Annotated in this window: 45 protein-coding genes, 1 tRNA gene and 1 riboswitch (1 of these 47 running past the window's edge); of the genes, 18 read left to right on the forward strand and 28 right to left on the reverse strand. The window is 67.2% G+C overall.

The window, feature by feature from the left end; translation table 11 throughout:
- A protein-coding gene (locus ASF09_RS16465) for a S1C family serine protease (RefSeq protein ID WP_060527194.1) crosses the window boundary here: on the reverse strand, nucleotides 1-1453 show its 5' portion. Its footprint begins 50 nt before the window's first position; only the first 1453 of its 1503 coding nucleotides appear in the window; the start codon lies at nucleotides 1451-1453; its stop codon lies off the left edge, out of view.
- A 135-nt stretch (nucleotides 1454-1588) separates the two neighbouring features.
- Here ASF09_RS16465 and ASF09_RS16470 point away from each other — a divergent pair, with 135 nt between their 5' ends.
- The 3 genes from ASF09_RS16470 (at nucleotide 1589) to ASF09_RS16480 (ending at nucleotide 6264) form a co-directional block, all read left to right on the forward strand.
- A complete protein-coding gene (locus ASF09_RS16470) occupies nucleotides 1589-3136 on the forward strand; it encodes a CpaF family protein (RefSeq protein ID WP_056055300.1) in 1548 nt (515 codons plus the stop codon).
- 453 nt (nucleotides 3137-3589) lie between these two features.
- Nucleotides 3590-4804 carry a hypothetical protein gene (locus ASF09_RS16475; protein WP_060527195.1) on the forward strand — a complete coding sequence of 405 codons (1215 nt, stop codon included), beginning with the start codon at nucleotides 3590-3592 and terminating at the stop codon, nucleotides 4802-4804.
- On the forward strand, nucleotides 4804-6264 hold the full coding sequence (locus tag ASF09_RS16480; protein ID WP_060527196.1) for a hypothetical protein: 1461 nt from the start codon (nucleotides 4804-4806) through the stop codon (nucleotides 6262-6264). Before ASF09_RS16475 ends, ASF09_RS16480 begins: the two co-directional genes overlap by 1 nt.
- Here the strand turns inward: ASF09_RS16480 and ASF09_RS16485 are convergent.
- The gene (locus ASF09_RS16485; RefSeq protein WP_060527197.1) at nucleotides 6254-6439 is read right to left on the reverse strand and encodes a hypothetical protein; all 186 of its coding nucleotides are present in this window, start codon (nucleotides 6437-6439) and stop codon (nucleotides 6254-6256) included. The two genes, ASF09_RS16480 and ASF09_RS16485, sit on opposite strands and share 11 nt — an antisense overlap.
- A 3-nt stretch (nucleotides 6440-6442) precedes the next feature.
- On the reverse strand, nucleotides 6443-6997 hold the full coding sequence (phaR, locus tag ASF09_RS16490) for a polyhydroxyalkanoate synthesis repressor PhaR (RefSeq protein WP_060527198.1): 555 nt from the start codon (nucleotides 6995-6997) through the stop codon (nucleotides 6443-6445).
- A 77-nt stretch (nucleotides 6998-7074) separates the two neighbouring features.
- On the opposite strand from phaR, the gene ASF09_RS16495 reads away from it, so the two are divergent.
- The 4 genes from ASF09_RS16495 (at nucleotide 7075) to ASF09_RS16510 (ending at nucleotide 13689) form a co-directional block, all read left to right on the forward strand.
- The gene (locus ASF09_RS16495) at nucleotides 7075-8070 is read left to right on the forward strand and encodes an alpha/beta fold hydrolase (RefSeq protein ID WP_235529864.1); all 996 of its coding nucleotides are present in this window, start codon (nucleotides 7075-7077) and stop codon (nucleotides 8068-8070) included.
- Nucleotides 8071-8103: 33 nt separating this feature from the next.
- Nucleotides 8104-9291 carry an acetyl-CoA C-acetyltransferase gene (locus ASF09_RS16500; protein WP_060527199.1) on the forward strand — a complete coding sequence of 396 codons (1188 nt, stop codon included), beginning with the start codon at nucleotides 8104-8106 and terminating at the stop codon, nucleotides 9289-9291.
- A gap of 151 nt (nucleotides 9292-9442) precedes the next feature.
- The gene (locus tag ASF09_RS16505) at nucleotides 9443-12610 is read left to right on the forward strand and encodes a TonB-dependent receptor domain-containing protein (protein WP_235529865.1); all 3168 of its coding nucleotides are present in this window, start codon (nucleotides 9443-9445) and stop codon (nucleotides 12608-12610) included.
- A gap of 92 nt (nucleotides 12611-12702) precedes the next feature.
- Nucleotides 12703-13689 (forward strand): 2OG-Fe(II) oxygenase, encoded by a 987-nt coding sequence (locus ASF09_RS16510; RefSeq protein WP_060527201.1) that lies wholly within the window; start codon nucleotides 12703-12705, stop codon nucleotides 13687-13689.
- Here the strand turns inward: ASF09_RS16510 and alr are convergent, their stop codons facing one another.
- From alr to cpdR, 15 genes are all read right to left on the reverse strand, one after another.
- Nucleotides 13690-14724, reverse strand: a complete 1035-nt coding sequence (gene alr / locus ASF09_RS16515; protein ID WP_060527339.1) for an alanine racemase — start codon at nucleotides 14722-14724, stop codon at nucleotides 13690-13692.
- Nucleotides 14725-14773: 49 nt separating this feature from the next.
- The gene (locus ASF09_RS16520) at nucleotides 14774-15553 is read right to left on the reverse strand and encodes an ABC transporter ATP-binding protein (RefSeq protein WP_060527202.1); all 780 of its coding nucleotides are present in this window, start codon (nucleotides 15551-15553) and stop codon (nucleotides 14774-14776) included.
- Nucleotides 15544-16512 carry a FecCD family ABC transporter permease gene (locus ASF09_RS16525; protein ID WP_060527203.1) on the reverse strand — a complete coding sequence of 323 codons (969 nt, stop codon included), beginning with the start codon at nucleotides 16510-16512 and terminating at the stop codon, nucleotides 15544-15546. The genes ASF09_RS16520 and ASF09_RS16525 overlap by 10 nt, the downstream gene beginning before the upstream one ends.
- Nucleotides 16513-16693: 181 nt before the next feature.
- Nucleotides 16694-17506 carry an ABC transporter substrate-binding protein gene (locus tag ASF09_RS16530; protein ID WP_060527204.1) on the reverse strand — a complete coding sequence of 271 codons (813 nt, stop codon included), beginning with the start codon at nucleotides 17504-17506 and terminating at the stop codon, nucleotides 16694-16696.
- Entirely contained in the window at nucleotides 17503-19404 is a 1902-nt protein-coding gene (locus ASF09_RS16535) for a TonB-dependent receptor plug domain-containing protein (protein WP_060527205.1), read from the reverse strand. The genes ASF09_RS16530 and ASF09_RS16535 overlap by 4 nt, the downstream gene beginning before the upstream one ends.
- 112 nt (nucleotides 19405-19516) lie before the next feature.
- Nucleotides 19517-19731, reverse strand: a riboswitch (cobalamin riboswitch).
- A 20-nt stretch (nucleotides 19732-19751) separates the two neighbouring features.
- Entirely contained in the window at nucleotides 19752-21806 is a 2055-nt protein-coding gene (locus ASF09_RS16540; RefSeq protein ID WP_060527206.1) for a TonB-dependent receptor, read from the reverse strand.
- A 61-nt stretch (nucleotides 21807-21867) separates the two neighbouring features.
- Nucleotides 21868-22554 carry a response regulator transcription factor gene (locus tag ASF09_RS16545; protein WP_060527207.1) on the reverse strand — a complete coding sequence of 229 codons (687 nt, stop codon included), beginning with the start codon at nucleotides 22552-22554 and terminating at the stop codon, nucleotides 21868-21870.
- On the reverse strand, nucleotides 22554-25244 hold the full coding sequence (locus ASF09_RS16550) for a sensor histidine kinase (RefSeq protein ID WP_060527208.1): 2691 nt from the start codon (nucleotides 25242-25244) through the stop codon (nucleotides 22554-22556). Before ASF09_RS16550 ends, ASF09_RS16545 begins: the two co-directional genes overlap by 1 nt.
- Nucleotides 25244-25813: a potassium-transporting ATPase subunit KdpC gene (kdpC, locus tag ASF09_RS16555; protein WP_060527340.1), complete on the reverse strand. Its 570-nt coding sequence runs from the start codon at nucleotides 25811-25813 to the stop codon at nucleotides 25244-25246. The genes ASF09_RS16550 and kdpC overlap by 1 nt, the downstream gene beginning before the upstream one ends.
- A 10-nt stretch (nucleotides 25814-25823) precedes the next feature.
- On the reverse strand, nucleotides 25824-27875 hold the full coding sequence (kdpB, locus tag ASF09_RS16560) for a potassium-transporting ATPase subunit KdpB (protein ID WP_060527209.1): 2052 nt from the start codon (nucleotides 27873-27875) through the stop codon (nucleotides 25824-25826).
- A gap of 13 nt (nucleotides 27876-27888) precedes the next feature.
- Nucleotides 27889-29592 carry a potassium-transporting ATPase subunit KdpA gene (kdpA, locus tag ASF09_RS16565; RefSeq protein ID WP_060527210.1) on the reverse strand — a complete coding sequence of 568 codons (1704 nt, stop codon included), beginning with the start codon at nucleotides 29590-29592 and terminating at the stop codon, nucleotides 27889-27891.
- Nucleotides 29593-29605: 13 nt separating this feature from the next.
- Nucleotides 29606-29695 carry a K(+)-transporting ATPase subunit F gene (kdpF, locus tag ASF09_RS16570; RefSeq protein ID WP_022685962.1) on the reverse strand — a complete coding sequence of 30 codons (90 nt, stop codon included), beginning with the start codon at nucleotides 29693-29695 and terminating at the stop codon, nucleotides 29606-29608.
- 119 nt (nucleotides 29696-29814) lie between these two features.
- On the reverse strand, nucleotides 29815-31524 hold the full coding sequence (locus ASF09_RS16575) for an outer membrane beta-barrel protein (protein WP_060527211.1): 1710 nt from the start codon (nucleotides 31522-31524) through the stop codon (nucleotides 29815-29817).
- Between the two features lie 696 nt (nucleotides 31525-32220).
- Nucleotides 32221-32295: transfer RNA gene (locus ASF09_RS16580), tRNA-Val, on the reverse strand.
- A gap of 44 nt (nucleotides 32296-32339) precedes the next feature.
- On the reverse strand, nucleotides 32340-32717 hold the full coding sequence (gene cpdR / locus ASF09_RS16585; protein ID WP_060527212.1) for a cell cycle two-component system response regulator CpdR: 378 nt from the start codon (nucleotides 32715-32717) through the stop codon (nucleotides 32340-32342).
- Between the two features lie 110 nt (nucleotides 32718-32827).
- Between cpdR and ASF09_RS16590 the strand changes: the two genes are divergently transcribed.
- Nucleotides 32828-33688 carry an N-formylglutamate amidohydrolase gene (locus ASF09_RS16590; RefSeq protein ID WP_060527213.1) on the forward strand — a complete coding sequence of 287 codons (861 nt, stop codon included), beginning with the start codon at nucleotides 32828-32830 and terminating at the stop codon, nucleotides 33686-33688.
- 4 nt (nucleotides 33689-33692) lie between these two features.
- Here the strand turns inward: ASF09_RS16590 and ASF09_RS16595 are convergent, their stop codons facing one another.
- The 3 genes from ASF09_RS16595 to ASF09_RS16605 form a co-directional block, all read right to left on the reverse strand.
- Nucleotides 33693-36818, reverse strand: coding sequence for a TRCF domain-containing protein (locus tag ASF09_RS16595; RefSeq protein WP_082444386.1), 3126 nt, complete (start codon nucleotides 36816-36818; stop codon nucleotides 33693-33695).
- A gap of 192 nt (nucleotides 36819-37010) precedes the next feature.
- Nucleotides 37011-37967, reverse strand: a complete 957-nt coding sequence (locus ASF09_RS16600; protein WP_060527215.1) for a Gfo/Idh/MocA family protein — start codon at nucleotides 37965-37967, stop codon at nucleotides 37011-37013.
- A gap of 499 nt (nucleotides 37968-38466) precedes the next feature.
- Nucleotides 38467-39180, reverse strand: a complete 714-nt coding sequence (locus tag ASF09_RS16605) for a FadR/GntR family transcriptional regulator (RefSeq protein ID WP_060527216.1) — start codon at nucleotides 39178-39180, stop codon at nucleotides 38467-38469.
- A gap of 141 nt (nucleotides 39181-39321) precedes the next feature.
- On the opposite strand from ASF09_RS16605, the gene ASF09_RS16610 reads away from it, so the two are divergent.
- Entirely contained in the window at nucleotides 39322-40185 is an 864-nt protein-coding gene (locus ASF09_RS16610) for a 2-dehydro-3-deoxygalactonokinase (protein ID WP_060527217.1), read from the forward strand.
- Entirely contained in the window at nucleotides 40182-40814 is a 633-nt protein-coding gene (locus ASF09_RS16615; RefSeq protein ID WP_060527218.1) for a 2-dehydro-3-deoxy-6-phosphogalactonate aldolase, read from the forward strand. The genes ASF09_RS16610 and ASF09_RS16615 overlap by 4 nt, the downstream gene beginning before the upstream one ends.
- 204 nt (nucleotides 40815-41018) lie before the next feature.
- On the opposite strand, the gene ASF09_RS16620 is transcribed toward ASF09_RS16615, so the two are convergent.
- Together ASF09_RS16620 and galA are read right to left on the reverse strand one after the other, a co-directional pair.
- Entirely contained in the window at nucleotides 41019-42146 is a 1128-nt protein-coding gene (locus ASF09_RS16620) for a glycoside hydrolase family 53 protein (protein ID WP_082444362.1), read from the reverse strand.
- Nucleotides 42146-44626, reverse strand: a complete 2481-nt coding sequence (gene galA, locus ASF09_RS16625; RefSeq protein WP_082444364.1) for a beta-galactosidase GalA — start codon at nucleotides 44624-44626, stop codon at nucleotides 42146-42148. Before galA ends, ASF09_RS16620 begins: the two co-directional genes overlap by 1 nt.
- Nucleotides 44627-44746: 120 nt before the next feature.
- Between galA and ASF09_RS16630 the strand changes: the two genes are divergently transcribed.
- The 7 genes from ASF09_RS16630 to ASF09_RS16660 all read left to right on the forward strand — a co-directional run bounded on the left by ASF09_RS16630 (nucleotide 44747) and on the right by ASF09_RS16660 (nucleotide 51406).
- On the forward strand, nucleotides 44747-45868 hold the full coding sequence (locus ASF09_RS16630) for an 8-amino-7-oxononanoate synthase (protein ID WP_060527220.1): 1122 nt from the start codon (nucleotides 44747-44749) through the stop codon (nucleotides 45866-45868).
- On the forward strand, nucleotides 45865-46482 hold the full coding sequence (gene bioD / locus ASF09_RS16635) for a dethiobiotin synthase (RefSeq protein WP_060527221.1): 618 nt from the start codon (nucleotides 45865-45867) through the stop codon (nucleotides 46480-46482). Before ASF09_RS16630 ends, bioD begins: the two co-directional genes overlap by 4 nt.
- Nucleotides 46479-47738 (forward strand): adenosylmethionine--8-amino-7-oxononanoate transaminase, encoded by a 1260-nt coding sequence (locus ASF09_RS16640; protein WP_060527222.1) that lies wholly within the window; start codon nucleotides 46479-46481, stop codon nucleotides 47736-47738. Before bioD ends, ASF09_RS16640 begins: the two co-directional genes overlap by 4 nt.
- A gap of 92 nt (nucleotides 47739-47830) precedes the next feature.
- Nucleotides 47831-48949 carry an extracellular catalytic domain type 1 short-chain-length polyhydroxyalkanoate depolymerase gene (locus ASF09_RS16645; protein WP_235529866.1) on the forward strand — a complete coding sequence of 373 codons (1119 nt, stop codon included), beginning with the start codon at nucleotides 47831-47833 and terminating at the stop codon, nucleotides 48947-48949.
- A 347-nt stretch (nucleotides 48950-49296) separates the two neighbouring features.
- Nucleotides 49297-50700 carry an MATE family efflux transporter gene (locus ASF09_RS16650; RefSeq protein WP_060527223.1) on the forward strand — a complete coding sequence of 468 codons (1404 nt, stop codon included), beginning with the start codon at nucleotides 49297-49299 and terminating at the stop codon, nucleotides 50698-50700.
- A 55-nt stretch (nucleotides 50701-50755) separates the two neighbouring features.
- Nucleotides 50756-50974: a hypothetical protein gene (locus ASF09_RS16655; protein ID WP_056055220.1), complete on the forward strand. Its 219-nt coding sequence runs from the start codon at nucleotides 50756-50758 to the stop codon at nucleotides 50972-50974.
- A 33-nt stretch (nucleotides 50975-51007) separates the two neighbouring features.
- Nucleotides 51008-51406: an MAPEG family protein gene (locus ASF09_RS16660; protein WP_060527224.1), complete on the forward strand. Its 399-nt coding sequence runs from the start codon at nucleotides 51008-51010 to the stop codon at nucleotides 51404-51406.
- Between the two features lie 3 nt (nucleotides 51407-51409).
- Here ASF09_RS16660 and mmsB read toward each other — a convergent pair whose 3' ends face one another.
- The 4 genes from mmsB to ASF09_RS16680 all read right to left on the reverse strand — a co-directional run bounded on the left by mmsB (nucleotide 51410) and on the right by ASF09_RS16680 (nucleotide 55585).
- Nucleotides 51410-52285, reverse strand: a complete 876-nt coding sequence (mmsB, locus tag ASF09_RS16665) for a 3-hydroxyisobutyrate dehydrogenase (protein WP_060527225.1) — start codon at nucleotides 52283-52285, stop codon at nucleotides 51410-51412.
- Between the two features lie 132 nt (nucleotides 52286-52417).
- Complete coding sequence (locus ASF09_RS16670; protein ID WP_060527226.1) at nucleotides 52418-53191, reverse strand: enoyl-CoA hydratase; 774 nt, start codon at nucleotides 53189-53191, stop codon at nucleotides 52418-52420.
- Nucleotides 53192-53268: 77 nt separating this feature from the next.
- Entirely contained in the window at nucleotides 53269-54312 is a 1044-nt protein-coding gene (locus ASF09_RS16675) for an enoyl-CoA hydratase/isomerase family protein (RefSeq protein WP_060527227.1), read from the reverse strand.
- Between the two features lie 115 nt (nucleotides 54313-54427).
- Nucleotides 54428-55585, reverse strand: a complete 1158-nt coding sequence (locus ASF09_RS16680) for an acyl-CoA dehydrogenase family protein (protein ID WP_060527228.1) — start codon at nucleotides 55583-55585, stop codon at nucleotides 54428-54430.
- A 91-nt stretch (nucleotides 55586-55676) separates the two neighbouring features.
- On the opposite strand from ASF09_RS16680, the gene ASF09_RS16685 reads away from it, so the two are divergent.
- Nucleotides 55677-56021: a GIY-YIG nuclease family protein gene (locus ASF09_RS16685; RefSeq protein ID WP_443025032.1), complete on the forward strand. Its 345-nt coding sequence runs from the start codon at nucleotides 55677-55679 to the stop codon at nucleotides 56019-56021.
- 88 nt (nucleotides 56022-56109) lie between these two features.
- On the opposite strand, the gene ASF09_RS16690 is transcribed toward ASF09_RS16685, so the two are convergent.
- Nucleotides 56110-57636, reverse strand: a complete 1527-nt coding sequence (locus ASF09_RS16690; protein WP_060527230.1) for a CoA-acylating methylmalonate-semialdehyde dehydrogenase — start codon at nucleotides 57634-57636, stop codon at nucleotides 56110-56112.
- Nucleotides 57637-57671 lie beyond the last annotated feature (35 nt).

The following is a 57671-nucleotide window of genomic DNA, read 5'->3' on the forward strand; positions in this document are numbered from 1 at the left end:
GCAATACCGCACGCACCGCCGCCTGCTGACCCGCAAGCCGACCCAACGCCGCCTCGTCCATGTTGCACACGTTCGGCACGACACCCCGCGCGGTCCGCGCCGCCTCCATCCCCGCCGCCGACATCAGGTAACGCGTGTTCGAATAGACGCGCGTCGCCGGATCGAACGACAACACGGACACGGTCTGCTCGGCGTCGGGCACCAGCACGCGGTCCCAGCGACCATTCGCGCCGACATACTGCGTCTTGCCGTTCACACACCCCTTCGCACCCCAGTCGATCGGCACGTCCTCGCTCGACGAGATCGTGATCCGGCTGCGCTCCGGGATCAGCGTGCACATCAGCTTGCCGAGCGCCGCATCGGGCGTCGATATCCGCGTCTTGGGCAGCGCGGACAGCGGCACGTCGACCTCGCCCGAAGGTCGCAGCACGAACACGACGATCGCGACCAGCACGCTCAGCCCGCCGATACCCAGCGCCCACACCGCCTGCCGCCGTTGCCCGCGCGATTCGAGCAGCCCCGCGCTCCCGATAACCAGCGCCCCGGCGACCAGCAGCAGCCCGGCGAGCGCCATCACATTCTCGCGGCTACGCGACGCCTCGGTCCGCGCCTTCTCCAGCGCAACCTCGCGCGTCATCGCATCCTGCGTCGCAGCATCACGCTTGGCCGACGCCGCATCGGCCGTCGCCCGCGCATCCGCGTCGGCGTCCTGCCGCAAGCGATCCTCGATCGAGGTGCACCCCGTCCCGATCGACGCATAAGGCTGTTTCGCATCGTGGAGGAAGCCGGCTAGCTCGGTATCCGCGATTGCGAACCCGAACGTCGAATCGCCCTCCTCGCCGCGCGTGATCGCCGAGTTCACCCCGATCACCCGCCCGCACCGATCGAGCAAAGGCCCACCCGAATTGCCCCGCGCGATGCTTGCCGTATGCAGCAGCACTTCGACACCGCTCAACACGCGCCGCCCGGAAAGCACGCCCTCCGACCGCACCGGCGTCATCGGCCGGATGTAATCCGCCGCCGACCGCGCCGTCGCCAGGTCGACGTTCCCCGGGAAGCCGAGCGACACCACCGCATCGCCCTCGGTCATCGGCCCGGTATACAGCGCGCTCGGCGGCAAGCGCGCGCCGGTGAACTCGATCAGCGCCAGGTCGCGCTGCGAATCATAGGCGATCACCTTGCCCTGGTACGATTTGCTGCCCTCGGTCGGGACGATGCCGACGACGACGTTGTCGGGATAGCGCTCGGCGAGATCGACGACGTGCGCGTTGGTGACGATCCGGTTGGGCGCGATCGCGAAGCCGCTGCCATGGCCGAAGCCGACCACCTGATCGTCGACCACCGCGATCGTCACGACGCGCACGACGCCGCGCCCGGTGGCGGCGATGTCGTCCGCGGACGCGGAACTCGCCAACCCGAAAGTCAGCGCGAGAAGGAGGAGCAGGCGGATCATGCACCAGCCTTCGGGGAGTTACGCGCGGCGATCAACCCTCGGCTCTTATAGGCCGCTATCCGCACGTCCGGTTTGGTTAGCGAATTATCAAGCCTTGGCGCGTAACCCCTTAGGCAATCATCCGGGGATTTGGGCATGAGCGCATTCGGGCGTCGTAGTGGCATGAGCGGGGGGCAGAACGGGGCGCAAGCGGTGCGTCCCGCATTCGGCGTCGCCCGTCCCATGCAGGGTAGTGGCCCAGCGCCGCGACCCGAGCCCGAAGGCGGCGCGCAATTTCCGCCGATAGACTCGCTGCCGATGCCCGGCGAGAGCGACGGCTTTGGCCCCGGCACGATGCCCGCCGGACAGCTGGACGCGATGCAGCGCCTGTCCGATCGCCAGAATGCCAGCGGCGAGGCGGGCAACAGCCGCGTCGAGGGCTTCGAACAGTCGATCCACAAGATCAAGGAACAGGTCCTCCCGCGCCTGCTCGAACGCGTCGATCCCGAAGCGGCGGCAACGCTCAACAAGGACGAGCTGGCGGAGGAGTTCCGCCCGATCATCGGCGAAGTGCTCGCCGAACTGAAGCTGACGCTCAACCGCCGCGAGCAGTTCGCGCTCGAAAAAGTGCTGGTCGACGAACTGCTCGGGCTCGGGCCGTTGGAGGAGCTGCTGGCGGATCCGAACATCACCGACATCATGGTGAACGGCCCCGAGCAGACCTATGTCGAGCGCAAGGGCAAGCTCGAACTCGCGCCGATTCAGTTCCGCGACGAGGAGCATCTGTTCCAGATCGCACAGCGGATCGTCAACTCGGTCGGCCGCCGCGTCGATCAGACCTCGCCGCTCGCCGATGCGCGCCTGAAGGACGGCTCGCGCGTCAACGTCATCGTGCCGCCGCTGTCGCTTCGTGGCACCGCGATCTCGATTCGTAAATTCTCCGCCAAACCGATCACGCTCGACATGATGGCGGGGTTCGGCTCGATGTCGCCGAAGATGGCGACCGCGCTGAAGATCGCGGGGGCGTCGCGGTTCAACGTCGTGATTTCGGGCGGTACCGGCTCGGGCAAGACGACGATGCTCAACGCGCTGTCGAAGATGATCGACCCCGGCGAGCGCGTGCTGACGATCGAGGACGCCGCCGAGCTTCGCCTGCAACAGCCGCACTGGCTCCCGCTCGAAACGCGTCCGGCCAATCTGGAGGGCCAGGGCGAAATCTCGATCCGCGATCTCGTCAAGAACGCGCTGCGTATGCGGCCTGACCGGATCATCCTGGGCGAAATTCGTGGCAGCGAGTGTTTCGATATGCTTGCAGCCATGAACACGGGTCACGATGGCTCGATGTGCACGCTCCACGCCAACTCCCCGCGCGAGGCGCTCGCCCGCATGGAGAACATGGTGATGATGTCCGACATCAAGGTCCCGAAGGAAGCCATCTCGCGCCAGATCGCCGACTCGGTCGAGCTGATCATCCAGGTGAAGCGCCTGCGCGACGGCTCGCGCCGGGTGACCAACATCACCGAGGTGATCGGCATGGAAGGCCCGGTGATCGTCACGCAGGAGCTGTTCAAGTTCGAGTACATGGACGAGTCTGCGGACGGGAAGATCCTGGGCGAGTACCGGTCGATGGGGTTGCGGCCGTATACGCTGGAAAAGGCCAAGCAATTCGGGTTCGATCAGGCGTATTTGGAAGCGTGTCTGTAATGTTGAAAGCGTGCCTGTAGAAGAGCATCGCTAACCCTCCCGCCACCACCCCGGCGAAGGCCGGGGCCCAATTGGAAAGGTGGCAATAATGGAGCGCCGTCCATAATCATCACCGTCCCCCAACTGGGCCCCGGCCTCCGCCGGGGTGGTGCATTTTACGAGCGTTGCGCGCATCCAAGATCGGTCTGCATCGGCCTGATTTTGATCAACCCATTTTCGCAGGGCTAGCTTCGGCAGGCTCGCCCATTTTCTACTGTTCCCTCGCGAACGCGGGGGGCCAGGAGCCCCGAACGCCGCCGCCCGTAACCCTGGACTCCCGCCTTCCCGGAGGAGTGTTCGATCGGATTGGCAGGACCGGATCCACATAACGAGCGCAGCGCGCACCCGGTCGCCAACCCGCCCGGCGAAGCGCCAGCTTGTACGCCGCCACCGACCCGCTACGGACACCCCCACATGCGTCGCGCTCTTCTCACGCTCGTCCCGCTGTTCGCGGTCATCATCGTCTCCGCACGCGAGCCGACCGTGCCGACGCCCGCCATCTCCCCCGAGGCGCGCGACCGCGGCGTCTATCATCTCGCCACCGATGCCGAGGCGCGCTGGGTGCCGTTCGATCTCACCCCCGGCAACCAGATCCGCTTCACGATGCAGCTCGATGGCCGAAAGGTCACCGCGATCCTCGATACCGGAGTCAGCTATACCTTGCTCGCCAAGGCCTCCCCCGCGCTTGATCCCGCCAAGCTGGTCGCCGGCGGCAACGCCAGCGCGATCGGCGGGTCGGTCGCGCTCGGCTGGATGCCGACGCGCTCGCTGGCACTAGGCGGGCTCGCGCGGACCGGCGGCGGCGTGACCGTCGCGAGCCTTCCCGCGATCGCCACCGGCAGCGCCGCCGCAGTCGACCTGCTCGTCGGCGCAGACCTGCTCTCGGGGTACGCGCTCGATATCGATTACGCCGCGCACCGCTTTCGCCTGCTCCGCTCGGGCCGCATGCCGTTCAAGGGCGAGACCGCACCGCTCCGCGTGTCGACCGAACGCACCGTTTACGAGAGCACGATCACGCTCGGCGGCCGACGCCTTGCGCCGATCGTCGTCGATACCGGCGACGGCTCGTCGATCACCGTCACCGCCGCCGGATGGCACGCCGCGAACCTGAAGGCGCTGCCGACCACCACCGCGATCGCGTTCGGCTTGGCTGGCCCCACCGTCAGCGGCCTCGGAATCGTCCCCGACCTGCGCGTCGGCGCGTTGGTCGCGCGCGAAGCCGAAGTGCGGATCGAGCCCGCAGGCGGATTTTCCCAGGCGATCGGCACCGCCGGCCGGATCGGCTCGGGCTTTCTCCAGAACTACCGCGTGCTGCTCGATCCCGGCGCACGCCGGATGATCCTCCGCCGAGGCCCCCGCGCCGACCGGCCGCCGCTGCGCTCGACCAGCGGGTTGCTCGTTGGCATCGAGAACGATCGGCTGAAGGTGCTCCACGTCATGCGCGGCGGCCCCGCAGCCGCTAACTGGAAGGACGGCGAGATGATCTGCACGATCGATGGCGCGGCGGTACCCCGAGATTACGCGACAAATCCAATCGCCGCCTGGTCGGCCGGCGCACCCGGCCGCGTCGTCAATCTCGGGCTGTGCGACGGTTCGACACGCGCCCTTACTCTGCGGAATTTCTACTGATGCCGCGCAATCGGTGGGTGCAGGCGCTGATCCTGCTGCTGGTTGCGCTGGCGGTCCGGGCATGGGATTTCGGCAATCCGGTGATCGATCCCGACCAGCAATATTATCTGCTCGTCGGCGATCGCCTGCTGCACGGCGCGGTGCCCTATATCGACATCTGGGATCGCAAGCCGATCGGGCTGTTCCTGCTGTTCGCCGGCATCCGGACGCTCCCCGGCAACGGCATCTTCGCCTACCAGCTGATGGCGACCTTGTGCGCCTGGGCGACCGCGATCGTCGTCGCCCGCGCGGCAAGGACTATCGGTGCAAGCGATCGCGGCGCGCTCGGTGCAGCGACCGCCTATCTGCTGGTCATCGCGCTGGTCGGCGGCATCGGTGGGCAGGCCCCCGTCTTCTACAATCTGCCGATGGCGGTCGCCGGTCTGCTGACGCTCCAGCTCCCCGCCAAGGCCGCCGCCGGCCAGACCCGCGCGATCGTCGTCAGCGGTATCGCCGCCTGCCTGCTCGCAGGAATCGCGATCCAGCTGAAATACACGCCGATGTTCGAAGGCGCGGCGTTCGGCCTGGCGCACATCTGGTTCCTCGCGCGCACCCGCGCAAAATGGCGACACCTCATCCTTGCAGCGACGGTGTGGGCGGTGATGGGTCTGGCACCGACGCTCGCCGCGACCGGTTGGTACCGCGCGCAGGGCCCGGCGGTATTCGATGCGTTTTGGTTCGCCAACGTCACGTCGATCGCGCTGCGCAGGGGCTATTCGGCGAGCGATCTCGCGATGCGGTTGCTCGGCATCGCCGCGCAGCTGTCGCCGCTGATCCTCGCCGCGATCCTGACGTGGCGGACCCGACCGCGCGGCGGCGTGGCAGGCGAAACGATGCTGGTCGGTTACGCCTGGCTCGGCTTTGCGCTGGCGGGGTTCTTCGCGATCGGCACGTTCTTCGACCATTACGCGCTGCCGCTGGTCGCGCCGCTGGCGATCCTTGCCGCGCCCACCCTCGGGCGTTCGATCCGCTTGCTGATCCTGACCCTGGGCGTGGCGATCGCGATCCTGATCGCCAAACGCCTGCTCCATCCCAGCGACGCTGCCGGCGCCTACGCGGTCGCGCATGTCGTCGAAGCGAACAGCGGCCGCGAATGCCCGTACGTCTTCATCGGCGACACCATCACCTATCATCTCGCGCACGCGTGCCTCCCGACCGCCTACGCCTTCCCCAATCTGCTCGCCTACGACACCGAACAGGGCGCGACCGGGATCGACGAAGCCGCCGAAGTCCGCCGCATCCTCGCCAGGCGACCACCGGTGATCGTCACGTCCGACCGGCGCCTGTCGATCTGGAACCGCGGCAGCCTGCGCGCGGTCAAGGCGGCGCTCGCGCGCGATTACCGCCCCGTCTTCACGACTCCGCGGAACAGCTGGCACACCGTCGTCTATCTGAGGAACGACCGCGCGTTCAGGTCTTGATCGCCAGCCCGACTGTCACCGCAAGCGCGATCAACGCCAGCATCTGCACCGTCGGCCAGTCCACCCAGCCGACCGAGTCCGGATCGCGCCGCCGTCGCCTGCGCCGTTCCCCGAACCCCGCGATGACGGCGAGCGCGGCCAGCCCGCCACTCGCACTCCACAACACCGGCGCCATCAGTCAGCCGAGCTTCTCGACCTTTTCCTGCAACTTGGCGAGTTCGCTGCGCAGCGCGGCGATCTCGTCGTCCTTGCTGGCGGGCGCGGCCGCCGGTGCGACGCCCCCCGCGGCACCGGGCTTGAACGCCTGGGTCGCGACGTCGAACATCTCGAGGTTGCGCTTGGCCAGATCGGCGAAGGGCGAGTTCGCGAACGCGCCCTCGACCGCGGATTTGAACTGGTCGTGATTGCGGCGGAAGCTGTCCATCGACGCCTCCAGATACCCCGGCACCATCGTCTGCATCGAATCGCCGTACATCGAGATCAGCTGGCGGAGGAAGTTTACCGGCATCATCGTCTCGCCGCGGCTCTCCTCTTCCATGATGATCTGTGTTAAGACGTTGTGCGTGATGTCCTCGTCGGTCTTCGCATCGACCACCTTGAAGTCGCGCCCCTCGCGGGTCATCGTCGCGAGATGATCCAGCGTGATGTAGGATGACGACTCGGTGTTATAGAGCCGCCGGTTGGCGTATTTCTTGATGATGACGATTCCGTCGGCAGCCGGTTGCTTCTTCATGGATCCCCCGTCTTATGTTTGAAACGGAGGCTACAGTCTTTGATGACGCACCGCAACAAGGTCCGAGGCCCTTACCCTTGTTCCTATCCGTGCTGCGCAGCGAGACCGCAGCATCGCCCGACCGGATGGCCCGCGCGCTAGCGGGATTGCGCGCGTATCAAGGCGCGCCGCGAGAGAAGCGCCCCGATCGGAAGCCTGCGATCCACCGTGCCGGACGCGTCGCATTGCGCGATTATGGTGGCGAAGGCCGTCCCGTCGTGTTCGTCCCGTCGCTGATAAATCCGCCTGATATTCTCGATCATTCCCCAGACACTTCGCTGTTGCGGTGGATTGCCGCGCAAGGTTTTCACGCTTTGCTGGTCGATTGGGGATCGCCCGGCCCCGAGGACCGCGACCACGACCTGGCGACGCATGTCGAACAGTTGCTGGTCCCGCTGCTTCAGGCGCTGCCCGAGCCGCCGGTGCTGGTCGGCTATTGCCTCGGCGGCACGCTCGCGCTTGGCGCCGCTGCGATCACGCCGGTGGCAGGGGTCGCGACAATCGCCGCGCCGTGGCACTTCGCGGGGTATGGCGAGGGCCGGCCCACGCTGGCCGCGACCTGGGCCGCAGTCCAGCCCGCCGCCGCGCTACTCGGCGTTCTCCCGATGGAAGTCCTGCAAGCCGGCTTCTGGCAACTCGACCCCGCGCGCACGATCGCCAAATACGAAGCCTTCGCCGACCTCGCCCCAAACAGCGACACAGCACGCGCGTTCGTCCGACTCGAGGATTGGGCCAACGCCGGCGCCCCCCTGCCCTACGCCGCCGCCGCGTCGCTGTTCGAGGACTGCATCGCCAACGACCTGCCCGGCAAAGGCGCCTGGGTCATCGCCGGCACCCCAGTCGATCCGCGCGCGCTCGCCTGCCCCACGGTCGAGTTCGTCTCGCTCAGCGACCGCATCGTCCCCGCCGCGACCGCGATCGGCCTCGCCGACCGCCGCGATCTCGGCGCGGGCCATGTCGGCATGATCGTCGGCCGCTCCGCACGCTCGCGCCTCTGGGAACCGCTCGCCAACTGGATCGCCGCTCTCGACTGACCTACATGGGGTCCAAACAAAGAGGATCCCGACATGACAGACCAGCTTCCCACCGACGTCGTCATCACCGCCGCCAAGCGCACCCCCGTCGGCAGCTTCCTCGGCGCGTTCGCTGCCACCCCAGCACACGAACTCGGCCGCATCGCGATCGAAGCCGCGCTCGAACAGGCCGGCGTCGCCGGTGAGGATGTCTCCGAAGTGATCCTCGGCCAGGTCCTCACCGCAGCCCAGGGCCAGAATCCCGCCCGCCAGGCCTCGATGGCGGCGGGCGTCCCGAAGGAAATCCCCGCCTGGGGCGTCAACCAAGTCTGCGGCTCAGGCCTGCGCGCGGTCGCACTCGCGGCACAGGCGATCCAGACCGGCGACGCGACCATCGTCGTCGCGGGTGGACAGGAATCGATGTCGCTCTCCGCACACGCGCAGTCGATCCGCGGCGGCCAGAAGATGGGCAACTTGAGCCTAGTCGACACGATGGTCAGCGACGGCCTGACCGACGTCTTCAACGGCTATCACATGGGCATCACCGCCGAGAACCTCGCCGAGCAATACCAGGTCACGCGCGGCGAGCAGGACGCCTTCTCGGTCGCCTCGCAGAACAAGGCGGAGGCCGCGCGCGGCTCAGGCCGCTTCAAGGACGAGATCGCACCCGTCACGATCAAGGGCCGCAAGGGCGACACGGTGGTGGCCGACGACGAATACATCCGCGCCGGCGCGACGATCGAGAGCGTCTCGGGCGTGAAGCCCGCGTTCAAGAAGGACGGCACGGTCACCGCTGCCAACGCCAGCGGCCTGAACGACGGCGCCGCCGCGCTCGTCATGATGCGCCGCGACGAAGCCGAACGCCGCGGCTCGACCATCCTCGCGACGATCAGGAGCTGGGCCTCGGCCGGCGTCGACCCCTCGATCATGGGCATCGGCCCCGTCCCCGCCACCAAGCGCGCGCTGGAGAAGGCCGGCTGGACGCTAGCCGACCTGGACCTGATCGAGGCCAACGAAGCCTTCGCGGCGCAAGCCCTGTCGGTCGGCAAGGAACTCGGCTGGGACGCATCGAAGGTCAACGTCAACGGCGGCGCGATCGCCATCGGCCACCCCATCGGCGCCAGCGGCGCCCGCGTCCTGACCACGCTGATCTACGAAATGCAGAAGCGCGATTCGAAGCGCGGACTGGCGACGCTCTGCATCGGCGGCGGCATGGGTATCGCGATGTGCGTCGAGCGTTAAACCCACTTTGGTAGCAATGTGACGCTTATGTCACATTGCTCGACAAAACAGTGTGGGAGTGACGTCAACATGAACCGGAGCTTGCACTAACACTTCATACCCGTTTGTATTCGGTATCAAAATTACAAACGGGGCAACTTTAACCATGAACATGTATCGTCTTCTCGGCGCCACGGCGCTCGTGAGCGTGCTGGCCGGCCTTCCGTCCTACGCGGCAGCGCAGACCGCGCCGGATACCACGACGCAAGCGGCGACCGACGCCGCTACGGCATCGCCCACCGTGGCGTCGCAGGCCGCGCCCGCTGAAGATACCAATACCCAGGAAATCACCGTCACGGGTTCGCGTATTTCGAACCCCAACGGCGTTTCGACTGCACCGATCACCTCGATCAGCGCCGTGGAACTGCAGCAGACCGGCAACATCTCGGTCGGCGACGTCCTGAACAACCTGCCAGCGCTCGCCAACACGTTCAGCCAGCAGAACTCGACTCGTTTTCTGGGGACGGGTGGCTTGAGCCTGATCGATCTGTATGGCCTCGGCACGCAGCGGACGCTGGTGCTCGTCAACGGTCGTCGTCACGTTGGTGCCGACATCCTCAACAACGCGGTGTCGCCGGACGTCAACACCTTCCCGACCGACCTGATCGACAGCGTCGACGTCATCACCGGCGGCAGCTCGGCGATCTACGGGTCGGACGCGATCGCGGGCGTGGTCAACTTCAAGCTCAAGCAGAACTACGAAGGTCTGGTCGCACACGGCCAGGGCGGCATCAGCCAGAAGGGTGACGCAGGCTCCTATTACGGCAGCATCCTCGCCGGCAAGAACTTCGCCGACGGTCGCGGCAACGTCGCGGTCAACCTCGAATATGCCCGCCAGAACAGCCTCTACGCGTCGCAGCGCAAGGATCTGCGCACCGTCAACAACTTCGTCGTCGTCGATACCGACCCCGCAGGCACGCCGAACGGCAGCGACGGCATTCCCGATCGCGTCTTCTACCGCGACATCCGTCCGGTCACGCTGTCCAATACGGGCACCATCCTGTTCAACGGCCGTGCCGGCGCTGGCGCAGGTCGTTGCGGTCGCGACTCGACCAACGCGGCATTCGATTGCCCGTATTTCTTCCGCCCGGATGGTTCGCTGGTTCAGCAGACCGGCGCGCGCGCAGGCCTGGCGCCTAACGGCTCGCTCATTGGTGGCAACGGCGACACTCTACGTGAAGGCCAGAACCTTCAGATCCTGCCTCAGCAAGATCGGTATTCGGCAAACCTGATCGCGCATTTCGATATCTCGGACGCATTCGTGCCGTTTATCGAAGCCAAGTATGTCCGCACCAACTCGGTCAGCTCGGGCGGTAGCGGTCCTGCATTCTTCCAGGGCTCGACGCTTGACTTGCTGTACGAGCGTCCACGTTACGACAACCCGTATCTGACCGATCAGGCGCGTGGCGTGATCGCGCAGCAATATGCGCTTGCCGGGCTGCCCCTCACCAACGCAACGCGCATTCCCTTCCGTCGCAACCTGCTCGATCTCGGTGTTCGCACCGAGGAGGCCAAGCGCGAGACCTACCGCATCGTCGGCGGCGTGCGTGGCACGTTCAATGGCGACTGGAAGTACGAGGTATCGGGCAACTATGGTCAGTTCAAGGAGCGCACCAAGGTTCTCGGCAACCTGAACGTGCAGCGCTTCCTGCTCGGCATGGACGCGGTCCGCAATGCGGCCGGCCAGATCGTCTGCGGTTCGCAGATCGACCCGAGCCGCGCCAATCTTGGCATAACGGGCGGCCCCGACATCGGCGGCAACCCGGCGGTGCTGGCAGCAGACATCGCCGCCTGCCAGCCGGTCAATCCGTTCGGGCTGGGCAACATCTCGCAGGCGGCAAAGAACTACGTCCTTCAGGACACGGTTTCGGTCGGCAAGATCACGCAGCTCGATCTCATCGGCTACATGTCGGGTGACACGAGCCAGTTCCTGACCCTGCCGGGTGGTCCTATCGGGTTCTCGGTCGGCGGCGAATATCGTCGTGAAACCGCCAAATTCCAGGCTGATCCGCTCGTGGCATCGGGTTACACCTTCTATAATGCGATTGCGGCCTTCAACCCCACGTCGTTTACCGTGAAGGAAGCGTACGGCGAGCTTCGCGTCCCGTTGCTGGCCGACATCACACTTATCAAGGAACTGACGCTCAGCGGCGCTGGCCGTGTCTCCGACTACAAGGGCACAGCCGGTACCAACTACACCTACAATGCAGGCGTAGATTATTCGCCGATCGCCGATCTTCGCTTCCGTGCGCAATATGCGCGGGCCGTGCGGGCGCCGAACCTGCAGGATCTGTATTCGCCACTGGGTCAGAACTTTGCAACCTTCGTCGATCCGTGCGCGGCACGTCAGATCGGCACGGGGTCTTCGACGCGTGCAGCGAACTGCGCGGCGGCCGGCATCCCCACCACGGGCGCTGGTGCGTACGACTACATCTACCAGTCGTCGCTGGAGATCCAGAGCGGCGGCAATCCCACGCTGAAGGTCGAGAAGTCGGACTCGTACACGTACGGCGGCGTATACCAGCCAAGCTACGTTCCGGGCCTGACGCTGTCGGTCGACTACTACAACATCCAGGTCAACGACGTGATCACCGCGCCAAGCGCGCAGCAGATCGTCAACGGCTGCTACGACGCGGCAAACCTGCAGAACCAGTTCTGCGGCCTGTTCCAGCGCGTCGCAGCGGGCGCTACCGGCCCGGTCGGAGAGGAACCCTACCGGATCATCGAAGGCAGCCTTCAGCAGACGACGCTGAACTACGCCAAGCTGAAGGTTCGCGGCATCAACACCGACCTCAGCTACACGCGTCGTTTCGGTGACAACAAGAACGTCACGGCCCACTTCATCTGGACCCACGCGCTCCAGAACGACTCGTTCCTCGACCCGACCGATCCTAACCGGGCAAACCGTCTGCTCGGCGAAGTCGGCCAGCCTAAGGACGCCTTCAACGTTAGCGTGAACGCCAGCGCCGGGACGGTGTATGTCGGTTATCAGTTCCGGTATCTGTCGCGCATGAACCTCAACACGTATGAGGACGTCAATTCGCTGCAGGGTCGTCCGCCTGAGAACGCCGACTATGCCGATATCCTGTATTACAAGTCGGTCACGTATCACGACCTGCGCTTGGGCGTGAACGTCGAGGGTGGTTCGAACTTCTACCTCGGGGTCGACAATGTCACCAACACGCGTCCACCGCTGGGTTCGACGGGTATCGGTGCGGGCACCGGCATCTACGAGCCGGTCGGCCGTCGCTTCTATGCGGGCTTCACCGCGAAGTTCTGATCGCCGTTTTGCGATGATCACTCTTGGGGTCGGCGATGTCGCCGGCCCCTTTTTTTTGCCCGCCCCGGGCCATTGCGGATAGAACCCGCTGGATGAACAGCGAAACGCTCCTGATCGAAGCCGACCGGTTGCTCGCCGCCGGGCAGACCGTGCGAGCCGTGTCGATCGTCGCCGCCGCCGCGGAACAGGGCGACGTCGACGCACTGTTCCGGCTTGCGAGTTGGAACCTGACCGGCGGCCCGGTGCCGCGCGATCTTCGCCAGGCACGCGAAATCCTGCGTCGCGCCGTAGCGATCGGCCATGTCGATGCCGCCTTGCTGGAAATCGCGCTGACCGCGAACGGATCGGGTTCGCCTGCGTCGTGGCACGCCGCGCGGACGCTATTGGCGGTCGCTGCACGTTCCGATCCCGTCGCCGCGCAGCACATGGCCCTGCTCGACGCGATGCGCCTGACCGCAGATGGCCACCCTGCCGCCGAACCGGCATCGGCTCGTCTCGGCACGCAGCCGGAAATCCGCCATTTTCCCGCGCTGCTGACCAGGGAGGAATGCGCACATCTGGCCAACGCCGCAAACGATCTGCTTTTGTCCGCCGGCGTGGTCGATCCGCGTACCGGGCGTGCCATTACCCACCCCGTACGCACGTCCGATGGCGCGGTAATCGGGCCGATGCGCGAGAGCCTCGTCGTACGCGCGATCAACCAGCGGCTCGCGACGATCACCGCGACGGATATCGCCCAGGGCGAGGCATTGACGATCCTGCGCTATCGCCCCGGACAACAGTTCCGCCCGCATTTCGACGCCATCGGCACCGCGCGCAACCAGCGCACGAAAACCGTGCTGATCTACCTCAACGAAGGTTTTGCCGGTGGCGAGACGCACTTCCCCAAACTCGGCGTCACGATCCGCCCGAAGGCCGGCGATGCGGTGTCCTTCACCAACACGCTGGCGGACGATACGACCGATCCCCAGTCGCTGCACGCCGGACTTCCCGTGGTGCAGGGCGTCAAATGGCTGGCGACGCGGTGGATCCGCAAACGGCCGTTCGATGCCTGGACGGGGCCGGAAACGCAGGCCTGATCACGCGTCCGACCATAGTCGGTCGAGCCGTCGGCCGAGTGAGGTCAGCAGCTCGTACTGCGACATACCCGACCGCGTCGCGGCCCGTGACAGATCGCGGTCGACTGCGATCCAGTCGCCTTCGGCCAGCCCGTCAGCGTCGTCGACCCGCACCGCGAGCAGATCCATCGAAACGCGGCCGATTACAGGCAGCTCGACCGTCCCTGCCCACGCCGTGCCGCGGTCCGAGAACCCGCGGAAATATCCATCCGCATAGCCGAGATTGACGATCGCGACGTCAGTATCCGCGGCTGCCGTCCAGGTCGCGTTGTACCCGACCGTTTCGCCGACCGACACGCGACGCCGCTGCAACACCTGCGCCTCGACCATCGCGACGGGCTCGATGGCGGAGGCAAGGCTCGATCGCGGCACGCCGCCATACAACGCCAACCCCGGCCGGGTCAGATCGAACGCATAGTCCGTCCCCAGACCGATCCCCGCAGAATTGGCGAGGCTCAGCCGACGCGCCGACGTGCGACCGACAAGCGCGGCGAAGTAATTGCGCTGGACCTCGTTCATCGCCGACTCTTCGTCCGCACAGGCCAGGTGACTCATCAGCGTTTCGAGTTCGAGGCCGTCGAGCAGACCCGCGGCGATGTCGTCGGTGGACACACCCAGGCGATTCATGCCGGTGTCGACCATGACGTCACACGGCCCGCCGCCAGCGGCTTTCCAGCGCCCGACCTGGCCCACGGTACTCAGGACCGGGCGGGCAAACCCCGCCAACGCCGCCGCCATGTCCTCGTCGCGGACGCCATGGAGCACCGATACCGTCAGCCCGAGCGGCGCGAGCTCGGCGGCTTCCTGCCAGTTGGAGACGAAGAAATCGCGACAGCCCGCGTTGGCGAGGCGGCGCGCAACCTCGATCGCCCCGAGGCCGTAGCCGTTCGCCTTGACCGCCGCACCGCAGGCGGCGCGCCCACTCATGCGGTCGAGCGTGCGCCAGTTCTGGACGAGGGCGTCGCCGTCGAGGCGCAGGCGGAGCGGGGCAGGAATGTCGATCACCGGGTGCGGGATAGTGCGACGAACGGGGCGCGTCGACCGTCTATGCCGGTTCGATGCGGCCGACGGGCACGAACAGGCGACCGTCCTCGTCCTCCAACGTCGCGACGCGAACGCCGAAAACCTGCCCGAGCGTAACGGGCGTGAGGACATCGGCGACCGGACCGAACGCCACGACCCGACCGTCCGCTATCAGCAGAGCGTCATCGGCGGTGCGCTGGGCCTGGACGAGGTCGTGGAGGACGATCGCCACGCCCGCCCCGCCCGCCGCATAAGTACGCAGGCGCGCGAGCAGGTCGATCTGGTGCGACGGATCGAGGCTGGCGAGCGGTTCGTCGGCCAGCAGCCAGCGCGGCTCTCCCGCCAGCACGCGCGCGAGCAGGACGCGGGCGCGCTCGCCGCCGGACAGTTCGGCGATCGGACGATCCGCCAGATGCGTCGTTTCGGTGTCGTGCAGCGCACGCGCGATCGCCGCGTGATCGGTAGGCGACGCGGCGGCATGCGCGCCGCGGTGCGGCAACCGCCCAAGCGCCACGACGTCGCGCGCGACGATGTTCCAATGCACGGTCGCATCCTGCGGCAGATAGCCGATCGCGCGCGCGCGCACCTTCGGGTCCATCGCCCGGACCTCCTGCGTGCCGAGCCTGACGCTACCGGACGCATAGCCGACGAGCGCGGCCGCCGCCTTGACCAGCGTGCTCTTGCCGGCGCCGTTGGGCCCGAGAATCGCGGTCACGCGGCCGGGGCGCAGATGCGCGGATATGTCGTCCAGCACGGTGCGCTTGCCGAGCTTCACGCTCAGACGATCGACGATCAGATCCATGCGCGTCCCCGTTCCCTGAACAGCAGCCCGAGGAAGAACGGTGCACCGATCATCGCCATCGCCACGCCCAGCCGCACTTCTCCCGCGCCGGGCGCAAGCCGCACGATGCTGTCCGCGGCCAGCACGAGCGCCGCGCCGCCCAACGCCGACGGTAGCAGCAGCGCGCCCGGCCGGTGTCCGAATATCGGTCTCAGCATGTGCGGCACGATCAGGCCGACGAAGCCGATGACGCCCGTCACCGCCACGCCCGCGCCGACCACGAGTCCGGTTCCCAGCACGACGAGCACGCGGATGCGGCCCATCCGTACGCCGAGCGACCGCGCCGCCGTCTCGCCGAGCGACAGCGAGTCGAGCGATCGCCCGGTCGTCAGCAACAGGATCGTCCCGAACAGCATGGGCGGCAGCGCGGAATATACGTCGGTCCACCCGCGGTCAGTCAGCGCGCCCATCAACCAGTCCATGACCTCCGCCACCGCATACGGGTTCGGCGCGATCGAGATCAGGAACGCGGTGAGCGCGCCGGCGAGGCTGGTCAGCACGGTGCCGGCGAGGATGAAGGTGATCGCACTCGACGATCGCCAGGTCAGCGCGGCGAGCAGCGCGACCGCGCCGCCCGCCCCGAGCATCGCCGCGACGAAGATGCCGGGCCCGGTGCCGACCCCGAAGACGATCGCGGCGACCGCGGCGAGCGCTGCGACCGACGACACGCCGACCACCGCCGGGTCCGCGAGCGGATTGCGCAGATAGCCTTGCAGCACCGCACCCGACAGACCGAGCGTCGCCCCCAGGGCGAGCCCGAGCACCGCGCGCGGCAGGCGCAGTTCGAGGATGATCCACCAGCGTGGATCGGCCGAGAACCACGCGGACGGCGGCACCGAGACCTTCCCGCAGCCGAGCGAAACACCGAACAGCGCGATCACGAGCAGGCCGAGCGCGAGCAGTTTCAGCGTGCGGGTCATTGCCGCGCGTCCCCGCCTGCTAGCGCTCCACGCCCAGCCGCCACCCCGGCGAAGGCCGGGGCCCAATGGGGAGACGGTCGTGACCATGCGCAGCGCTCCATTACTCTGGCCTTCCCAATTGGGCCCCGGCCTTCGCCGGGGTGGTGGCCAGTAGGAAGGGTCTCGATCGGGTTCGCGCGCATCACAGCCCCGCCCTTATCACAGCCAGCCGCTCGAGCGCCGGCGGGATCGTCGGCCCGCCGCAGTTGATCAACACACGCGGAAACACCGCTTGCGGCGTGGTCGGCAAAAGCCGATGGCGCAGTGCCGCCCCCCGCCCGACGCGCTCCGAGGCGATGACGACATCGGGCGGCTGCGTGACGATCGTCTCCGCCGCCAGCGTGCCGGTATGCGTCAGGCCGTAGCGTACCGCGGCGTTGCGCAACCCGACGCGGGTCATCATGTCGGTCAGCAAGGTGCCGTCGCCGGTCGCCAGATCGCCGGTGATATACAGCAGCGCGCTCGGCGGGTTGGCGCTGCGCCGCGTCCACTTGGCGACGGCGCGATCGATATCGGCATTGATCCGCGCGCCACCGGTCGGCGCCCCCACCGCATCGGCGATGTGGGTGACCTGCGCCTGGCTCTCGGCAATCGAGTCGGGAATGCCGAGCAGCAGCGTCTTCAGTCCGGCCCGCGCATACGCCGCCTGCGTCGCCGCGGGCGTGTAGGTGCTGGCGATGACGAGATCGGGGTGCAGCGCGATCACCTCCTCCGCGGTGCCGGCGGTGGCGCGAAACCGACGCGCGACGTCGAGCGGGATCGATGTCCCGCCCGGATCCTGCGAATAATGACTGATCGCCGCGATCCGCGATGCCGGCACGATCCGCACCAGCACCGCATCGACGCATGGATTGGTCGAGACGATCCCCCCGCCGCCCCGTCCGCCCGGCGGCACGGAGCAGCCCCCGAGCGTCGACGCGACCAGCAGCGCGAGGAGGATCGCCGCGCGGTTCACTTCAGACGCAACCGCACGCCGCCATAGGCCGCCCGACCATAGGTGCCGTAGCCGGCGATCGTCTGGTACGACGCGTCGGTGATGTTATCGACGCGGCCATAGACCGCGAACCGCTCGCCGATCGGGAACTCCGCCCGGACGCCGCCGAGCGCATAGCCATCGAGCCGCACCGCATTGGCGGAGTCGTCGAAACTGTCGCCGACCATCGTTACCGTGCCGCCGATCGACAGCCCGAACGGGAACCGGTAATCCGCGTTGACGCTCGCGGTCTGCTCGGGTCGCCGCGCGAGGGTCTTGCCGAAATCGTCGCCGATCGACCGGTTTTCGGTGTGGATATAGCTGTAGTTCGCGGTCAGCGTCAGCGCATCGACCGGGCGCAGCGCCAGCGTGAACTCGGCGCCGTCGGCCTCGGCACGCGCGACGTTGTCGTACACGCCGAACGGACGATTGGCGCAGATCGAACCGGGTGTCGTCAGCTCGGTCGGACTGCAATCGCGGAAGTCGATCTGGTTGCGCGTGCGTCGGTTGAAATAGGTGACGCCGACGCGCGCCCGGTTACCGAGAAACGCCTGCTCGACGCCGATATCGAAGTTGCGCGCGGTTTCCGGATCGAGACCGCGGTTCCCGTAATCGGAGAAGAGCTGGTACAAGGTCGGTGCCTTGAAGCCCTCGCCATAGCTCGCGCGGACGGTGGTGCCGGTCCGCAACGCCAGCGCGGCATTGGCGCCGAACGTCGTGTGACTGCCGAAATCGTCGTGGTCGTCGTTGCGGACGCCGCCGGTCAGCGTGAGGATATCGATCGGCTTGACGATCAACTGGCCATAAACGCTGGTGATGCCGGTGTCGGCGTAGCTGAAGCCGTCGTTATAGCGGCTGTTCTCGCGCTCGACGCCGGCGACGACACGGACCTGGTCGAGCGGGCGGAAGTCGCCCTGATATTCGTAGCGCTCGCTGCGGCCGCGACCGATGAAGCTCGGGTCGGTGCCGAAGGTCGGATCGTAATTGTCGCGGTTGATGTCGGCGATCGTGAACGCCACGCGATTGTTGAACCGGCCATCGGCGAAGTTCGCATGAAGCCCGGCATAGCCGTAGATCTCCTGCGTCTTCGAATATTCGGGGTCGTCCGCCAGGACAAAATCGGGCGCCGGAAAGCCGTCGATGTAGACCTTGCTGTCCGCATAATAGCCGCGCAGGTCGAGGCCGATCCCGGGCGCGAACTCGACGCCCAGCCGCCCCGCCGCGCCATATTGGCGATACCCGTCGCGCTCGGTGCCGCTCGCCGCCGACGAGATGCCGTCGGTCCGCAGATAGCCGCCGGTCAGCGAGCCCGAGACCGGCCCCTTCGCGCCCGACACGCCCGCACTCGCGAACACGCTGTCGGCATAGCCATATTCGGCGTTGGCGCGGGCCTGCACGCCTTCGGTCGGCGTCGCGGTGATGATGTTGACCACGCCGCCGATCGCCTGGCTGCCCCACGGCACCGAGTTCGGCCCGCGCAACACTTCGATCCGCTCGACCGAGCTCGACAACAGGTTGGCGAAGTTGAAGCCGCCCCCGGTCGACGACGGATCGTTGACGCGGACGCCGTCAATCACGACCAAGGTCTGGTCGGATTCGGCGCCGCGGATCCGCACGCCGGTCAGCGCGCCGACCGAGCCGTTGCGCGTGACGGTGACGCCCGGCGTGGTCGCGAGCAGGTCGGACACCACCGTCGTCTGGCGGCGTTCGATCTCGGTGCGGTCGATCACCGTCACCGCCTGGCCGACTTCGCTAGCCGGTTGCGCGACGCGGGCGGCGGTGACGACCAGTTCGGGCGTATCGCCATCGGGAATGGATTGTGCGTAGGCGGGCGACGCGATTGCTGCCGCCGCGCTCAGAAGTAGGAATGTTTTCGTCATCGGGCACGTCCTGAACAGAACCGCCTGCGACCATTCGCAGTGCGGCCAGACGTCTCTCGCTCGAGGATGCCCCATGGGGGCCTCTCGTCCGCGCCGGACACCCGCCCGCGCAGTGGATCGACCGTGAGAGGCAGGTCTCCTGGCTTCCGGGTCTTCGCGCCCACCCCGCCTTCCCAGGCTGTCACCCAGTGGCATATCCGGGGTGGCCGCTATCCGGTCACAGTTGCGGGTACAGCGCCGGTCTTGCGGCTCTGGTCATGACGACCCTCCCGCGCACCGACTTCCCTTTTGATCCCGTCGCCGGGAACCCTTCACGTCACCGCCATTAGTCGCAGCCCAGGCACGGGTCAACGCAGGCCGTAGCGGACCCCGACCCAGATCGTCCTCGGCGTCGCGCGCTCGACGATGTTGGCGCCGCTGATCCCCGCCTCGACCCGCTCGTTCAACATGTTTTCGGCACGCAGCTCGGCGACCAGCGACCGCATGATCGGCAGCGCGGCATAGCCGTCGAGCGTGGTCGCGGGCGCGAGCACCCGCGTATTCTGGTCGTCGTCGAACTGCCTACCGATATGGCGCAAGGTCAGCGAGAGCGCGGCGGCATCGCGGTGCCAGTCGACCGTTCCCGACACCGCGTCGCGCGGCATCTGCGCCGGCCGCAATCCGTCGAGCGCTGCGGTGATCCCCGATCCCTCGACGGTCGAATTGGTATGCGACCACGACGCCTGCACGCCGAGTGGACCGGGACGATACGACGCATCGAGTTCGAACCCGTGCGCGCGGATCGCATCGAGATTCTGGCGGACGCGGTAGGTCGTCACGCCGGGCAGGACCTGCGCCGGGCTGGTGGTCGTGACGTTGGCGATGGCGTCCTTGAGCCGGTTGTAGAAATAGGTCGCAGCAATGCTGACACTTCGCGCGGGCGCCAGCGTGACGCCGCCCTCGACCCCGGTCAGCCGCTCGGGCGAAAGCAGTGCATTCGCGGCGGTGGCGTCGTTGCCGACGCGGAACGGGCGATACAGTTCGTTGAGCGTCGGCAACCGCCAGCCGCGATACCCCGCGGCGCGTAGCGTGATCGCATCGGCGGGCTGGTAGGCGATACCGGCGCGGCCGGTCGTCTCGCTGCCGTCGCGATCGGCGTAGCGCTGGTTCGTGAGTGCAGGGCCGACGGCGAGCGGCCGTTCGGATAGATAGCCGCCGTCGATCGACCACCAGTCGACGCGTCCGCCCAGGCTGAAAGTGAAGTCGCCCGCGACCACGCTGCCGTCCGCGAAGATTCCGGTAGTGGTGGTTCTTCCTCCGGCCTCGCGGCGCCGCGTCGGGACCGCCGCGACGAAGGTGTAGAGTTCCTGCGTCTTGCCGCTGACATCGCGAACATCTGCGCCCAGCCGCAACGTGATGCTCTCGCCCAGCGGCGGCAGGATCTCGATCCGCCCGCCAAGCCCGGTCGCGGGCGTATTATACTGGTTCAGCGACTGGATCGCGGTCGTGCGCGCGGCATTGATGCTGTTGAAGCTGCTCGCGAATGCGCGCGTCTGGATATAGGCGAGCGCCGAATAGCCCCAGTCGCCGCGCCCGATCAGCCGGATGCTCGCATCGGCGCCCTCGCTCGTATTATCGGTGAAATCGGCCCCACGGTCGCGCCGGTCGGTGAAGGCGCTGGCGTTCACCTGCAACTCGGTCTTCGCGCCGATCCCGACGACGGTCCTGATCGCACCCGACGCCTGCTCGTACGGCGCGGGCCGATCGACGATCCCGCGACTGTCGGCCACCGTCGGCGTGAAACCGTCGCCGCGCGCATAGGCGCCGGACAGCGTCGCGAACCCGCCCTCGCGGACCAGCGCCGCCGAACCCTGCGCATCGACCGAGTCCCGGCTGCCATAAGCCACGCTGCCCTGGAACGGCGTCAGGTCGCTCGGCGTCGCGCTTTCGAGTTCGACCGTACCGGCGAGAGCGCCCGGCCCCTGATAGCCACTGCCGCCGCCGCGCGTCACCCGGATGCGGCCCAGTCGTCCGGTCGCATAGGCGGGAAACGCGACCCACCCGCCGAACGGATCCGCCTGTGGCACGCCATCGAGGATCAGCAGCGCGCGGCTCGACGCATTGCCGCCGATTCCGCGCAAAGAAATCCCCTGGCTGGTCGGGTTGGCGCTGCGCGAATCGGAGCGGCGGAACTGCTGCAAGCCGGCGACATCGGCGAGCACGCTCTCCAGCCGGTTGCCGGCATTGGCGTCGATCCGGTCGCGCTCGATCGTGACGATGTCGTAGGCGCGATCGCCCGGTGCCGGCGCCAGCCCGCGCCCGGTCACGACGATATCGGGTGCAGGTTCGGGGGTCGATTGCGCGATGCCAGCGCCGGACGACAGGAGGACGCAAACGAGTGCAGAGATCGGAAGGCGAATCATCGCCGGCGCATGGCAGCTTTACCCCGTCTCTGGAAAGCGGGCAGACCGGCCCGATCGCCGTTCAGCTGTCGGTGCGCAGACGGTAGCCGACCCCAAGTTCGTTGGCGATCACGCTGCCGACCGGATCCGGCGCCTCGAGTTTCTGGCGCAGGTTGCGGATCACGATGCGGAGATATTCGATCCGCGGATCCTCATCGCCACCCCAGGCCGCGGCGATGATCTTGTCGTGCGTGACGACGCGCCCACTGTGCCGGGCGAGCACCGCAAGCACCTCGTGCTCCTTGCGCGTCAGATGCAGTTCCTCGCCGTCGCGCGTCACGACGCGGCGATCGAGATCGATCGTCAGGCCCCCCTTCCGCACGAGCTTGGGCGCAGTGTCGGCGGTGGCCCGATGCCGCAGCGCGACACGCAACCGCGCGAGCAGTTCGTCGCTGTCGAACGGCTTGGTGACGAAATCGTCGGCACCGAGATCGAGCGCGGCGACCTTCTCGTCGGTCGCGTCGCGCGCCGACACCACCAGGATCACCGCATCGCCGTCGCGCCGCAGCACCGGGATCAAGCTGAGACCATCGCGATCGGGCAACCCAAGGTCGAGCAGGATCGCGCTCGGGTGCTCGGCGGCCGCGCAGGCGATCGCACTGCGCGCGTCGACCGCTTCGACCACCGCATAGCCCGCGCGTTCCAGCGTGTTGCGGAGCAGGCGGCGGATCGAGATTTCGTCGTCGACGACCAGGATCTTGGCGGGCATCAGATCGCGCTTTCGGGTGCGACGTTGCGCACGATGAGAGGGGATGGGAACACCAGCGTGAACGCGGCGCCGGGTTCATCGACGCGATTGCCGGCTTCGACCATCATCCCCATCGCCTCGGCGAAGGCCTTGACGATGGCAAGCCCCAACCCGGTCCCGACGATCTCGCGGTCCGATCCTTCGAGCCGGCGGAACGTCTCGAACACCTCGGCCTCGCGGCCCGGCGGCAGGCCCGCACCGTGGTCGAGCACCGCCAGCCTGAGCTCGCCGTAGCGATGCCGCCCCTCGACGACGATCTCGGTACCGGGATCGCCGTAGCGCCCGGCATTGTCGAGCAGGTTGAGCAGACAGTGATGCAGCAGTTGCGGATCGACCCTGACCAGCGGCAGGTCGGGCGGCACGTCGAGCCGGACCGCATGCCCCTCCAGCGCGCGGCGCGCGTCGTGCGCGGCGCCGGCGACCGCATCACTGAGATCGGTCGCCTCGATGTTGAGCTTGAGCGCCCCCGCCTCGACCCGCGCCATGTCGAGCAGGTTGGCGACGAACCGGTTGAGCCGCGCCGCCTCGGTCTTGATCGTCGCGATCAGGTCGGGGGTGGCACCGTGATCGAGTTCGTTCGCCGCGGCGATCACCGCGGTCAGCGGCGTGCGCAGATCGTGGCTGACCGACGAGAGCAGCGCCGCGCGCAGCCGATCGCGCGTCCGCACCGCGTCGACATCGCGCATCTCGGTCTCCAGCCGCAGCCGTTCGAGCACCAGCGCGGACTGATCGACCAGACTGGTGAGCAGCGGCAGTTGATCGGCGCGAACCGGATCGCCGCTGTTCTCGCGGGCGATCCCGAGCACCGCGAGCGTCCGCCCGCCCGCCTTGACCGGCTGGAACAGCCACTCGGACGCGGCCAGCGTCGCCGACCCCTTGCCCGCCGCCGCGCCGGCATCGAACGCCCAGTTCGCGGCGGCGAGATCCATCGTGTCGAGCCGGTAGTCCGCGGTGCTCGCGGCCTGCACGGTCAGCCCGGCGCCGGTCGTCGGGGCGAGCAACACCGACTGCACCGCGAAGACCTGCGCGACGTCGTCGCAGATCATCCGCGCCGCCACCGCCGGATCGTTGATCGCACTCAACTGCCGCAGGAACCCCGCCAGCGTCGCGTTGGTCTGCGCGCTCGCCGCCGCCAGATCGGCTTGCGCGCGGACCCGCGAGGTCAGCTGGCTGGTCGCGATCGCCACGCCGAGCAGGACGAAAATCGAGATCAGGTTCTCGGGATTGCTGATGCTCAGCGTGCCGACCGGGGGCAGGAAGAAGAAGTTGTAGGCGAGGCTCGACGCGATCCCGGCGAACAGCCCGGTGCGCAACCCGAACAGGCTGGCCGCCACCATCACCGGCAGCAGGTACAACAGCGCGACGTTGCCGAGATCGAGGATATGGAACAACGCGCTGGCGACCGTCGTGATCGCCGCGACCAGCGCGAGCGTGATGGCATAGCCGGTCGGCGAGCCCCAGCCCGCCTTCGACCGCCGCCATGCCAGCGCAGACGTCCTGGTTTCGGTTTCCATCGGCAGGACGTGGACGGTGACTCCGCTCGTCCCGCGGATCAGCCGGTCGACGATCGATCCGTGGATGAATTCGAACGCACGTGTACGGCGCGACTTGCCGACGACCAACTGCGTCGCGCGCGCGTGGATCAGGAAGCCCTGGATACCCTCGACCACCGACGCGGCCGGCACCGTCGCGACCGCCGCCCCGAGCTGCGTCGCCAGCGTCATCGCCGCGGCAACCCGCTGATGCTGGACATCGGTGAAGTGCGCGGTGCGCGGTGTTTCGATGAACAAAGCCGTCCACGGGCCGTGCAAACCATCCGCGACCCGCTTGGCCGCGCGGACCAGGCCGTCGACGCCGGGCAGTTCGTTGATCGCGACGACGATCCGGTCGGTGCCCGCCCATGTCCCGCCGATGCCGATCGCGCGGACATGATCGAGCATCTGCGCGTCGACCGCCTGCGCGGCGCGGCGCAACGCGAGTTCGCGCAACGCCGACAGGTTGGATTTGGAGAAGAAATGGCTGAGTGCGCGGGTCGCCTCGTGCGGCAGATAGACCTTGCCCGCCTTCAGCCGCTCGATCAGTTCGTCGGGCGGGATATCGACGACCTCGATCTCGGCGAGTTCGAGGATCCGGTCGGGCACCGTCTCGCGCACCCGAACCCGCGTGAAACTGGCGACGATGTCGTTGAGGCTCTCGACGTGCTGGATGTTGATCGTCGAATAGACGTCGATCCCCGCCGCCAGCAGTTCCTCGACATCCTGATAGCGTTTGGGATGCCGGCTGCCGGGGGCATTGGTATGCGCGAGTTCGTCGACGAGCGCGAGCCGGGGCGCGCGGGCCAGGATCGCGTCGATGTCCATTTCCGCCAGGACGCGCCCTTCATAGGCGACGTCGCGACGCGGGACGATTTCCTGTCCGCGGGTCAGCCGTTCGGTTTCGACCCGGCCGTGCGTCTCGACGATGCCGATGACGACGTCGACACCGTCGCGCCGTCGCGCCGCGCCTTCGGACAGCATCTCGAAGGTCTTGCCGACCCCCGGTGCCGCGCCGAGGAAGATCTTGAGCTTCCCCCTCCCCTCCTGCTCGGCCTGACGCAGGAGGGCATCCGGATCCGGACGATTGTCGCTGTTGCCCGGATCGCTGACCGGCATCAGCGCGGCAGGGCGTCCAGCGCGCGGTTCATCGCCAGCACGTTGACGTGCGGTTCGCCCAGGATCGATGTCTCGGTCGCAGTGGCGACGATCGTCCTCACCCGGTCGACCGGGATGCCGCGGACCCGCGCGATGCGCGGTGCCTGGACGGCGGCAGCGGCGGGCGACAGATCGGGATCGAGCCCCGATCCGCTCGCGGTGACGAGGTCGGCGGGCAGCGGCCCGGTCACCCCTTCGGCGCGGCGCTTGGCGACGTCGGGCGTCACCCGGTCGACCAGCGCATGCGAGGCCGGGCCGAAATTGGACCCCGACGACGCCAGCCCGTCATAGCCCTTGCCCGCGGCGGACGGGCGCGTCTGGAAATATTTGTCCCCGACGAACGCCTGACCGACCACCGTCGAGCCGACCACCTGGCCGTTCTGAGTCACCAGACTGCCGTTCGCCTGCGACGGAAACACGGCCTGGCCGATCCCCGTCATCGCCAGCGGGTACGCCAGCCCGAGAAGTGCCGCGAACAGGATCGTCATGACGATCGCGGGTCGCAGTGCGGAGGTGAGATCCTTGCCCATGGTATTGTCCTTATGCGAGGCCGAGGCCACCGACCACAAGGTCGATGATCTTGATGCCGACGAACGGCGCGATCAGCCCGCCCAGTCCGTAGATTGCGAGGTTGCGCGCGAGCAGCGGGCCCGCCCCCATCGGCGTGTATTTCACACCGCGCAGCGCGAGCGGCACGAGGCACGGGATGATCACCGCGTTGAAGATGATCGCCGACAGGATCGCGCTTTCGGGCGACCCCAGCCGCATCACGTTGAGCACGCCGAGCCCCGGATACAGCACGACGAACATCGCCGGGATGATCGCGAAGTATTTCGCCACGTCGTTGGCGACCGAGAAGGTCGTCAGCGCGCCGCGCGTCATCAGCAGCTGCTTGCCGAGGCCGACGACCTCGATCAGCTTGGTCGGATCGCTGTCGAGATCGACCATGTTGCCCGCCTCGCGCGCCGCCTGCGTGCCGGTGTTCATCGCCACGCCGACATCGGCCTGCGCCAGTGCGGGCGCGTCGTTGGTGCCGTCGCCGCACATCGCGACGAGCTTGCCGCCCTGCTGTTCCTGGCGGATCAGCGCCAGCTTGTCCTCGGGCGAAGCCTGGGCGAGGAAGTCGTCGACCCCCGCCTCGGCCGCGATCGCCGCCGCCGTCAGCGGGTTGTCGCCGGTGATCATCACCGTGCGGATGCCCATCGTCCGCAGCTCGCCGAAGCGTTCGCGGATGCCCGCCTTGACGACGTCCTTCAGGAAGATCGCACCGAGCAGCCGACCGTTCTTGGCGACCGCCAGCGGCGTGCCGCCGGCGCGCGCGATCTCGTCGGTGATCCGGCGCAGTTCGGTCGCGGCCGCGGTCTGGCCGACGCCCGGATTGGCCTTCAGGATCGAATCGACCGCGCCCTTCTGGACCAGCATGTCCGCAATCCGCACGCCCGAGATCCGCGTCTGCGCGGTGAACGGGATCACTTCCGCGCCATCGGGCAACACACTCGTCGTGACGCCAAACCGCTCGCGTGCCAGCACGACGATCGAGCGGCCCTCGGGCGTTTCGTCCGCCAGGCTGGCGATCAGCGCGGCTTCCGCCATCTCGGCATCGCTCGCGCCGCCTACCGCGCGGAACTCGCTCGCCTGACGATCGCCGATCGTGATCGTGCCGGTCTTGTCGAGCAGCAGGACGTCGATGTCGCCCGCCGCCTCGACCGCACGACCCGACTTGGCGAGCACGTTGAAGCGCACCAGACGGTCCATGCCCGCGATGCCGATGGCCGACAGCAGCGCGGCGATCGTCGTCGGGATCAGCGTGATCAGCAACGCCGCCAGCATCGCGACCGGGATCGAGCCGCCCGCATAGCTGGTGAAGCCGGGGATCGTGCCGACCGCGATCAGGAAGATGATCGTCAGGCCGACCAGCAGCAGAGTCAGCGCGATCTCGTTCGGCGTCTTCTGCCGCTCGGCGCCCTCGACCAGCGCGATCATGCGATCGAGAAAGCCCTTGCCGGGTTCGACCGTCACCTTGACGCGGATCTCGTCGGAGATGACGCGCGTCCCCGCGGTCACCGCCGAGCGATCGCCGCCCGCCTCGCGGATCACCGGCGCGCTCTCGCCGGTGATCGCCGCCTCGTTGACCGAGGCGACCCCCGACACGACCTCGCCGTCCGACGGTATCAGGTCGTTGGTCTCGACCAGCACCACGTCGCCGACCTTCAGCGCGCTGGCCGGCACGCTTTCATGCTCGCGACCGTCGCCTTTCAGGCGCTTGGCGACGAGGTCCGCCTTGGTGGCACGCAGCGAGGCGGCCTGCGCCTTGCCGCGCCCCTCGGCGAGCGCTTCGGCGAAGGTACCGAACAGCACCGTCAGCCAGAGCCAGATGACGAGCTGCAGCTTGAAGCCGATGCTCAGGCTGTCGTGGCCGACGACCAGCAGCACGGTCATCAGCGCGGCGACGACCGCGGTGACGAACATCACCGGGTTGCGGATCAGCTCCTTCGGGTTGAGTTTGACGAACGACGCCGTGATCGCCGGCACCACCAGGTCGGCGGTGAACAGGCTCTTGCTCTGCGAACGGCTTTGCGAATTCTGGGCCATGATGGCGCCCCCGTCAGGACAAAGTGCCGCGGATCATCGCGAGATGATCGGCGATGGGACCGAGCGCGAGGCTCGGCAGGAAGGTCAGGCCACCCAGGATCAGCACGATGCCGACGAGCAGACCGACCCACAGGCCGCCGGTCGTCGGGAACGAGCCCGCGCTTTCCGGCGTGTATTTCTTCGCGGCCAGGCTGCCGGCGATCGCCAGCATCGGCACGATGATGAAGAACCGGCCGACCCACATCGCAACGCCCAGCAGGCCGTTGTAATAGGGCGTGTTGGCGCTCAGCCCGGCGAACGCCGACCCGTTGTTGCCGACCGCGCTGGTGAAGGCATAGAGGATCTCCGAGAAGCCGTGCGGCCCCTTGTTGAGTGGCCCCGCCAGCCCCTGCGCCAGCACCGACGACAACGCGGTGAGACCGAGGATCATCAACGGCAGCACCGCGATCGCCAGCACCGCGAGCTTGACCTCGCGGCTCTCGATCTTCTTGCCGACATATTCGGGCGTGCGACCGACCATCAGTCCGGCGACGAACACCGCCAGGATCGCGAACAGCAGGAAGCCGTAGATGCCGGCGCCGACGCCGCCGATCACGACCTCGCCCAGCTGGATGTTGAACAACGGGATCATGCCGCCCAGCGCGGTGAAGCTGTCGTGCATCGAATTCACTGCGCCGCACGAGGCCGCCGTGGTGACGACAGAGAACAACGCGGACGCGGCGATCCCGAAGCGGACCTCCTTGCCCTCCATGTTGCCGCCCGCGACGCCGAGATGATGCAGCACGGGGTTGCCGGCGGCTTCCTGCCAATAGGTCACGGTGACGCCGGCGAGGAACAGGATCACCATCGCCGACAGGATCGCCCAGCCCTGCTTGGTGTTGCCGACCGCCTTGCCGAACGTCCAGGTCAGGCCGAACCCGATCAGGAAGATCGACAGCATCTGGATCAAATTGACCAGCGCGGTCGGGTTCTCGAACGGATGCGCCGAGTTCGCGTTGAAGAAGCCGCCACCATTGGTGCCGAGCATCTTGATCGCTTCCTGGCTGGCGACCGGCCCGATCGCGAGGACCTGCTTGACGCCTTCGAGCGTGGTCACGTTGACCGTCGCGGCGAACGTCTGCGGCACACCCGATGCGATCAGGAACACCGTATAGACGACGCACACCGGCAGCAGCAGATACAGCGTGATGCGCGTCATATCGGCCCAGAAATTGCCGATCGCCTTCGATTCACGCCGCGCGAACCCGCGGAACAGCGCGAACGCCAGCGCGATGCCGGTCGCCGCGCTCAGGAAATTGTGGATCGTCAGGCCGAGCATCTGGCTGAGGTTCGACATCGTCGACTCGCCCGAATAGCTCTGCCAGTTGGTGTTGGTGGTGAAGCTGACCGCGGTGTTGAACGCGAGGTTCGGCGACAGCCCGGCGAGCCCCTGCGGGTTACCCGGCAGCACGCCCTGCAGACGCAGCACGGCATAGGTGAACGCCATCAACGCGACGTTGAACACGAGCATGTGCAGCGCGTACCGCCGCCAGCCCTGCTCGGCCTGCGGATCGATCCCGGCAAGCTTGTAGAATCCGCGCTCGACGGGTCCGAGGACGACGTGGAGCGGAGTGCGGCGGCCTTCGTACAGCGCGAACAGCCACAGGCCGACCGGTTTGGTCAGCGCGAGCAGGATGGCGACGAAGCCGAGGATCAGGAACCAGCCCTGGATTGTCATGATGCCGCCTCCTTCAGAAGCGTTCGGGGCGGATCAGGACCGCCACCAGGTAGATGAGCAGGCCAAGCGCAGTCAGTGCCGCGAGCCAGAGATCGAGAGTCATCGCATCCCCCTCATGCGTTGTCGCACAGACGGGCATAAGCAAGCGTCGCCGCCACCAGCCCGACCATCACGAGGATCCAAATAAGGTCTTCCATTTTTAGGCCCTCCTGCTCGTGTCGACTAGAAATGAAGGATCGCATCGCCCGATAGGGCAACGAGATACCGCTTATTCGCGACTATGCTTAAATTAGAATTGCCGTTGAAGGCGTTAGCGTCGAGCGCGCGGTAATACGCGAGTTCGGGTCGTATCTCGATCTGCGGCGAGAACCAGTGTTGATAGCCGATCGCACCCGCGACGTACCGAGTCTTCGCGCCGGTACGCTGCCCCTTCTCGTCGTCGAGATACTCGCCGCGCAAGGTGATGTTGTTGAGCGGCGTCGGCGTGAAGTTCAGATAGGCGAGCGCCGATTGCGCATGCGCCGAGCACCGCAACACGTCGACGCTGTTGCACTGCGCCAGGCTGGGGGCGTTGAACGGCAGACGCTGCGGGCTGAACGGCGTGCCGCCCATCGCATACGCGTTCTGGACGACGGGGTTCAGCCCGTTCGGCACGTTCTTCTGGTAGAGATTATAGCTTTCGAACGCGACATGCCACTTGTCGGTGAAACGGTGATAATAGGTCAGACCGCTCCACTGCAGATTGTTGTAGCCCCACTCGCCGTTGTTGATCGCGTTGGTGCAGACGTAAAACGAGTCCCGCCCGCTATTCGACTGGTAGCGGACGCAGCCCGTGAACGAGGCCTGCGCGCCGGGATCCTTGCGATAGGTCGTGCCGGGGTAGAGCGGATTGGGAAAGGGGTTCGTCACCCGCTTGCCGACATTCCACAACGCGGTCTCGCTGCCATCGGTCACGGCGCCCTGGACGAACCAGTTCTTCGTCACCGCCAACGTCGCCATGACGCCGGTGTTCGTATAGTTGTCGAACGTGTACGTCATCGAATGCGAATACATGTAGTTGTTCGGCGCGAGCTGCGCCTCGATATCCGGCGCCGCGATGAACCGGCCGACCCTGATCACCAGACCCTGCGCGATCTTCGGAATATAGACCTCGCCGTAGACCATCGGCAGATCGTAGCCATAGTCGTTGTTGTGCTTCAGGAGCTGGTTGCTGAACAGACCGAGCGAGGTGGTATAGCGGTAATCGACGCCGTAGATGCCGGCGACGCGGAATCCCCAGTCGACATGGTCCTGCTGCACCGTATCGGGCGTGCGCTCGACATAGACGACGGCCTGGTCCAGCTGGATACGGCGCGGCTGATAGTCATATGCCGCAGGCGCATTGCCCCCCGGCACGGACGACGAGCTGTAATTGCCGCCGACATCGAGCCAGCCATAGACCTGGACATGTGCGCTCGCGAGCGCGCGACCGATGCCAGTGGGGGCGATCGCGGTCATCAACGGGCTGTCGACGGACGCTGGCCGGTTCGCACCGATGCTCGTCGCACCGCCATAGGGCCATTCGGTAAACGGCAAGGGCGGCGTCGTCGCAGGCTGGGCGGGCCATCCTTCGCGACGCGACGCCGGCGCATTGGGATCCGACGGCGCACCGGCATGCCCCATCTCCAGCGCATAATAGCGCGTGAACCGGGTAAGGACACCGTCGCCGAGATTGTCCGTCGTATAGGCCCCGCCGGCGTTCGACGCGCCCGCGCTCGACGGATTGGTGCTCGACGAGGCGGCACTCGACGGGTTGATGCTCGATACGTTGGGGGGCGCGCCGGCGGGCGAGTCCGCAGGCGCGGCGACCGCGGCATCGCCGACCGTCTGCGCATGCGCTGCTACGGTCGGCAGCCCGAAGGTGCACAGGAACGCAGCAAAAGCTTTCTTCATTACTTCCCCCTTGATCGACCACCGTTGAACGGCCTGCGTTGAACGACGTGGCGACGGTGTTGAGGGCAGCGCATCTGGCGTAAGGCCCATAGCAATTCGAGACCGATTCCAGCGTTTCGCGTATAGCCGGCGTATAGTCGGGCCCGCGCAGGCGAATTATCGGACCCGACGCTGAGGTCGCGCGCATAGGTCGCACGCAGTCAACCGGCATGGCGATCAGCGATGCCCGATCCTGGGTATCACCCAGATCGGTCGCGAATGGAGTCGTGCGACCATACGCAGCACCCGCAACTCGATCGCACACGCGATGTGACACACGGTGCTTATGCCCTCACGGTACCGCAACATCGAAAGATTGTGGTTCGCGAAACCGCGGACCCGGGACCCCGTCGGTAGCTATCCTCTTCAAACAAGTACGGGTCCGCAGTCGTACGACACGATGCCCTTCCTTGTTCTCCCGCGAAGGCGGGAGCCCCGTCTGGATCCCCGCCTTCGCGGGGAAACAAGTCTTTCTCGAAGGGGATAGCTGTCGAACCCGTCCGGGGTGACGGAGCAATTTCGGCAGTGCTGCGCGCCCACCAAGCTGAACGTCGATCGGCCATGACACACGTCAAACGCACGCAGGACGAATTGCATCATGACCGGCGTCAAATGCAAAAAAGCCCTGGTAACTCATCGAGCTACCAGGGCTTTCTATGGTGGGCGTGGCAAGGATTGAACTTGCGACCCCTGCGATGTCAACACAGTGCTCTACCACTGAGCTACACGCCCGCCGGACGGCTCCACTAGCCGCGGTTATCGCGGCGTGCAAGCGTTCAATGCATGCCCGTCACATTATCCATCTCGAACAGCCGATCGACCTCGGCAACGAGGTCGCGCAGATGGAACGGCTTCGACAGCACGCGGGCGTTCGGCATCGCCCGCCCGGCCTTCAGGGTGACCGCCGCGAAGCCGGTGATGAACATCACGCGCAGGTCCGCGCACATCTCCCCTGCCTTCTGCGCAAGCTCGATCCCGTCCATCTCGGGCATGACGATGTCGGTCAGCAACAGGTCGAACGTCTCGGTTTCGAGCAGCGGGATCGCCGCGGTGCCGCGGTCGACCGCGGTCACCGCATAGCCCGACCGTTCGAGCGCACGCGTCAGATATTCGCGCATGACCTGATCGTCTTCGGCCAGCAGGATTCGCAACATCGATCTAAAGTCCCGTTTTCGCACAGCATCGTTGCAGCCGACCTAGCCGCAAAGCGGTTAAGATTTCCAGATCGATTGCCCGCATCGCGCGGTCGCCCTAGCGTGGATCGATGCCATCCGCCCCGTTTACCCCGCTCCCGTTCGAACGCTTCGGCACGACGCCGCCGTCGAGCCCGGTGGTGATCTCCGTGCCGCATGCGGGCCGCGAGTATCCGCTCGCGCTGAAAACGGCGTTGCGCGTGCCCTTGGCCGGGCTGCTGCCGCTGGAGGATCGGCTCGTCGATGCGGTCGCCAAGGCGGCACGGACGCGCCAGACCACGATCGTCCAATTGCGCGCGCGCGCGTGGATCGATCTGAACCGCAGCGAAGACGAACGCGATCCGCTGATCGACGAGGGGGCGACGACGACTCCGCTGGCGCAGCAATCCGCCAAGCTGCGCAGCGGTCTGGGCCTCGTGCCACGCCGGACATCGGCTGCCGGCGATCTCTGGGCGCGGCGGTTCACCGATGCCGAGATCACCACGCGGATCGTCGAGGATCATCGCCCGTATCACGACGCGGTCGGCGCCGCGCTCCAGGCGGCGCGCGCACGGTTCGGGATCGCGGTGCTGCTCGACGTGCATTCGATGCCACCACTCGCGCCCGGCGGTCCCCGCATCGTGATCGGCGACCGCTTCGGCCATGCGGCGGATGGCCGGTTCGTCGAGGTCGTCGAAGCGGCCTGCGTCGGACACGGCTTTTCGGTCGCGCGCAACGCACCCTATGCAGGCGGGCATATCCTCGAACGGCACGCCGCGCCCGGTACCGGGATCCACGCGATCCAGCTGGAACTCGACCGCACGCTGTATCTCGATCGCAAGCACCATGCCCCGGGGGCCGGTTTCGCCCGCGTCGTCGACCTCGTCCGCGTCATGCTGGACGCGCTGACGGAGGAAGCCCGCATAGCGCCGCTAGCCTTCGCCGCGGAATAACCCGTCAGTCGGTCATCGCGCCCAGCAGGTCGGCGATCTTCGCGCCGCGCTCGACCGAATCGGGAATCGTCTCGCGCGCGATCCACCGCCCGGTCTTCTCGACCAGCTCCTCCAGCGGTTTTGCTACGCGTCGATCGTGCGGGGTGAACGCGATCGCCGCCGGCCCTGCATCGATCCGCTGGATACCAGCCTGCCGCGCGAGCATCCGAATCCTGGCGACGTGCAGCAGGCGCTGCGCCGGATCGGGCATCGCGCCGAAGCGATCATCGAGTTCCGCCTCGAACCGATCGAGCGTCGCCACGTCGGCGATCCGCGCGAGCCGCCCGTACAGCGCGAGCCGGACCTCCTCTTCGGGAATCCAGTCCTCGGGCAGGCTGCCGCCCAGTTCGAGATGCAGTTCGGGCACCCAGTCGTCGATCGGCTCCCCGCCGTCCTGATCGATCCGCGCCTGCTGCAGCGCCCGCACGAACAGATGCTGGTACAGGTCGATGCCGATCAGTTTCATGTGCCCGGCCTGCGCCTCGCCGACCAGATCGCCCGCGCCGCGCAAATCGAGATCGCGCGCGCTGATCGCGAACCCCGCCCCCAGCCGGTCGAACGCCTGGAGCGTGTTCAGCCGCTTCAACGTCGCCGGCGCGATCGTCGCATCGCCATCGGTCAACAGCATCACCTGGCCACGCCGCCCGCCGCGACCGACCCGCCCGCGCAACTGGTGAAGCTGCGACAGGCCGAACCGATCGGCGTGATGGACGATCATCGTGTTCGCCCGCGGCACATCGAGACCCGCCTCGATGATATTGGTCGCCAGCAGCACGTCGCCGTCGCCCGCCGCAAACGCGACCATCGCCTCGTCGATCTCAGCCGCGGGCATCTTGCCATGCGCCTGGACCAGCCCGAGTTCGGGCACGAGCTTGGCGAGCCTGGCCGCGAGCGGCGCCATGTCCTCGATCCGGGGCACGACGACGAAGCTCTGCCCGCCTCGCGCGCGTTCGCGCCGCAACGCGGCGCGAACGACGCTATCGTCGAAGCTGGAGACCGCGGTGCGGATCGGCTGGCGGCGTGCCGGCGGGGTCGCGATGATCGACAGGCCCTGCAGACCGACCATCGCCGATTGCAGCGTGCGCGGGATCGGCGTCGCGCTCAGCGTCAGGACATGCCCGGCGCCTAAATCATGGAGCTTGGCCTTGTCCGCGGTCCCGAACCGCTGTTCCTCGTCGATCACCACCAGCGCGAGATCGCGGTAGGTCACGCCCTTGCCGGCGATCGCGCCGGTCCCGATCACGACGCCGATCGATCCGTCGGCGAGGCCTGCACGGACGCGCGCCTTGTCCGCGCTGCTCGACAACCGCGACAGGCCGGCGACGACGATCCCGGTCCCCTCGAACCGCTTGGTGAACGTCTCGATATGCTGGCGGACCAGCACCGTCGTCGGTGCGGCGATAGCGACCTGCCGCCCGGAGAGCGCGACGGCGGCGGCCGCACGCAAGGCGACCTCCGTCTTGCCGTAGCCGACGTCGCCGATCACCAGCCGGTCCATCGGCTTGCCGCTTGCGAGATCGGACAGCGTCGTCGCGATCGCGCGCGCCTGATCGGGCGTCTCGGTGAAGGCGAACCCGGCGGCGAAGCGCTCATACGCCGCCCGGTCCGGCTCGATCGGATCGGTCGTGCGGGCGTCGCGCTCGGCGGCCAGCTTGGCGAGATCGCGCGCGCTCTCGGCGATCGTCGCGTCGATCGCTCCGCGGCGCTTCTGCCACGACGCGCCGTCGAGCGTATCAAGCGTCACCGCGTCCTCGTCGGCACCATAGCGCCAGATTCGGTCGGCCTCCGCGACCGGTACGAGCCGGCGTCCGCCCTTGGCATATTCGAGGACGATGGCGTCGCCGCCCGTATCAGGCAGCGCCTGCAAGCCACGGACGATCCCGATCCCGAACGTCTCGTGGACGACGACGTCGCCGCACCGCAATTCGCTCGACAGGATGGATTGCGCGACACGACCGTCGGCCATCTCATGGCTGCCGGCCCGCCCCCCGAGCAGATCGGCGGCCGCGACGACGGTAATCCCGCCGACGACGAACCCGCGATCGATCGGCGCGTCGAGTAGCAGCGCCTGTCCCGGCTTGGCGGCGAGCACACCGGCCCAATCGTCGACCGGATCGAACGCGGTCTTCGCAGCGCGCTCCAGCCGAGGCCGCAGGAACCGCAGATCGCGAGACGATCCGGCGATCACCAGCCGTCCGTCGGCGAGCACATCCTTGGCAAACCGGGCGAAAGCGCGGGTCGGATCGCGGCGCTCGATGAAGCGCGGCGGCAAGTCGTCGGCGATCTGAAACGCGGTCGTCTCGCGCTCGGCCATCGCCGCGGCCCACGCCTTGTCGAGAACCAGTTCCACAGCCGCCTTGCGCCGCGGCAGACCATCAGCAGCAACTGCGAGAAAACGCTCGCGACGACGTCCGGCACCGGGATCGAGCGCAACCGCCGCGCCGGGCAGATGCGCGAGGATCGTCTCGCCCTGTTCGACGGCGGGCTCGGTCGCGCGACCGATCTCGATCGCATCCAGGTCGCCCTGGCTCAACTGCGAGACCGGATCGTAGCGGCGCAGCGACGTGATCCTGCCATCGGCGAACTCCACGCGGACCGGCAGGTCGCGATCGACCGGGAAGATGTCGACCACACCGCCGCGCACCGCGATCTCGCCGGGTTCGTCGACGCGGTCGTCGCTGACATAGCCGATCTCCGCCGTGGTCGCGGCGAACGCATCGAGATCGAGCGTATCGCCGGGCGCGAGCCTGGGCGGGACGACGTCGAACATCGCCGGTGCCGGATAGCGCACCGCGCTGGCCTCCGCCGTCGTCACCAGCAGGATCGATGCGCGCCCCGCTTCGATGCCGGCGCGCAACCGCCGCAACGCCGCCACGCGCAGACCGACATTGGCCGGCGATGCGGGAGCGTCGTCGCCGGGCAGCGCGTCGCTCGACGGCAGATGGACCACCAGCGCGGCAGGCGAAAGCGCAGCGACGATCGCGGCGATCTCGGTCGCGCGCCGATCGTCGGACGCAATGTAGACGAGGTTAGCGTCCGCCAATCGCTCGGCGATCGCGGTTGCCAGTGGCGCCACCGCGATCGCCTCCATCGCGATGCCGTATTCCTGCTCGACCTGCGGACTGACCTGAAGCACCGATACGCATCCTTATCCTCGGCCCTTGCCGGGCTCGCATAAGGACAGAACGTGAGGCCTATCGGCGCGTTCCTGACCGCTTATCGTCGATCAAGGCATTTGTATCCTGCGTTACTTGGCGCGCGGAAAATCGATCCTCCGCGCGTATTACCAGGCGAACGCGGGAACGATCGTGCGCCGCCCCACCAGGAACGCATCCGCGACAAGCCGCAGCGGCGTGACGTCCACCGCACTCGACCGCGCCCGCACCAGCTCGGCGAACTTGCCGTACAACCGCGCATATTCGGCATCCGGCGCCTCGCTGACGTCGCCGTCCATCTCGAGCACGGATCCGCCCATCCGCAACGTCAGTCGACCGCCATCGGTATCGACGACGATGTCCCATTGCTGCGGTCCTTCGTGGAGGAAATCAAACGTCGCAGTCACCGGCACACGCGCCCCCGCCGCCCCGTCGCACGACAGGCGCAGATCGGAAGCGAGCGGCGACATCCGCCCCTCGGGCACGTGCATCTCGGCATCGTCGACCGTCCAGCCGCCGGGCAGGATCTCGGTCGCGATCGACAGCGCGTTGATCCCCGGATCGAACACGCCGAACCCGCCGGCCTCCAGGATCCAGTCCTGGCCGGGGTGCCAGCGGCGGATATCCTCACGCCAGTCGATCGTAACGCGCTCGACCCGCCGCCCTTCGAGCCATTGGCGCGCCGGGGCGACGCCCGCCGCCTCGCGTGAGTGCCAGGTCGCGAACAGCGTCCGGCCCGCCGCGACCGCATGCGCCTCGATCCGGGTGACCTCCGACAGCGTAGCCGCGGACGGCTTTTCCATCATCACATCGAGCCCGGCATCGATCGCCGCCATCGCGATCTCGGCGCGGCCGACCGGCGGCGTGCACAGCGACACCGCGTCGAGGTCGTGCCCCGCCGCCACCAGTTCGGCGATATCGCGGTAGTTCGCGACGCCGTCGACCACCGCGTTGCGACTGACCGCCGCGACCAGTTCGAACCGGGGATCCTGCGCGATCGCCGGCAGATGCTGATCACGCGCGATCTTGCCGACCCCGACGATGGCGAGGCGGATCGGCTTCGGGGACGACAGGTCAACAGCCATGCAGGAATCCTCTGAGATTTGTCTTACTTTTCATAGGCGGCAGGAGGTCGGCGATCAACGGTAACCCGCATCACTCCGTCTTGCGAAACGTCACGCCTGGCGAAAGGTTTTCAACCAGGTTTCGCTGAAGAAGATCGACATGCAGCGTGTTGGGCGCGCGCCGTCCTAAAATCTTTCCGTCCCCCGGACTGGTTCGACGCTTATTCCCGTCAAACCTGTAACCGTCATTCCCGCGGAGGCGGGAACCCATACTGGCAAGCCTCGCGATAGAATCGCGACCGTTTGAGCTTATGGATCCCCGCCTCCGCGGGGATGACGGAGCATGGGATGTCGGAGAGGTATACCTGTCGACGAGTTCCGGGGTCCGTTCCATACGCCAAATCTCATGGATTTCGCAGTACCGCCAATGCCGGGTTCAGCCTCTCCCAAGCAAACCCGAATGGTCCGGCATGGCAAAGAAAAAGCGGAGTTGGCGGTTAAAACCGACCGTCGATACGCCTCAGTCCTCGCCAATCAGCACCAGCACGTCGCCAATGATCCGCGTCATCGCCACCCTCGCCGCCGCAGGATCGCGCGCGATGATCGCGTCGGCCACCGCGGCATGGTCGGCGATGTTCGCCGACCGGCCCTTGATCCGGTTGGTAAAGCGGATCGAGGTACGTAGCGCGGTCGACACCACCGACTGGAACTGTGCATAGAACGGGTTCTTCGACGCGCGCAGGATCGCGACATGGAACGCGATATCGGCCTCCAACGGATCGGTCAGCCCCGCTTCGCCGGCCTCCATCTGCGCCAGTCCCTCGCGGATCGCCTGCAAATCCGCCGCATCGCCGAACCGGGCCGCCAGCGCCGCCGCCTCGGGTTCGATCGCCACGCGCAACTGGTTGAAGTGCCGCAACAACTCGACCGAGAACTTGCGCTCGAGCGTCCAGCGCAGCACGTCGGTATCGAACAGGTTCCAGGCGCTGGCCGGCTGCACCACCGTGCCCTGACGCGGCCGAGCGCTGACCAGGCCCTTGGCGGTCAGCATCTTGACCGCCTCGCGCGTGACCGAGCGGCTGACCCCGTGCGTCTTGGCGATCTCCGCCTCGGTCGGGAACTGCCGCGTCTCGTAGCGCCCGGTCACGATCGCCCGCCCCAGTGTATCGAGCATGCCGTGGGTGAGGTTGCGACCCGCGACGGCGCCGGGCGGAAATGTCTCGCTGTCTGTCATGTTGGTAGCCATCGCCCGAGTTCTGACGCAACATGCCCCTGCTGTCACGTTTCCAAGCTCCTTACTGGACTTGCTCCTATTATCGTATAAATATCTCTGCAGATGCGATCGCAAGGTCGGGCTAGAATCGAGAGCGTGACCATGAGCCCATTTATCGCCGTCGACTGGGGCACGACCAACCGGCGTGCGTTCCGGATCGAGAACGGCAGCGTGGTGGCGACCGAACGCGACGATCGCGGCGCGGCAACCGTCGCGGCCGACGAGTATGAGGCGGAGGTTGCGGGCATTCGCGACCGGCTCGGCGACCTGCCGATGCTGCTCGCCGGGATGGTCGGATCGAACATCGGCTGGCGCAGCGTACCCTATGTCGCCGCGCCCGCGGGCCTGCCGCAGATCGCCGCCGCGCTCGACCGGGTCGACGCGCGCACCGCGATCGTACCGGGGCTGTCGTACCGTGACGGCCTGCATGCCGACGTCATGCGCGGCGAGGAGGTTCAATTGCTCGGCGCGGTCGCCGCCGGGCTGGTCCCGCCCGACGCGCTGCTGTGCCAGCCGGGCACGCATTGCAAATGGGCGACCGTCGAGGCCGGCGCGATCATCCGGTTCACGACCGCGATGACCGGCGAACTGTTCGCGCTGCTCCGCGCGCACGGCGTCCTCTCGCGCCAACTCGGCCACCCGGTCAAGCCGGGCGCGGCGTTCCTCGACGGCGTCGCGGAAGGTGCGAAACGCGATCTCGCCGCCAGCCTGTTCGCGATCCGCGCGCGCGGCGTGCTCGGGTTGGCCGACGACGCGGACGCCGCCTCGTTCGCGAGCGGACTGCTGATCGGCGCGGATACCGCCGCGCGGATCGAGCCCGGCGCGACCGTCCACATCCTCGCCGATCCCGCGCTCGGCGCGCTGTATGCCGGCGCGATCGATGCGCTCGGCGGCACCGCACACCATATAGAGAGTCAGGCCGCATTCGTAGCCGGCATCACTCGCATCCAGGACCTTGCCGCATGACCGACCACCGCCAGGCCTTCGACGCCGCCTTCGCCAAATGCCCGCTGATCGCGATTCTGCGCGGCGTGAAGCCCGACGAGGTCGAGGCGATCGGCGAAGCACTGGTCGCGGCCGGGTTCACGATCCTCGAAGTGCCGATGAACTCGCCCGATCCGCTCGACAGCATCGCCCGGCTGGCGCGTAAGCTCGAGGGTCGCGCGGTGGTCGGTGCCGGCACCGTGCTGCGCGTCGAAGATGTCGAAGCCGTCGGCGCGGCGGGCGGCACGCTGATCATCGCCCCCAACGCGAACCTCCGCGTGATCGCCGCGGCGGCCGAGCGCGGCTATGTCGCGCTGCCCGGCATCGCCACCCCGACCGAGGCGTTCGCCGCACTCGACGCAGGCGCCGCCGCGCTCAAGCTGTTTCCCGCCGAGGCGGCCAGCCCGACCGTCCTGAAGGCGATGCGCGCCGTCCTCCCCAAGGATACGCGCGTGTTGCCGGTCGGCGGGATCGTGCCGGAAGGCATGGCGGCCTGGACTCAGGCGGGCGCAGCCGGGTTCGGGCTCGGTTCCGCCCTGTACGCCCCGGGAATGACCGCAGCCGATGTCGGCGCCCGCGCAGCCGGGTTCATCGCGGCGCTGAAGGGCTGAATGATCCTCCCCCGCCAGGGGGAGGATAGAAAACCGCGCCAATTGCGATCGAACAAGTTGCGCGGGGTACTTCTCCGTCATTCCCGCGGAGGCGGGAACCCATACTGGCTGGCCTCACGACAGGATCGCGACCCCTTGAGGATATGGATCCCCGCCTGCGCGGGGATGACGATACAGTGTGGGATTGGAGCCAAAGCCCGCCCGCTACTTCGCCCGCCTCACATACCGCCGCCCAAGAAAATCGAACGCCGGCAGCGCCTCGTGCCGCTTCAGCCCGAACCACGCCGCGTTCTCCCAGTTGGACCCCGTCCCCCAGCGCGTCTTGCACCCGGTCGAGACCCAGCCTGGCTCCCAATACACCACGCCGATCCCACCCGCATCGACCACCGTCTGCGTCAGGTCGACGAGATAGTCGCGCTGCCCGATCGGCGTCGCGGGATAGCCCGGCAGCAGCGAATCCGCACCGAGCAGATCGGGTGACGCGTCCTCGCCGACCGGACTGAACGGATAGGCGGTCTCGACGACGATCACATCCGCCTTGTACCGCGCCTTCGCCGCCGCGATCGTCGCGCCCAGTTCGGCGGGCGTCCGCGTCGACCATTTGCGGTAATAGCTGATCCCGATCACGTCGAAATCGCGCACGCCCGCCTTCGCCGCCGCGTCGAACCACGCCGCGACATGCTCGGGCTGCGCGATGTGGAGCATGATCCGCGGGTTGATCGTCGCAACCTTGCCGGCGTCGCGCACCGCCTTGATTCCGGCGTTGAGCAACGTCGCATTACGCATCCAGTCGATCGTGTGGTCCTTCAGATTGCCTTTCGGCAACGGCCCCATGACCTCCGGATTGGTCTCGTTGCCGACCTGCACCATCTCCGGCATCAAGCCCTGAGCGTCGAGCGTGCCCAGCACATCGCGCGTGTAGGCATACAGCGCCTTCGCCTGTCCTGCGGTGTCGAGCTTCGCCCAAGCGGCGGGCGCGATCTGCTTCTCGCCGTCCGCCCAGTCGTCCGAATAATGGAAATCGAGCAGTACCTGCATTCCCGCCGCCTTCGCGCGGCGGATCGTCTTCGTCACATCGGCGAGATCGCTGTATTTCGTCCATTTCGCGTCGTTCCAGATCCGGACGCGGACGATGTTGCCGCCCTTCGCCTTCATCAGCGCGAACGGATCGACCGGCTTGCCGTTCGCGCGATAGACCGCGCCACAATCCTCCATCTCGTTGACGTAGGACAGGTCTGCACCGAGGTAGAGTCCGTGCGCCGGCTTTGGCGCGAGCGGCTGCGCGGTCGCAGTCGAGGCAAACAGCGCGAGGCCGAGAGCGATACGACGCATCAACGGTCTCCCTTGGGCATCGCCATGATCCGCAGCGAAGCGGGCTTGATCCCCTCGCCGCTCACCCGCACCGCAAACGGCCCCGGCTGCTCGCCGACCCGGACGATCGCCTGCGCGAGCCCGTGGAACGCACGGCGCTGCGTCGCGACGTCGGGCTCGAGGCTGGTCGGATCGCCGTTGCCGACGCCGATCACCGCCGCGCCGCCGCTCGTCTCGAACCGCAGCAGCGTATCCGCATCGGGTACCGGCCGGCCGCGCGCATCGACGACCTCCGCCTTGAGCATGACGACATCGTTGCCGTCCGCCTTCGCCACGCGCCGATCAGCGGTCAGCCGCACCGCTGTCGCCGCCCCCGCAGTCTCCCGCACCGACGCCGCCACGCACCGCCCCTTGTTAAAGCCGCGCGCCTCGAGTCTGCCCGGCGCATAGGGGACGCTCCACGCGAGATGCCCGTTGCGCGGCATCGGCTTCCGCCCGAGCGACCGCCCGTTGAGCAGCAGCTCGACCGCGTCGCAATTGCCGTGCGCCCAGACCTCGATCGGCTGGCCCTCGCGGCCGGGCCAGCTCCAATGCGGCAACAGATGGACCTGCGGCAGATCCGGTCGCCACCACGCGCGGTAGTAATGGAAATTGTCCTTCGGGAAGCCGCAGGTATCGAGCACGCCGAAATAGCTCGATATGCTCGGAAACTGCGCGAACGGGGTCGGCTCGCCGCGATAATCGAATCCGGTCCAGATGAACCCGCCCGCGATATACGGCCGCGTCGCCGCGATCGACCACCAGCCCTCTGCGGTCGACGCCCACCACGGATGTTCGGTGTCGTACGCGCGCACCACATGCGCGGTGGCGTCGTTGAAATACGCCCCCCGCGTGCTGACGGTGCTGCCGGTCTCGGTACCCATCGTCGGCACGTCGGGAAAGCGCTGGTGGAACGCCTCGATCTTGTCGGTGCGATAGTTGAAGCCGACCACGTCGACGACCTTCGCCGCACCGCTGTCCCAGCTATTGTCGAACGCAAACGTCGTCGGTCGGGTCGGATCGAGCTTCCGCACCGCCGCCTGCATCTCGGACGTAACCCGCGCGCCCTTCGCCGAGCCCTGTTGCGGCTCCTCGTTGCCGAGCGACCAGGCGATCACGCTCGGCCGGTTACGATCGCGGCGGACGATCCGGTCGAGCTGTGCCATCGCCTCGTCGTCGCTGCTGTTGAGCCGTGCCTCGACGATCATCATCATGCCCGCCGCGTCGCACACGTCGAGCAGCGCGGACGCCGGCGGGTTGTGCGCGCTGCGCCAGGCGTTCGAGCCCATGTCCTTCAGTTGCGCGACGCGCCACGCATGCAGCGCATCGGGAATGCCGGTGCCGACCCCTGCATGATCCTGATGATTGCAGCTGCCGAGCAGTTTGACCGGCATGCCGTTGAGCAGGAAGCCGCGCGCGCCGTCGAAGTGGATCGTGCGGATACCGAAGTGCGTGTCGTACCGGTCGACGACCCGACCGCCGATGACGATCTCGGCTTCGACGGTATACAGCTTGGGCGTCTCGACCGACCACAACACCGGCGTCGCGACGTGCGCCTGCTGGTCGAGCACGCGCCGCTCGCCTGTCGGCAGCGTAAAGCGGGTTTCGGGCAAGTCCGCGACCGGGCGTCGATCCGGACCGACGATCCGCTGGCGCACTACGCCCTCGACCGCCGCATCGCTGCTGTTGAGGATTTCGGTCGCGGTCGACACCTGCGCGCCGTCCGACCCCACCTCGGCACGGACCACGGTCCCCCATTGCGGCACATGCACCGGATCGGCGCGGACCAGGTCGACGTGGCGATAGATCCCCGCGCCTTCGTAAAACCAGCCCTCGCCCAGCGTCGCGTCGACACGGACGGTCACGACGTTGTGGCCGCCGTCATAATCGAGGAAATCGTCGATCTCGACGCGGAACGGCGCATAGCCGCTCTCGTTGCGCCCGACGATATGGCCGTTCACGAAGACGAGACAGTCGCGGAACACGCCGTCGAATTCGAGCCACAGCCGCCGCCCGCGATCCCCTGCGGTGACCGCGATCGGACAGCGATACCAGCCGATGCTGTTGGCAGGAAAGTTGCGGCCGATCGCCTTGAACCCATGCGCGGCGACGGCGTCCTCGGTATCCTTCGACGCCGGCGTTGCAGGCGGCGCAAACGGGAGCGCCACCGCCCAGTCGTGCGGCACGCGCACCGGTTGCCACGCGCCATCGTCGAACGCCGGCAGCGCGGCATCCGCGGTCGCCGCGCCCGCCTTGGCGAAGGTCCGCTGGTTGCGTCCGAAGCCGAAATCGCGGTCGAGATCCGCCGCATGGCCGAGATGAAACCGCCAGACGTCGAGCCGCTCCGTCGATCGTGGCGAGCGCGGTACAGGCGCCGCAGAGCCCGCGAACGCTGGCGTGGCGGCAACGGTGAGCGCAGCGGCGCTCTGGCCGAGCACCGCACGGCGAGTAGGATGTGGCAATCAGTCTCTCCCGGTTTTATTTATCGGATAAACTACGTCAGGCGATTGCGCGAGCGTGATTTGCGCCGACGTGCGCATCGCGGGATCGTCTTCGGCGGACGTTGCGACTAGGGCGACACGATGATGTTCGCGGACCACGTCAGAGACCTTGCCAACCTCGCCACAGCGGATCGTCGCCGAACGCTCGCCCCCCGCCGCGGCCTTGATTTCGCCTCGAACGACTATCTCGGTCTCGCCGGATCGGAGCGGCTGCGCGCATCGCTGATCGAGGCCCTGTCGCGCGGCGTGCCGGTCGGCTCGGGCGGGTCGCGGCTGTTGCGCGGCAATGCGCCCGAGCACGAGACGCTGGAGGCGGACGCCGCACGGTTCTTCGGAACCCAAGCGGCGCTGTTCTTCGCAAGCGGCTATGTAGCCAACACGATCCTGTTCGCGACCCTGCCCCAGCGCGGCGACCTGATCGTGCACGATGCGCTGATCCACGCCAGCGCGCACGAAGGCATGCGTCTCACGCGAGCGACCTGCGTCGCCGCCGCGCATAACGATGCCGATGCATTCGAGGACGCGATCACCGCGTGGCGCGCGTCGGGCGGCACCGGCCGCGTGTGGATCGCGGTCGAGAGCCTTTACAGCATGGACGGCGACCAGGCTCCGCTCGTAGCTTTATCCGAAATCGCAGACCGCCACGACGCCGTCCTGCTGATCGACGAGGCGCACGCAACAGGCGTGTTCGGCACCGACGGCCACGGGCTCGCCGAAGCGCTCGACGGGCGCGAGAACGTCATCAGCTTGCGAACCTGCGGCAAGGCGCTGGGGTGCGAAGGCGCGCTGTTGTGCGGACCCGCGACGATGCGCGAATTCATCGTCAATCGCGGGCGCGGGTTCATCTTCTCGACCGCGCCATCACCGCTGATGGCACTGGCGGTCGGCGAGGCTCTGCGGATCGTGGCGGACGAACCGGCGCGCCGGGAGAGGCTCTGGACGTTGATCGCCAAGGCAGAGCGCGTGCTCGCACCCTACGGCGTCGCAGCGACGGGATCGCAGATCCTGCCGCTGGTGCTGGGCGATGCCGCGCGGACGATGCGCGTCGCCGGCGCGATCCAGGCGGCCGGTTTCGACGTGCGCGGGATCCGGCCGCCGACCGTGCCCGAGGGCGGATCGCGGTTGCGGATTTCGTTGACGCTGAACGCGACGGTCGCGGATATCGAAGCTTTGGCCGAGGTCATGGAAGAGGCATTGCAATGACGATCGTCGTTACCGGAACGGACACCGATATCGGCAAGACCGTGTTCGCCGCGGGCCTGACCGCAGCGCTCGGCGCGCGCTACTGGAAGCCGGTGCAAGCCGGGCTCGCGGACGGTAGCGATGCGGCTTCGGTCATGACCCTGGGCGTCCCCGCAGACCACGTCCTGCCCGAAGCGTATCGGCTGACCACGCCGTGCTCGCCGCATCTCGCCGCCGAGATCGACGGCGTCACGATAGATCCGGACCGGCTTGCGCTACCCCAGGTCGATGGTCCGCTGGTGGTCGAAGGCGCGGGCGGCGTGATGGTCCCCGTGACACGCGACCTGATCTTCGCAGACCTGTTCGCGCGGTGGAACACGCCGATCGTGCTAGTCGCGCGCACCGGTCTCGGCACGATCAACCACAGCCTGCTCTCGCTCGAAGCGTTGCGCAGCCGCGGCGTCCCCATCCTCGGCATCGCCTTCGTCGGCGACGCGGTCGAGGATAGCGAAGCGACCATCGCCACGCTCGGCAAAGTCCGGCGCCTCGGCCGCCTGCCCCGCCTCGATCCGCTCAACGCCGCCACCCTGGCCGAGGCGTTCGCCGCGAACTTCGACCTGGCAGCGTTCCGGTGACCGACTCCCCCGTCTGGCACCCCTTCACGCAACACGGCCTGCGCGAGCCGATCCCGCTTGTCACGCATGCCGAGGGCGCCGCGCTCTACACATCGGACGGACGGCGGATCGTCGATGCGATCTCGTCCTGGTGGGTTACGACACATGGCCACGCCAACCCGAAGATCATGGCGGCGATCGCCGAACAGGCGGGCAAGCTCGACCAGATCATCTTCGCCGGCTGGACGCACCAACCCGCCGAGGACCTCGCGCGCGGGCTGACCGCGATCATGCCGCCGGACCTTACGCGAGTCTTCTTCTCGGACTCAGGCTCGACCAGCGTCGAGTGCGCGCTGAAGATGGCGCTCGGCTATTGGCTCGATCGTGGCGAGGATCGTCACCGCATCCTGGTGCTCGAGCACGGCTATCACGGCGATACGATCGGCGCGATGTCGGTCGGCGCGCGCGGCGTCTACAACCGCGCCTATGCGCCGTTGCTGTTCGACGTCGGCACGATCCCCTTCCCCGCTGCCGGCCAAGAACAAGCAACGCTCGACGCGCTGGAAGCCGCCTGCGCCGCACACCCCGCCGCGTTCATCGTCGAGCCACTGCTGCTCGGCGCCGGCGGAATGCACATCTATTCCGCGCACATTCTCGCCGAAATGCGGCGAATCTGCGCAGCGCACGACGTCCTGTTCATCGCCGACGAGGTGATGACCGGCTGGGGCCGCACCGGCACCTTGCTCGCCTGCGAACAGGCGGGCGTGGTGCCCGATATCCTGTGTCTGTCGAAGGGCCTGACCGGCGGCGCGATCCCGCTCGCGGTGACGATGGCGACCGAGGCGATCTACCAGACGCATTACGGCACCGACCGCGCGCGGATGTTCTTCCACTCGTCGAGCTACACCGCCAACCCGATCGCCTGCGCTGCCGCCAACGCGAACCTCGCGATCTGGCGCGACGAACCCGTGCGCGAGCGGATCGCTGACCTCGCCGCACGCCAAGCCTCGCGCCTCGAAGCCCTCGCCCGGCATCCTCGTATCGCGAACGCGCGCCAGATCGGCACGATCACCGCGGTCGAACTCCGCGGCGAGGACGGCTATCTGTCGCAGATCGGCCCGCGCCTGCTCGCGTTCTTCGGAGACCGCGACCTGCTGCTCCGCCCGCTCGGCAACACCGTCTACGTCATGCCGCCCTATTGCATCGACGACCCCGATCTCGACCGGATCTACGCGGCGATCGCCGAAGCATGTGACACGATCGGGCAAGACTCCTGACGCTATTGCTGCATTGCAGCAACAAATGATGTATATGCGACGTTGAGATAAGATCGCGGCCGAGTACGCTGGCGACGAAAGGCTCGAGTCACGTGAGAAACATCGCCGATACCCTCGCCCGCATGGCGCGCGCCGGAGCACCGATCCCACGCGACACCGCGCCCAGCCGCCTGACGCCGCTAGTGGAGTTCGGGACCAACCCGGGTGCGCTGCTCGGCTTCAGCTACGTTCCCGCCAACCTGCCAGCGAACGCGCCACTGGTCGTCGTCCTGCACGGCTGCACGCAGACCGCGGCGGGCTATGACCACGGATCAGGCTGGTCGAAGCTCGCTGATCGTGCGGGTTTCGCGCTGGTCTTCCCCGAGCAGACGCGTGCGAACAACCCTAACCTCTGCTTCAACTGGTTCGCCTCGGAGGACACCGCACAGGCCGGCGGCGAGGCCGAATCGATCGCGCAGATGGCCGAGACGATGATCGCGCGCCACGGCCTCGACCGCAGCCGCGTGTACGTTACCGGGCTGTCGGCGGGCGGCGCGATGACGATGGCGATGCTGGCCACGCGACCGGACCTGTTCGCAGGCGGCGCGGTGATCGGCGGCCTCGCCTACGGTACCGCGACCGGCGTGTCGCAGGCGCTCGACCGGATGCGCGGGCACGGCGACGCTAGCGATACCGCGCTGGTCGATCTGGTCCGCAGCGGCGCGCGTGGCCACGACGGACGCTGGCCGACGCTCGCGATCTGGCACGGCGGCGCGGACGCGACGGTGAGCGTGGCGAACGCGGACACGATTGCGCGGCAATGGCGCGGTATCCACGGCGTCGACGCAAAGGCCGTGCGGACGGAGCGGGTAGGCACCGCCGTCCACCGGATCTGGTCGGACGCGGAAGGGCGTGACGTCGTCGAGGACTGGACCGTGCCAGGCATGGGCCACGGCACGCCGATCGATCCGTTGCGTGGTGAACGACTGGGCGCCGCGGGGCCATTCATGCTCGACGTCGGGATCTCGAGCACGGCGGTGATCGCGAAGTCATGGAGCCTGCTAGCGGCCGCGACGGCGAAGACTGCGGGCAAACCCGCGCCGGTCGAACGCGTCGCCAAGATCGCTATCCCCGTCTCGCCGAAAACTGCGCCGAAGCCCCGCGCCGAAGCCCCCGCCGGTATCCAAGCGACGATCGAGAACGCCCTCCGCGCAGCCGGATTGATGCGGTAGGATAGGGATCGACTAGCGGTTGGGTGCACTCCCGCAACTCCCACCCGTCATCCTGACGAAAGTCAGGATCCAGAGCCAGACAGGACACCGTTCGTTACCCTGGATCCTGACTTTCGTCAGGATGACGGGGTTGGTGAAAACCTCGACCGCCTCAACCGCGCAATCTGCGCGCCATAGCCCGCCCTATCGATCCTCCCCCGCCAGGGGGAGGTGGCAGGCATCAGCCTGACGGAGGGGGGAGGAATGGACGACATCCGTCGCATGTCCTCCCATGCGTCGCCTCCCCTACCAGAAGGACGATCGACGCGAGTAATCGACAAGCCGTGCAACCCGGCTAAAGCCAGCGCATGACGTCCACCCCGCCCCGCCCCTGGCGCACCGAATTCGCCGCCACGCTGAAACTCGCCTGGCCGCTGGTCGCGACGAATCTCGCGCAGGCGCTGGTAGGCGCGACCGACGTGGCGATGCTCGGGCGGCTCGGCTCCGACACGCTGGCGGCGGCGACGCTGGGGCTGAATCTCTACCTCGTCTTCCTGATCTTCGGGATGGGCCTCACCACCGCCGCCGTCCCGATGATAGCGCGCGAGCGCGGCGCGCGGCCGCATGCGGTGCGCGATATCCGGCGGACCGTGCGCCAGACGATCTGGGTCGCCGCCACGCTTTGCCTGCCGTCCTGGATCGTGCTGTGGAACGCCGAGCCGATCCTAGTCCACCTGCTCGACCAGGACCCGCTGCTCGCGCACGAGGCGGCGAGGTTCGTCCGCGCCGTGATGTGGGGAATGCTCCCGAGCCTGTGTTTCCTGGTTCTCCGCGCATTCGTCGCCGCACTTGAGAAACCCGCCTGGTCGCTGGTGGTGATGGTCGGGCTGCTGGTCGTCAACGCCGGGCTCAACTGGCTGCTGATCTTCGGCCACGCCGGCCTCCCCGCGCTGGGCCTGCTCGGCTCGGGCATGGCGAGCAGCATCGCCAACGGCCTGAGCTTCGTCGCGATGGCCGCGGTCATCGTCTACGCGAGGCCGTTCCGCCGCTACCGTCTGCTCGGCCGGTTCTGGCGCGCCGACTGGCCACGATACCGTGCGGTCTGGACGCTTGGCCTGCCGATCGCGATCACGCTCGGGTTCGAGTCCACCGTGTTCATCGCCGCCGTCTTCCTGATGGGCCTGCTCGGCACCGTGCCACTTGCGGCGCATGCGATCGCGATCCAGATCGCCAGCGTCACGTTCATGGTCCCGCTCGGCATCGCCCAAGCCGCCACCGTTCGCGTCGGTCTCGCCTCCGGACGCGGCGATCGCGCCGGTATCGGCCGCGCCGGCTGGGCGGCGTTCGCGATCGGCGAAGGCTTCATGGTGCTGACCGCAACGCTCCTAATCCTAGCCCCGCAAATGCTGATCGGCATCATCCTAGACGTAGACGCGCCCGCCAACGCACCCGTCGTCGCGTTGGCGATCTCGCTGCTCGCGGTCGCCGCGGTATTCCAGGTGGTCGACGGCGCGCAGGTGATCGGCGCAGGCATGTTGCGCGGGCTGGGCGATACCAAGGTGCCGATGCTCTTCGCCGCGATCGGCTATTGGGGCATCGGTATCGGCGTCGGCGCGTGGCTCGCGTTCGGGCGCGGCTGGGGCGGAGTCGGCATCTGGACCGGCCTCGCGACCGGATTGGCGGTAGTATCGGTACTGATGATCGCCCGTTGGCAGGCGCGCGAACGACTTGGCCTCGGCCAAGGCTCGGCTGGCCTCTTTGTCCGACAATAAGGATACATAATCGCGCGAATGTGTTAACGTGTGTTAAACCATAGGAGCGTGACATATGCCTGATCAAGACCGCATCGTCGCGATCGGGTTGCTCACGCAGCGCGACGTCTTCGCGCTTGGCCATGACCTGTCGCGCGTCTATCCGATAGACGAGATGCCGTGCTTCGGCAGCCTGCTCGGCGCGATCGACGACGCAGACCGCGCGTTCCACCGCGCGCGCGATGCGCAGCAGCTTGCCATTCCTCTGCGACAGAGCGCAACCTCGCGCGCATAGCGGCGTTCGAGACCCGCTACCCCGCGGAGATCGATGATGACGCTGCCTACCGAAATGCTGCTGCTGGGCTGGTCGACGGTCCTGCTGTTCGCCTACATCATGATCCAGGGGCAGACCGCGACGCGCCACCGCGGGCTCGACTGGAACGCGGGGCCGCGCGACGGCGAGCAGAAACCGCTCGGCGAGATGGCCGGCCGCGCCGAACGCGCGCTGAAGAACTTCCAGGAAACCTACCCGGTCTTCATCGCGCTCGCGCTGGGGCTGGCGGTGACCGATCGCACCGGCGGGCTCGGCGCGATCGGCGCCTGGCTCTGGTTCGGCGCACGGATCGCCTACATCCCGCTCTACCTGTTCGGCATCAAATACGTCCGCAGCCTGTGCTGGACGGTGTCGATCCTCGGCCTGCTGCTCATGCTGATCCGCTTCCTCTAAAACCTAGTTTCGCAGCGTGCGGATGATCGCCGAGAAGTCGAGGCTACCCTGCCCGGCCTCGGCAAACGCCTCGTAGCGCTCGGCCGCCTTCGCGCCCATCGGCGTATCCGCGCCGGTGTCCTTTGCCGCTTCCATCGCGAGCCGCAGGTCCTTCAGCATCAGCGCCGCCGCGAATCCGCCCTGATAGTCGTGATCGGCGGGCGTATCGGGACCAATGCCCGGCAGCGGCGCATACGTCGTCATCGACCAGCTCTGCCCCGAAGACACGCTGGCGATGTCGTAGAACGCCTGCGCATCGAGCCCGAGCTTCTCCGCCAGCACGAAAGCCTCGCAGGTCGCGATCATCGTCGCGCCGAGAATCATGTTGTTGCAGATCTTCGCCGCCTGCCCCGCGCCGTTCGCGCCAGCGTGGATCACCGCCTTGCCCATGTCGGCGAGGATCGCCTGTGCCCGGTCGAACGCCTCCGCCGAGCCCCCGACCATGAAGGTCAGCGTCCCCGCATTCGCCGCGCCGATCCCGCCAGAGACCGGCGCGTCGACCGCGACGAGGCCCTTGGCCTGCGCCGCGGCGGCGACCTGCTTGGCGGTAGCGACATCGATCGTCGAACAGTCGATCAGGACCGCGGAGGGTGCCGCGACGCCGAACAGCGCATCATAGACCTCCGCGACATGCTTGCCGGCGGGGAGCATCGTCACGATCGCCTCGGCACCGTCGGCGGCTTCGGCAGCGGAACCGACCGGCAAGCATCCGGCGGCCTTCGCCTTGGCCAATGCCTCCGCGCTCAGATCGAATGCGCGAACGTCGTGGCCCTTCTTGGCGAGGTTTGCCGCCATCCCGCCGCCCATGTTGCCGAGCCCGATGAAACCGATCCGTGCCATGTTCTCTCTCCTAATTTTGCTCCCCTCCCGTTCACGGGAGGGGTTGGGGGAGGGCAGTGCCGCACACGTTGCGTCGGCAATCGAGGCACGCCCCTCCCCTGACCCCTCCCGTGAACGGAAGGGGAATTACGATCATTTCCCCGTCCAGGTCCCGGCGCGCTTCTCGACGAACGCCGCCATGCCTTCGCTCTGGTCCTCAGTCCCGAACAGCCCGTGGAACAGCCGCCGCTCAAACTGCACGCCCATCGCCAGCCCGGTCTCGAACGCCGCGTTGACCATTTCCTTGTTCGCCAGCACCGCCAGCGGCGCCATCGCGGCGATCGTCGCCGCGGTCTTCACCGCCTCCTCGACCAGATCCGCGGCGGGAACGATCCGCGAGACGAGGCCGGAGCGCTCAGCTTCCTCGGCATCCATCATCCGCCCCGTCAGGCACATCTCCATCGCCTTCGCCTTGCCGACCGCGCGCGTCAGCCGCTGCGATCCACCCATGCCGGGCGACACCGCGAGCTTGATCTCCGGCTGCCCGAACTTGGCGGTATCGGCGGCGAGGATGAAGTCGCACATCATCGCCAGCTCGCACCCGCCGCCGAGCGCGTAGCCCGCCACAGCGGCGATCACCGGCTTGCGCGTCCGCGTGAAATTCTCCCAGCCCGCGAAGAAGTTGCTCGCGTACATCTCGGCGAAGCCCTGCGACTGCATTTCCTTGATGTCCGCCCCCGCCGCGAACGCCTTCGCGCTCCCAGTCAGCACCGCACACCCCTGCGACGCATCCGCATCGAACGCGGCGAACGCGGCGATCAGGTCGGCGAGCACCTGCGAATTGAGCGCGTTCAGCGCCTGGGGCCTGTTCAGCGTGACGAGCGTGACGCCACCGCGCTGCTCGACCAGGATCGTTTCGTAGGTCATTCACTTACTCCTTGTATCCCCGCGAAGGCGGGGACCCAGTCTGGGCTCCCGCCTTCGCATGAGAACATTTAGACGGATCAGCCGGGCGTCCACGCCTCATGCTCAGGCAACGGCGCGAAGATCTGGTCGATCACGTGATCGGTCACATCCTCGGGCGCCGCCGGATCCCAGCGCGGCGCATTGTCCTTGTCGACGATCACCGCCCGCACGCCCTCGATAAAGTCATGCCGCTGCACGACATGCGCGCCAACGGCGTATTCCTGCCGCATCTCGTCCGCAAAGCTCGCCATCGCCGCGCCCTCATGGAGCAGTCGGAGCGACACCTTCATCGTCTGCGGCGACTTGGTCTTCAGCGTCGCAAGCGTCTGCGTCGCCCACTCCCCACCATCGGCTTCGAGCGCCGCGTAGATCTCCTCCAGCACGTCCGACGCGAACAGCCGGTCGATCTCGTCCTTGCGAGCCAAGATCTTCGCGTCGGGTGCCGACGTGGCCAATGCGTCCAGCACGCCCGCGATATCCTGTGGAGTCTCCGCGATCCGCGCCTTGGCCGTATCGAGCGTATCGCTCGCCAGATACTGCGTCGCCAACCCCAGCGCGAGACACTCCGCGCCGTCGAGCCGGTGCCCGGTCAGCGCGAGATACTGCCCGATCCGCCCCGGCAACCGCGACAGATACCAACCGCCGCCGACGTCCGGGAACAGCCCGATCCCCGTCTCCGGCATCGCGAACTTGGTGTTCTCCGTCGCGACCCGATACCGGCAGGGCAAGGCCAGCCCGACGCCACCGCCCATCGTGATCCCGTCCATGAACGCGACGATCGACTTGGCATAGGTGAACAGCCGGTGGTTCATGCGGTACTCAGCATGAAAGAACGCCCGCGCCTCGACGCCGTCGGTCGCGCCCGAGGCTGCAAGCATGCGGATATCCCCGCCAGCGCAGAACCCGCGTCCCTCCGCATGATCGACCACGATCGCCTCGACCGCCGAGTCGCCACGCCACGCCTCCAGCGCCTCAAGCACGCCTTCGCACATCGCCAGATTCAGCGCGTGCAATGCCTTCGGTCGGCTCAACCGAATACGGCCGACAGGTCCTTCACTCTCGACGATCAGATCATCGGTCACGCGGTCACCTCCAAAGCACCACCTCCGCGCCTCCGCGTCTCCGCGTGAACCAAGAAACTTTTCACGCGGAGACGCGGAGGCGCGGAGCAGAAGAAATGAGCAAAGCTGCGCGGACTCACTGCCGCGTCAGTTCGCGACCGACGATCATCCGCATGACCTGGTTCGTCCCCTCAAGGATCGAATGCACGCGCAGGTCACGCCAGAAGCGTTCGATCGGATAGTCCTGCAGATACCCGTACCCGCCATGCAGCTGCAGCGCGCGATCGACAACCGAAGACCCCGTGTCCGTCGCCAGCCGCTTCGCCATCGCCGCGAACTTGGTCTTGTCGGGCGCGTTCGCCGTCACCTTCGCCGCTGCCATGTAGAGCAGCGCCCGCGCCGCCTCCAATTCGGTCGCCATGTCCGCCAACATGAACTGCGTATTCTGGAAGTCCGCGATCGCCTTCCCGAACTGCTTGCGATCCTTGGTATAAGCAATTGCCTCATCGAGACACCGCTGCGCGCCACCGAGCGAGCAAGCGCCGATGTTCAGCCGCCCGCCATCGAGCCCCATCATCGCGATCCGAAAGCCCTCGCCCTCGCCGCCGACCATGTTCGCGCCCGGCACGCGGACGCCGTCGAAGATCACCTGCCGCGTCGGTTGCGAATGCCAGCCGAGCTTCTTCTCGTTCGCGCCGAACGACACGCCTGGCATGTCCTTCTCGATCACGAGGCAGGAAATGCCCTTCGGCCCATCCTCACCGGTACGGACCATCGTCACATACACCTCGTTCTCGCCCGCGCCCGAGATGAACTGCTTCGAGCCCGTCACGATCCAGTCGTCGCCGTCCCGCACCGCGCGGGTCTTCAGCGCCGCCGCATCGGACCCAGACCCCGGCTCGGTCAGGCAATAGCTCGCGAGCCGGTCCATCGTCACCAGATCGGGGAGGTACTTGTCCTTTACGCCCTGCGATCCGAACCGGTCGATCATCCAAGCGGCCATGTTGTGAATGCTGATGAACGCGGACGTCGAAGGGCACCCGTACGACATAGCCTCCATGATCAGCGCCGCCTCGAGCCGGCCGAGCGCGATCCCGCCGCTCTCCTCGCTGACATAGATCGCCGCGAACCCGAGTTCGGCCGCCGCCTTGATCGTCTCGCGCGGGAAAATGTGCTTCTCGTCCCACTCCGCCGCATGCGGCGTGATCCGGTCGGCGGTAAAGCGGCGCGCCAGTTCCTGGATCTCGCGCTGGTCGTCGGTGAGGTCGAACTGGTTGGAGGTGAACTGGTTCATCGTGGTCCTATCTCCGTCATGCCGGGCTTGACCCGGCACCCAGAGCCACGGACGCCGGTGTTCGTGGCTCTGGGTCCTGACGTGCGTCAGGATGACGATTGGGGTAAATGACGTGGATCGGCAACCGGCTGTCTACATCCTGGCCAGCTGGCGCAACGGAACGCTGTACATAGGCGTGACGTCCGACCTGATGGCGCGGATCGTTCAGCACCGGGCCGGGTCTTTTGGTGGGTTTACCCGAATGTACGGCGTCAAACGGCTCGTCTGGTTCGAGACTGCCGACACGATGGAGGGCGCTATCCGACGCGAGAAGCAATTGAAGAATTGGCGCCGCGCCTGGAAGATCGAATTGATCGAAGCCGATAACCCGACATGGCGCGACCTGGCAGAGGATTGGGGCTTCGATCCGCTCCCACAGCCGTCATCCCGGGCTTGACCCGGGACCCAGAGCCGCGAACGACTGGGTTCGTGGCTCTGGGTCCTGACGTTCGTCAGGATGACGGACAAAGGCGAGCCCACCCCACTCACCCCATCGTCGGGATAACGAACGCGTCGTTATTGCGCGCCGGACCACCATCCTCCGCCATAGCCGGCAGTGCAGACCCGTCCGGCCAGCGCTGCGTGATCGTCTTGACCTTGGTCCAGAACTTCACGCCCTCCATCCCGTGCTGGTTGGTGTCCCCGAACGCCGAGCGCTTCCACCCGCCGAACGTATGATACGCCACCGGCACCGGGATCGGCACGTTGATGCCCACCATCCCGACGTTCACCCGCGCCGCGAACTCGCGCGCGGCGTGGCCGTTGCGCGTGAAGATCGCGACGCCATTGCCATATTGATGCTCGCTCGGCAGGCGCACCGCCTCCTCGAAATCGGCGGCGCGAACGATCTGGAGCACCGGCCCAAAGATCTCCTCCTTGTACGCCGACATCTCCGTCGTCACGTGATCGAACAGCGACGGGCCGATGAAGAAGCCCTTCTCATGCCCCTGCAACGCAAACCCACGCCCATCGACGACCAGTTCCGCGCCCTCGTCGACGCCGGTCTGGATCCAGTTCTCGATCCGGGTGCGATGCGCCGCGTTCACGACCGGGCCATAATGCGCGTCGTTGTCCGTCGATACGCCCACGCGCAACGCCGCGATCGCCGGGATCAGCTTCTCGCGCAGCGCAATCGCGGTCTTCTCGCCGACCGGCACCACCACCGGCAGCGCCATGCAGCGCTCGCCCGCAGAGCCGAACGCCGCACCCGAAAGGTCGGCGACGACCTGGTCGAGGTCCGCATCGGGCATGACGATGCCGTGATTCTTCGCGCCGCCCATCGCCTGGACGCGCTTCCCCGCCTCGACGCCGCGGCGGTACACGTAATGCGCGATGTCGGACGAGCCGACGAAGCTGACCGCCGAGATCGCGGGATGATCGAGGATCGCGTCGACCATTTCCTTGTCGCCGTGGACGACCTGGAAGATGCCCTCGGGCAGCCCCGCCTCGACGAACAGTTCGCCGAGCCGCACCGGCACCGACGGATCGCGCTCGCTGGGCTTGAGGATGAACGCGTTGCCCGTCGCAATTGCGACTCCCGACATCCACAGCGGGATCATTGCCGGGAAGTTGAACGGCGTGATCCCCGCGCCAATGCCTAATGGCTGGCGCATCGAATACACGTCGATCCCCGGCCCTGCGCCCTGCGTGTATTCGCCCTTGAGAATGTGCGGGATGCCGCAACAGAATTCGATCACCTCGAGCCCGCGCTGAATATCGCCCTTCGAATCCGCGATCACCTTGCCGTGCTCGGACGAGAGCAAGCGCGCCAGCTCGTCCATGTTCGCCTCGACGAGCCGCTTGAACTCGAACATCACGCGAGCACGCCGTTGAGGGTTAGTCGCGGCCCAGCCCGGCTGCGCCTTCTGCGCGGCAGCGACCGCACGGTCCAGATCGGTCGCACCCGACAGCCGCACGCGCGCCTGCACCTCGCCCGAATTCGGGTCGAACACGTCGCCGAAGCGCTCGGCCGTGCTGGCCGCACCGCTCACGAAATTCTCGATCGTCCGCATGGGCATCCTCTTCTAGTTACCCGCATCGTCCGCCA

This window comes from Sphingomonas sp. Leaf242 (genome assembly GCF_001422045.1).
Taxonomy (GTDB): domain Bacteria; phylum Pseudomonadota; class Alphaproteobacteria; order Sphingomonadales; family Sphingomonadaceae; genus Sphingomonas.

Bases quoted from the DNA above. Each gene is read 5' to 3' on its own strand.
- ASF09_RS16655 (WP_056055220.1), top strand. From the start codon at position 50,756: ATGCCTGATCAAGACCGCATCGTCGCGATCGGGTTGCTCACGCAGCGC.
- mmsB (WP_060527225.1), bottom strand. From the start codon at position 52,285: ATGGCACGGATCGGTTTCATCGGGCTCGGCAACATGGGCGGCGGGATG.
- ASF09_RS16610 (WP_060527217.1), top strand. From the start codon at position 39,322: ATGAGCCCATTTATCGCCGTCGACTGGGGCACGACCAACCGGCGTGCG.
- ASF09_RS16575 (WP_060527211.1), bottom strand. From the start codon at position 31,524: ATGAAGAAAGCTTTTGCTGCGTTCCTGTGCACCTTCGGGCTGCCGACC.
- kdpF (WP_022685962.1), bottom strand. From the start codon at position 29,695: ATGACTCTCGATCTCTGGCTCGCGGCACTGACTGCGCTTGGCCTGCTC.
- kdpB (WP_060527209.1), bottom strand. From the start codon at position 27,875: ATGGCCCAGAATTCGCAAAGCCGTTCGCAGAGCAAGAGCCTGTTCACC.
- phaR (WP_060527198.1), bottom strand. From the start codon at position 6,997: ATGAAGAAGCAACCGGCTGCCGACGGAATCGTCATCATCAAGAAATAC.
- kdpA (WP_060527210.1), bottom strand. From the start codon at position 29,592: ATGACAATCCAGGGCTGGTTCCTGATCCTCGGCTTCGTCGCCATCCTG.
- ASF09_RS16605 (WP_060527216.1), bottom strand. From the start codon at position 39,180: ATGACAGACAGCGAGACATTTCCGCCCGGCGCCGTCGCGGGTCGCAAC.
- ASF09_RS16670 (WP_060527226.1), bottom strand. From the start codon at position 53,191: ATGACCTACGAAACGATCCTGGTCGAGCAGCGCGGTGGCGTCACGCTC.
- ASF09_RS16600 (WP_060527215.1), bottom strand. From the start codon at position 37,967: ATGGCTGTTGACCTGTCGTCCCCGAAGCCGATCCGCCTCGCCATCGTC.
- kdpC (WP_060527340.1), bottom strand. From the start codon at position 25,813: ATGGGCAAGGATCTCACCTCCGCACTGCGACCCGCGATCGTCATGACG.
- ASF09_RS16545 (WP_060527207.1), bottom strand. From the start codon at position 22,554: ATGCCCGCCAAGATCCTGGTCGTCGACGACGAAATCTCGATCCGCCGC.
- ASF09_RS16470 (WP_056055300.1), top strand. From the start codon at position 1,589: ATGAGCGCATTCGGGCGTCGTAGTGGCATGAGCGGGGGGCAGAACGGG.
- ASF09_RS16550 (WP_060527208.1), bottom strand. From the start codon at position 25,244: ATGCCGGTCAGCGATCCGGGCAACAGCGACAATCGTCCGGATCCGGAT.
- ASF09_RS16540 (WP_060527206.1), bottom strand. From the start codon at position 21,806: ATGATTCGCCTTCCGATCTCTGCACTCGTTTGCGTCCTCCTGTCGTCC.
- bioD (WP_060527221.1), top strand. From the start codon at position 45,865: ATGACGATCGTCGTTACCGGAACGGACACCGATATCGGCAAGACCGTG.
- ASF09_RS16500 (WP_060527199.1), top strand. From the start codon at position 8,104: ATGACAGACCAGCTTCCCACCGACGTCGTCATCACCGCCGCCAAGCGC.
- ASF09_RS16650 (WP_060527223.1), top strand. From the start codon at position 49,297: ATGACGTCCACCCCGCCCCGCCCCTGGCGCACCGAATTCGCCGCCACG.
- ASF09_RS16680 (WP_060527228.1), bottom strand. From the start codon at position 55,585: ATGAACCAGTTCACCTCCAACCAGTTCGACCTCACCGACGACCAGCGC.
- ASF09_RS16525 (WP_060527203.1), bottom strand. From the start codon at position 16,512: ATGACCCGCACGCTGAAACTGCTCGCGCTCGGCCTGCTCGTGATCGCG.
- ASF09_RS16510 (WP_060527201.1), top strand. From the start codon at position 12,703: ATGAACAGCGAAACGCTCCTGATCGAAGCCGACCGGTTGCTCGCCGCC.
- ASF09_RS16520 (WP_060527202.1), bottom strand. From the start codon at position 15,553: ATGGATCTGATCGTCGATCGTCTGAGCGTGAAGCTCGGCAAGCGCACC.
- ASF09_RS16485 (WP_060527197.1), bottom strand. From the start codon at position 6,439: ATGGCGCCGGTGTTGTGGAGTGCGAGTGGCGGGCTGGCCGCGCTCGCC.
- ASF09_RS16615 (WP_060527218.1), top strand. From the start codon at position 40,182: ATGACCGACCACCGCCAGGCCTTCGACGCCGCCTTCGCCAAATGCCCG.
- ASF09_RS16660 (WP_060527224.1), top strand. From the start codon at position 51,008: ATGATGACGCTGCCTACCGAAATGCTGCTGCTGGGCTGGTCGACGGTC.
- ASF09_RS16475 (WP_060527195.1), top strand. From the start codon at position 3,590: ATGCGTCGCGCTCTTCTCACGCTCGTCCCGCTGTTCGCGGTCATCATC.
- ASF09_RS16480 (WP_060527196.1), top strand. From the start codon at position 4,804: ATGCCGCGCAATCGGTGGGTGCAGGCGCTGATCCTGCTGCTGGTTGCG.
- cpdR (WP_060527212.1), bottom strand. From the start codon at position 32,717: ATGTTGCGAATCCTGCTGGCCGAAGACGATCAGGTCATGCGCGAATAT.
- ASF09_RS16505 (WP_235529865.1), top strand. From the start codon at position 9,443: ATGTATCGTCTTCTCGGCGCCACGGCGCTCGTGAGCGTGCTGGCCGGC.
- ASF09_RS16690 (WP_060527230.1), bottom strand. From the start codon at position 57,636: ATGCGGACGATCGAGAATTTCGTGAGCGGTGCGGCCAGCACGGCCGAG.
- ASF09_RS16535 (WP_060527205.1), bottom strand. From the start codon at position 19,404: ATGACGAAAACATTCCTACTTCTGAGCGCGGCGGCAGCAATCGCGTCG.
- ASF09_RS16630 (WP_060527220.1), top strand. From the start codon at position 44,747: ATGATGTTCGCGGACCACGTCAGAGACCTTGCCAACCTCGCCACAGCG.
- ASF09_RS16620 (WP_082444362.1), bottom strand. From the start codon at position 42,146: ATGCGTCGTATCGCTCTCGGCCTCGCGCTGTTTGCCTCGACTGCGACC.
- ASF09_RS16590 (WP_060527213.1), top strand. From the start codon at position 32,828: ATGCCATCCGCCCCGTTTACCCCGCTCCCGTTCGAACGCTTCGGCACG.
- ASF09_RS16685 (WP_443025032.1), top strand. From the start codon at position 55,677: ATGACGATTGGGGTAAATGACGTGGATCGGCAACCGGCTGTCTACATC.
- ASF09_RS16595 (WP_082444386.1), bottom strand. From the start codon at position 36,818: ATGGAGGCGATCGCGGTGGCGCCACTGGCAACCGCGATCGCCGAGCGA.